Source organism: Shewanella sp. c952 (assembly GCF_019654975.1).
Classification (GTDB): domain Bacteria; phylum Pseudomonadota; class Gammaproteobacteria; order Enterobacterales; family Shewanellaceae; genus Shewanella.
This window is the reverse complement of the sequence record NZ_BPEW01000035.1, coordinates 1-44,693: the sequence shown is the minus strand read 5'-3', so window position 1 is coordinate 44,693 and position 44,693 is coordinate 1. Positions and strand designations below refer to the sequence as shown.

Here is a 44,693-nt window from a genome sequence, read left to right as displayed (position 1 = left end):
TATACCTGGCTCACGACTGCTAATTTAAAGCCTAATGTGTAATCACGTTGTGTACGTTTACAGTTGATTGAACTTGAAGGTTTCATAGACAAGTCTCCAAAGTGTCAACTTATCTCAGGACGGGACAATATCTGAATATAAAAAGGGAGTCTAATGACTCCCTTTTTAGTGGACGAGTGTTACGTATTAAGCACGCATCGACTTCTCACCGCGAGCGAGACCGACAACGCCTGAACGTGAGATCTCAACCACCTTGGTAACATCTGCCAAAGCTGCAATACAAGCATCAAGTTTCTCGCTAGTACCAATGAGTTGCACTGTATACAGGCTTTGAGTGACATCTACGATTTGCCCTCGGAAAATATCAGCAAGGCGTTTAACTTCCTCTCTGTATTCACCTTTAGCTTTCACTTTTATCAGCGCGACTTCTCTTTCTATATGCGCTGACTCAGTAATATTTGACACTTTCAATACATCAATTAGCTTATGTAGCTGTTTCTCAATCTGTTCCAAAACGGCTTCATCTGCATTAACCGCTATGGTCAAACGTGACAGTGTCTTGTCTTCAGTAGGAGCTACGGTTAGAGTTTCAATGTTATAGCCACGCTGAGAAAATAGCCCTACTACACGAGAAAGTGCACCTGGTTGGTTTTCAAGTAATACACATATAATCCGACGCATTAGCTTTTCTCCGTTTTACTCAGCCACATTTCATTCATCGCACCACCACGAATTAGCATTGGGTATACGTGTTCAGTTTCATCAACATGAATGTCGACAAATACTAGCTTGTCCTTCATCGCAAATGCTTTCTCTAAGCCTGACTCTAGCTCAGCAGGATCGCTGATAGTCATCCCTACATGACCATATGCTTCTGAAATCTTAGCGAAATCAGGCACTGAGTCCATATAAGATTGTGAGTGACGTCCAGCATAAATCATATCTTGCCACTGCTTAACCATGCCTAAAAAGTGATTGTTCAGGTTAATGATCTTTACCGGAATATCATATTGCAGCGCGGTTGATAGCTCCTGAATATTCATTTGAATAGAACCATCACCTGTTACACAGATAACGGTTTCATCAGGTTTAGCAAGTTTTACACCCATAGCGGCAGGTAAACCAAAGCCCATGGTGCCAAGGCCGCCAGAGTTTATCCAACGACGTGGTTTATTAAACGGGTAATATAGCGCGGCAAACATCTGGTGCTGACCGACATCTGAAGCGACATATGCATCACCATTTGTCAGTTTATGCATCACTTCAATCACTTGCTGTGGCTTAATTTTCTCTTTAGATGTTTGGTAGTCTAAACTTTTACGGCCACACCATTGTGCGATATCGCTCCACCAATGGTCATTGGCAGCAGGATCACTAATGCCATAATCATTGGCTTCGATTTGCGCTAGCATTTCATCCAATACTTTGTCAGCTGAGCCAACAATTGGGATATCGACTTTTATCGTTTTTGAAATAGAAGAGGGGTCAATATCAATATGCAAAATAGTGGCGTTAGGACAATACTTTTCAACGTTATTGGTTGTTCGATCATCAAAACGAACGCCAATACCAAAAATAAGATCGCTATTGTGCATCGTCATGTTGGCTTCATAGCAACCGTGCATGCCTAGCATACCCACACTGTTTGGGTGAGTGCCCGGAAATGCACCCAGTCCCATCAACGTGCTTACAACTGGGATCCCTAGCTTTTCTGATAAGGTTAAAATTTGGCTGTCACAGCCTGAGATAACTGCGCCGCCACCAACATAAAGAACCGGTTTCTTAGCCGCTAACAGTGCTTTAAGGCCGCGACGAACCTGACCCTTGTGTCCTGTGGTAGTCGGATTATATGAGCGCATTGAGATATCTTCTGGATATTGATATTCATGCAAAATCTCTGGATTCATACAATCTTTGGGTACATCGACAACCACTGGACCTGGACGGCCGCTAGCAGCGATGAAAAAAGCTTTTTTGATAATAGCTGGAATGTCACGAGGGTCTGTGACTAAAAAACTGTGCTTAACAACAGGTCTTGAAATACCAATCATGTCACATTCTTGGAATGCGTCATTGCCAATCAGGTTACTGTGCACTTGTCCTGAAATCACAACTAATGGAATAGAATCCATATAGGCTGTTGCTATACCAGTTATGGTATTGGTAGCGCCAGGGCCTGAAGTGACAAGTACAACGCCGACATCGCCCGTTGCACGTGCGTAACCATCTGCCATGTGTACAGCAGCTTGTTCGTGTCTTACAAGGATATGTTCGATGTTGGATTTTTCATGCAGAGCGTCATAAATATCTAAAACTGATCCGCCTGGATAGCCAAAAATATGTTTAACGCCTTCGTCGATAAGAGAACGGACAACCATACTGGCGCCTGATAGCTTCTCCATAATATTTCCTTTCTAAGTTACCGCTACGGTATGCAGTATCTAGCTACAGCGACGGTAATCGCTCTAATAATTAAGCTTGGACGGTGATCCTTGCCTCGTTTTGCTGTGTTTCTCAAAGATAAACATTTACCACAGACTTACTGTGCAGCACTGGCTTGGTTAAGCCAAGTTCATCATATAAAATACTCAAATGATTTCAAGCATAGAATGCGATTAAATCGTTCTAAATGAAGAATTTTCAATATCGTTTACAGAAAAGCACATAGATAAGCGAAATAACTTAAGCGGAAAATAATAAAAAGTTGTACAAGGAAGGATAAAAAGACTCAGTGGCTTAATCCAAGCTGAGTCTCAATGTCATTTAAACACTTGGTTCGCGCTTACTCAGCAGTTGGCATAAACCAACCAGAATAACAGCGGCAAGCATTAAGGCTGAAAACGGTACCGCGGTGCCGGTATAAAACAGTGCTAAAAGTGGCCCAGCTAAAGCACCAAAACCAAACCTGAGCGTACCGATTACAGCCGTAGCTGTGCCGGTTTCTTGCTGGAACTTCATCAATACGATAGCGTCAGCATTGACAGACATGACACCTAAACATGCCATGAGCGGCAACAACATGATGACGGTAAATAGATAGTTAAGATCTAGTATATTAACTAACAGCAAGCCGCTTGCTGCGAAAACGCCCATGATGGTTGATGCCCGCAGCATTCTTTTTGAACCGTAACGTCCAACTATCTTGCTATTGACGACATTGGCAAGCATCAATGCACCGACATTTGTGCTAAAGAGAATGGCAAACAGTGACTTGTCTAAAGCAAAAACTTCCATATAGACGAATGGCGAAGCCGTTAAGTAACAGAAGAAGGCAAATGAGGTTAGTACACCACAGGCAATATTGAGCTTAACGCCGGGTTTAGTGAATACCGTGGCATAAGCACCAAAAAAGGATTTGCTACTGCGGCTCTCTGAATCTGAATCACTCGGCATTTTTAATCTAAAGCACACTAAAAGCAGTAACGCACAAGCATAGAAGGCCAGTATGAAGAAGATCAGGTGCCACTCGCCCAACTCCAAAATCAAGCTACCAATACTTGGGGCGATAAGCGGTGCTAGCATCATTATCAGGCTCACATAAGACATACCTTTTGCAGTGTTTTTGCCATAAACCTCTTTGATATACCCAGGAACAACCACAGTTGCTGCTGCGCCAATAAAGGCTTGAAAGAACCGGAGTGTTAGAAAGGCTTCTATTGATTGCACAAATGCCAATGCAAAACTGGTTAGCATAAAGCCTGTGAGCCCAATCATGACCATTTTTCGGCGACCATACCTGTCAGCCAATGGGCCAAAACATAGCATGCCTAAAGCATAACCTGCTAGATATAAGCTGAGGGACTGCTGGACTAGAGTAATACCAGTATCAAAACTGCTTGCGAGTGTTGCCATTGCTGGCAAATACATATCGATTGCGAGCGGCGTAATCGCGACAATCGCTGCGAGCATGGGGATAAGCAGAGCTAAGTTTGGCATTCCAACGTGGCTAGTTTGCTGTTCAGGCGTGTTGTTCAATTCTACCTCTTGGTTGTTGCGGTTTATAAGATGATTAAAGCTGGGACTAATATACTCGTAAGTCGATTAGGTAAGACTGTATTAAAGACAAGAATTGTCGATTTCGCTGGCGAGACTATGCACTGTCAGAACCCATCGTTGGGAGCTAATGCGAATACCAGAGTATATTATCGTTTTAAAAGCATTTAACCAATCAAAAATCAGTGTTATTCAATCAAAAAAGCCGTTCTATTTGTAAGCATCAATTTCGAGAGCGATTGACGGTCCTCCTTACAAATGCTCTTTTCCTCTCTGGTCATTAAACTGTTTTTTTTCCGTCATATTGACGTCTTCTTAGAACCTTAGGGTAAGCACTTTTATTGGGCCGTCTTGAACGATAGGCGTACTTAGGATCAAAAAGGGAATTCGATGATTAACCAGAATAAAGCACTACCTTTGTTAATGTCTGCTTTGCTAATGTCAGCATGTGCTGATGATGGCAGTGATGGACTAGCAGGAGATAATGGTAGTAATACCCTTGTGAGTATCACTTCACTCGATATTGGTAGTGAGCAATGCGCAATGGGCGGTAAGTTATTGCAAACAGGTTTAGATCTCAATGCTAATGGCACACTCGATTTGAGTGAGGTTGATGATGCACTGTCGCAAACCATTTGTAACGGAATAACTGCCCATTTAACGGCGCAGCTTGTTGGGCGCTATCAAAGCGGAGTTTATGGGTTAAGTGCGGCTGAGATTGTTGACTTTCATACTGCTTCAAAGCAGATTTTTGTGGTTAATGCTAAAAGTGGCAGAGTGGATATATTAAATGCAGCCGACATCTCGCTTGATGATGTCGTTACCGGCGGCGGAGCGATAGCGCTAAACAACATTGTGAAAAATACCGATATCGATGTTGCTGCTGATGTTAATCTTTCTGGCTTAGGTGGTGTTAACAGTCTAAGTATTAATAAAGACTTGCTAGCCGTAGCAATAGAGCGGGCCGATACGCAGGCTAATAGCAAGCAGGGTAATGGTTTGGTTGCTTTTTATCGGATCAATGATGCAGGTCAAACGCTTTATCTTCATGCTGTAGAGGTGGGGGCACTACCAGATAATTTAACTTTTAATAAAGATGGTTCGCTTTTGGTTGTAGCAAACGAGGGCGAACCCAACGGGGATTATACCGTTGATCCTGAAGGGAGTATTTCGTTCATAGAGATTAACGATGATGTACCTGCCACATCAGCTACAAGTTTAGGTTTTGCCGACTTTAATCAGGGTGGCATTCGAGCTGACGAACTCGATGCTCAAATAAAAATAAATGGGCCAAACGCGTCGGTTGCTCAAGATCTGGAGCCTGAATACATCGCAATAAGCGAAGATAATTTGAAAGCTTTCGTATCGCTACAAGAGAACAATGCAATTGCAGTGATAGATCTCAATAGCAGGGAGATTACAGCGGTTTTGCCTCTTGGTCTTAAAGACTATGGCTTATATGAAAACCGAATAGATGCGAGTGACAAAGACGGTAAAGTTCACTTTAGTGCTTATGCTGAGGTTTACGGTATGTATCAACCTGACACCATTAGTAGTTATCAGTGGCAGAGTGCTAATTTTATTGTTACTGCAAATGAAGGCGATGCAAGAGACTATGATGGTTTTTCTGAGGAAGCCAGAGCAAAAGATTTAGACTTGGATACTGCGCATCCGCAGTTACTCGCAGCAAAAGATAAATCTCAACTCGGTCGACTAAAGGTAACAACGAGTTTGGGGGATATTGATGACGATGGTGATGTTGATCAAATTGTGAGTTACGGTGCCCGTTCTTTCTCTATTTGGGACGAAAACGGTAACCAAGTGTTTGATAGTGGCTCTGACTTTTCACGCATAACCGCTGCGGTGCTGGGGTCAAACTTCAACAACAATAACGACGAGAATAAAGGTGATAGCCGCAGTGATGATAAAGCGGGTGAGCCTGAAGCGTTAGCTATTGGTAAGATAGCTGAACAATATTATGCTTTTATTGGATTAGAACGCACTGGCGGGGTGATGATTTACAATATCACTAATCCTTTTGCCGTGAGCTTTGTCGACTATATTGTTAATCGTGATTTTAACACTAATTTCGAAATTAATACCGATACAGGTGAAGTCGAAGGGGATGCCAGTCTGGCTGGAGATTTAGGTCCTGAAGGGATGAAGTTTATTAGTGCTGAAAATAGTCCTACGTCGAAACCGTTGTTGGTTATCGGAAATGAAGTCAGCGGAACAACGAGTGTATATGCACTAGGTTTTAACTAAGTGTTAGCTAGGGATTTTGCCATCGACTTATTCGTTTAGATAACAATAGCCGTTTAATAAAAAACTCCGTTACTTTAAACAGTAACGGAGTTTTTAGTTTCGATATGTATGCTTGCATGAGTGCTTAGTTTAGCGCTTACACAAACTAAGCAATAAGCCAAGAATGCTAATTGCTTAAACGATTACATTAGAAACCGCGAGGTAGTTGACCTTTACCGGCTAATTTTTCACGCCAAAGTTCTTTTGGTGTTTTGCCACCGCTCTTTGCTGCAGGTTTCGCAGCCTTTTTAGCTGGTGCTTTTTTAGCGGCAGGTTTCGCTGCTACTTTTTTGTCGGTTTTAGCTGCTACAGGGGCACTATCGCCACCCATTTCAGCTAACATCGCTTCTAAATCGCTGAAGCGTAGTGATTTACCGCCATCGATTTTGTACCAGCTACCTTTCTGTTCAATTTTAACAGCTTGGCCTTCTTGCTTTGCAAGTGCAGCCTCAAGTGTGCTGATAACCTCTTCTTTGGTCAGTTTTGACATAATAATAACCTGTTTGTTTTTGTGTGTTACATGAAGGTTTGGTGTGATTTTATCGTTTAATGCACCAAAAAGTCCAATTTTCACCACAAATGGCTTCATTTATATGATGATTTAGACATTTCATAGCGATTAAGTGAGTCAAAGTAGGTGCTATTTGGGCGAGGTTGATTGTGTTATTAAAGTCATTTTTGATTTTTGTAGTCGAATGATGACTGATTTGAACTTGTATTGGCTTGTTTGCATAGAAAAAGCGACAATATAGTCATAGAAATGATTTACTTTTGGGTGAGCAGATGACGCAGACAGAATTAAGCCAGTATTTGGCTGAGTATCTTCAAGTAGCGAATTTTAAGGATTACGCTCCAAATGGGCTACAAGTTGAAGGTAAAAAAGAGATTAGAACGATCGTAACGGGTGTCACTGCTTGCCAAGCTTTAATTGATGAAGCGATTAAACTCGATGCTGATGCTATTTTGGTTCACCATGGCTTTTTTTGGAAAAGCGAAGCTGAAGTTATTGTTGGAATGAAGCAAAAGCGAATAAAAGCCCTGTTGGTTAATGATATCAACCTATTTGGTTATCACCTGCCGTTAGATGCACATCCTGATGTGGGCAATAATGCACAATTAGGTAAAGTGTTGGGTATTGATAATGCTAGGGTCATAGAAGGACAAGCTCAAGGATTGATCTGGCGGGGTGAGCTAAGGGTGCCCGTTTTGGCCAATGAGTTAACTCATGCAATATCACACACCTTATCACGTGAATGTTTGCACCTTGGCGATGGTTCTAGTCTGGTGGAAACCATTGCTTGGTGCACCGGGGGCGCGCAAGATTATATTGATGTGGCTGCATCGCTTGGTATTGATGCGTTTATTAGTGGCGAAGCTTCAGAACGAACCTACCACTGCGCAGTAGAGCAAGGCATCCAGTATTATGGAGCTGGTCACCATGCGACAGAATTGTATGGCATTCAGGCTTTAGGAAAACACCTCGCTGATAAATTCGATTTAAGCCATCACTTCGTTGATATCAGTAACCCTGTTTAGTTCTTATTGATAAACGGATACAAAAAAGCCGCTCATTTTAGAGCGGCTTTTTGTTGAGAGCGTGACCGTTACATCACGCGCATGCCTGGTTTTGCACCGGCATGAGGCTCTAAAATCCAGATATCTTTTCCACCAGGGCCCGCGGCTAGTACCATTCCCTCAGATTCACCAAACTTCATCTTACGTGGAGCTAAGTTTGCCACCATCACGGTGTGCTTGCCAATCAAGTCTTCTGGCGCGTAGGCAGACTTTATGCCTGCGAAAACTTGTTTGGTTTCGCCGCCTAAATCTAGCTCTAAACGCAGTAGCTTGTTGGCTTTCTCAATATGCTCAGCTTTAGCAATAAGTGCTATTCGTAGATCGACTTTGGCAAAATCATCAAAGCTAATTTCGGCTGCTAACGGCTCTTTCTCAAGTTCCGTTTGCACCACTTCAGCTTTTGGAACTTCTGCTGTGGCAACTTGAAGATTCTCAGTTGAAGCTTCAATAATTGCCTCAATGCTCTTCATCTCAATACGCTGCATAAGTGCTTTAAATTTAGCGATTTCATGACCCGCTAAATCGGCATTGATGTTGTCCCAAGTCAGTTCCATCTTAAGGAAAGCTTCAACATCTGCTGCAAGCTTAGGTAAGACTGGTTTTAGGTATGTCACTAAGATACGGAAGAGGTTAAGTGCATTACTACAAACTTGATGGGCTTCTTCTTGCTTAGCCTCGTCTTTAATTAGCTGCCAAGGCGCGGCGTCGGCAACATAAGCGTTAGCCACATCGGCTAGCGCCATGATTTCACGCATTGCTTTACCATACTCACGAGTTTCGTATAGGTTAGCAATCGTTTCCTGTTTGGCGACGAAGCTGTCAGTTAAGCTGCTATCGGCAATTTTTGCCAACTTGCCGTCAAAGCGTTTGCTGATGAAGCCTGCAGTACGAGAAGCAAGGTTAACCAATTTACCGACAAGATCTGAGTTAACGCGTTGAGCAAAGTCTTCTAGGTTTAGATCTAAGTCATCAATTCTACTGCTTAGTTTAGCCGCGTAGTAATAACGTAAGTATTCAGGGTCTAAGTTATCAAGGTAAGTACGAGCTTTGATAAACGTTCCTTTAGACTTCGACATCTTGGCACCGTTTACGGTGACGTAACCATGGGCATAAACACTGGTTGGCTTACGAAGGCCTGCACCTTCTAGCATTGCTGGCCAGAATAAGCTGTGGAAGTAAACAATGTCTTTACCGATGAAGTGATACACTTCAGCAGTCGAGTCCTTACTCCAAAAATCATCGAAGTTTAAGTCATCGCGCTTATCACATAGGTTTTTAAAAGAGCCCATGTAACCGATTGGTGCATCTAACCATACATAGAAAAATTTGCCTGGAGCATCTGGGATCTCAAAGCCAAAGTAAGGCGCATCACGAGAGATATCCCACTGTTGCAAACCTTGTTCAAACCACTCACTAAGCTTATTGGCCATCTCTTGCTGTAATGAACCTGAGTTGATCCACTCTTGCAACATACCTTCAAAAGCAGGTAGATCGAAAAAGAAGTGCTCAGTATCTTTCATTACTGGTGTCGCGCCAGATACGGCAGAATATGGGTTTAATAGGTCTGTAGTGCTATAGGTTGCGCCGCAGTTGTCGCAGTTATCACCATATTGATCTTCACTCTTACATTTCGGGCAGGTGCCTTTAACGAAACGATCAGGGAGGAACATCGATTTTTCAGGATCGAACAGCTGCGAAATTGTCTTGGTTTTGATGTAGCCTGAATCACGCAACTTGAGGTAGATTTCACTTGCAAGCTCACGGTTTTCTTCGCTGTGAGTGCTATGGAAATTGTCAAATTGAATATTGAAGTCGGCAAAATCTTTTTCATGCTCTTTTTGTACTTGAGCAATCATCTCTTCTGGCGCAATGCCCATCTGCTGTGCTTTAAGCATAATAGGGGTGCCATGAGCATCATCGGCGCAGATATAGTGACATTCGTGTCCTCGTAACTTTTGGAAACGTGACCAAATATCGGTTTGAATATACTCCAGCATGTGGCCTAAATGAATTGGACCATTGGCATATGGAAGTGCACTAGTGACTAAGATTTTACGTTGTGAATTTGACATCTTTTCTCGAAATCGCTGGGAACCTAAATAGAATGGAATAGATACTAACCGATCCAATGCATAGTTTCATCAAATCCTAGCGTAACTGTGGTAAATCTAGACTAATGTTTGCTTTAATTTCTGGTACAATTGCGCAAATCATATTTAGGGGGTCTCCATTTTGTCTTCAACTCATCCAAACTATCATCTCAGTGATGATCTTCTCAGTTCTGTTTTAGCCATTCTTGATACGTTCCAAGATCCATATTTAAACAAAAGCTTTTTAAGCGCTGGCATGGTAACTAAGCTTGCAATTGAAGGTAAGCGCCTGCAACTCGGCTTGTGTTATTCATACCCTTGTCAAACGCAGTATCAAGACATTGTTATGGCTGTAACTAAAGAGCTTGCAGTACTGGATGCCATTGATGAAGTTGAATGTGAAATTGATTTTCAACCTGAGACTGTTTCGGCCATTAGTGCGGTAGAGCCACTGCCGAATATTAGACAGATCATTGCAGTTGCTTCAGGCAAAGGCGGTGTGGGTAAGTCAACCACTGCGGTAAACCTTGCATTAGCACTGGCTGCTGAAGGTGCGCGTGTCGGTATTTTAGATGCTGATATTTACGGCCCGTCAATTCCAATGATGTTAGGTGTAGAAGATTTTAAACCGGTTTCGCCTGACGGTAAGATAATGACCGCCGCAGATGCACATGGTATTGCAGCGCAGTCAATTGGCTTTATGTTAGATGGTGACCAAGCCGCTGTATGGCGTGGCCCAATGGCTGCCGGTGCTTTGGTACAATTGCTTACTGAAACCGAGTGGCCAGAGCTTGATTACATGGTAATTGATATGCCACCGGGAACAGGTGATATTCAACTAACCTTATCGCAAAAAGTGCCTGTTAGTGGTGCTGTTATTGTGACAACCCCGCAAGATATCGCGCTTGCTGATGCTAAAAAAGGTGTCAGCATGTTCCAGAAAGTTAACATCCCAGTATTGGGGATTGTCGAAAACATGAGTTTCCACCTGTGCCCCGAGTGCGGTCATAAAGATCATCCATTCGGTGCTGATGGCGGAGAGAAAATGGCAACCCGTTACAATGTTCCTTTATTAGGGCAGCTACCGCTACAGTTGAATATCCGCGAAGACGTTGATAAGGGTACGCCAACTGTTATTGCTGATAGTGAATGCCAAGTTTCTAATATTTATCGTGAAATAGCTAGAAAAGTGGGCGCTCAACTTGCGTTATGTCAAGCGCAATCTAAAGTATCTATAAGCATATCTGACGACGAGTAAGGTTTTAAAAAATGAATTCAAAACAATGTGTTGTAATCGCCATTGCGGGTGCGTCAGCGTCAGGTAAAAGCCTTATTGCTAAAACGATTTATGAAGAGCTATGTCGTGATCTTGGTACTGACCAAATCGGTGTAATTGCAGAAGATGCCTACTATCGAGACCAAGGTCACTTGTCGATGGATGAGCGAGTGCTAACCAATTACGATCATCCAAAAGCGTTAGACCATGAGCTTTTGTGTAAACATCTTCAAGCACTTAAAGATGGTAATCCGGTTGATATTCCCGTTTACAGTTACACCGAACATACTCGTACTGAAGAAAAAGTAAACTTGACCCCGAAGAAAGTCATTATTCTTGAGGGGATTTTATTACTGACCGATCCCGCTCTGCGCGATCAAATGGATGCGAGTGTGTTTATGGATACACCACTTGATATCTGCTTCATGCGAAGATTATCTCGCGATGTGGCTGAGCGTGGCAGAACAATGGAATCTGTGATGTCTCAGTATACTGAAACGGTGCGTCCAATGTTTTTACAGTTCATTGAACCGTCTAAACAGTATGCGGATATTATTGTTCCGCGTGGTGGTAAGAACCGTATCGCGACCGATATTCTTAAAGCGCGTATACAGCACCTGTTAGCAAAGTAATTTAGCGATGGTCACTATGTGTTTAACAGCTGTAGAGCAGTATGTTGAAAACGACTCTATATCCAGGATGCATAGTGCCATGTCAAAAATTCAGCGAGTCGCCATACAGGTAAAATTAGTTAGGATAGCTAATGTCGACAATTTGGGTTAATGGACAACCTGATGCCACGATTAACCCTCTTGATAGGGGGTTAGCCTACGGTGATGGTCTATTTGCAACGATGCGAGTAAACAAAAGTGAGATTCAATTCGTTGAATCTCACTTTTTGCGGTTAACTCAAGGCGCAAAACGTTTGGGGTTTGACTGGCAGCCGTCACAGAGCCTTCGTGCGCGATTGTTAGAATGCGCTCAACAAAATCCCCAGTCGTGTCTTAAAGTGTTGTTATCTCGTGGTGTGGGTGGACGAGGTTATACGCCACCCAATACCAATCAATCTATTAATGAAGTTGTATCGGTTCATCCGTTTCCAGACGTTTATCAAGGCTGGCAAAGCCAAGGGATTAGCTTACAAACTTCAGATATATTATTGGCAAGCCAGCCTCGTTTAGCCGGCATTAAACATTGTAATCGATTGGAGCAGGTGCTGATAAAATCGGAGTCACTTGCTGATGGGTATGATGACTGGTTAGTACTCGATAGTAAGCGCAATATAATCGAATCATCGATGGCTAATCTGTTTTTTGAAACTGAGGTCGGCATAGTGACCCCAAAACTTGCTTATGCCGGTGTTGCTGGCATGATGAGAGAGCAGGTTATCTATCAACTACTGGCGATGAACTTTACTGTTTCAATCACTGAGTTGAACCTGAGTAATCTGTGTAACGTTAAACATGCATTTATGACCAACAGTTTACTTGGCGTTGTCGATATTAATTTAATCGATCAGCATATTTTGCAAAAAGCACCTTTTACATCCCTATTAAGAGAGCGACTTAATCTGACATTATGAAGAAATTTTTAATTGGTTTTTTAGCGACGGGGTTTACGCTACTTACAATTGCTGCGCTTGGGGGATACAGGGGCTATCAAACGTTAACTCAGTTTGCCCAATCACCGCTAAAGATTGACGCAACCCAGGAGTTAGAGATCCAAAGAGGGACCTCTTTTAGCCAGTTTAGTCAGCTTCTTCGGCAGCAAAGCCTCATTGAAGATGATGGTTGGAAGCTAAAATGGTTAGTACGATTAAATCCTGAGTTAGCACAGATAAAGTCTGGACTATATGATGTTGAGCCTGAGGATACAGTGACGAGCTTACTGCTGAAAATTGTCTCTGGGCGAGAGAAATCTTTTGCACTTACCTTACTAGAAGGGCAAACAGTCAAAGAGTGGCAACAGCTGCTACTCGAGCAACCCAAGCTTAAGTTCGATGAAGGACTGTTTGCGCAAATTTTGCTTAATAATGGCGATGATTCAGGATTAGTTGAAGGTAAGTTTTTTCCAGATACCTATCATTACAGAGCGAATAATTCAGCCGAGGCATTATTGCAAGAAAGTTATCGAAAAATGCAAGTTGAACTGGAAAATGCTTGGAATAACCGTCAAGAAGGGCTGCCTTTAGAATCCGCATATGAGTTACTGATCCTTGCATCGATAATCGAAAAGGAGACCGGTAAAGCAAGCGAACGCCCTTGGATTGCGGCTGTATTTATTAATCGACTAAATAAAGGTATGCGTTTACAAACAGATCCTACTGTTATTTACGGTATGGGTGAACGCTATGAAGGCAATATTACCCGCAAAGATTTAAGAGAAAAAACAGCATTTAATACATACCGAATTAATGGCTTACCACCTACGCCCATCGCGGCGCCGAGTCTTGCTGCTATTCAAGCCGCAGCAAATCCAGCGGATGTGGATTATTTTTATTTTGTCTCTCGAAATGATGGCAGCCATGTATTTTCAAGAACATTGCAAGAGCATAATCGAGCAGTAAACAAATATCAGAGAAATCGATGACTATAGAATCAACCACGGTTAGAAACGCAAAATTCGTTGTTATAGAGGGCTTAGAAGGAGCGGGTAAATCGAGCGCCATTGCATTAGTTCGCGATTTTATTGAAAAGCATACGGGGCAAGCGCCCGTATGTACCCGTGAACCTGGTGGAACACCACTCGCGGAGCAGATGCGTGACTTGGTTAAGATTGCCAATAAATCAGATCCATTATGTGATGAAGCTGAATGTTTAATTTTCTATGCAGCTAGAGCGCAATTGGTCGCCAATGTGATAAAGCCATCACTTGCTGAAGGCAAATGGGTTTTAGGTGATAGACATAATTTATCTTCGCTCGCTTATCAAGGCGGAGGGCGTGGGCTAATGCCGCTAGTTTCGTCAATTAGTGAAGCGACGCTAAAAGGTTTTAAACCTGATTTGACTCTTTATCTCGACATTGACCCAAAGCTAGGTTTAGCGCGGGCGGCCAATCGTGGTGAGTTAGATCGCATTGAGCAACAAGAGTTAGCATTTTTTAATCGCACCCGGGCGACATTTTTGTCATACGCAGATAATGATGATTCAATCATGATTATCGATGCTAGCCAAAGTATGGCTGCTGTGCACAAAGATATTATTGCTGTATTACAAGATCAGGCTTGGTAGCATGCATCATTTACCTTGGCTACAAAGTGCTAGCGAGACATATTTTACGCAGTTGAAGCGTCAACAAGTCGCACATGCTTATCTTATCGGTTTAGATGCAGGTTATGGTGGTGAGATACTCGCACTTGGACTGGCTAAAGCGTCACTATGTAGCCAAGTTGGGCAAGCTGGAGCGTGCGGTTTTTGCAAACCGTGTCAGCTTGTGGAGGCAAATAGTCATCCAGATTTTTATCAAATAGAGGCTGATGGTGCGCAAATTAAAGTCGACCAGATTAGAGCCTTATGTCAAAAGCTGACGACGACTGCCCAGCAGGGTGGTCGACGCGTAGCGGTGATATTAAATTGCGAGCGGCTCAATCAAGCTTCAGCGAATGCGTTACTCAAAACACTGGAAGAGCCCGGTAAAGAAACGATATTATTGCTGCAAGCTAACTCGCCTAGTCGACTGATGGCAACGATAAGCAGTCGCTGCCAGCGAGTGCAGGTGAACCTTCCCTCAAGAGCTGAAGTAAAGAGTTGGCTCAACGAAGAATTGAAAACATCTACTGATTATAGCTGGAGCTTACCAGTCGTTGGCGGACCGCTAGCCATTGTGTCGGCTATTGAAACTGGTCGCTATCAAAGCCTTTTAGCGTTTAGAAAAGGCTGGATTGAAAGTTTGTTGTCAAAGCAGCTCTGTGCTAGTTTACAAAATGTAAACGAAAAGCAAGTTTCTGACGCTATTAAAGTTTTATACCTAGTACTGCATCGAAAATTGGTTACAGATAGCACTATTGAGCCGTTAAAACGCTCTGCTATTGTCGCATTTTCCGCTAAAATCATGCAGCAAGAAACACGGCTTTCTGTCATGCCAACAATTAACGTACTGGGCTTATTTGAAAGTATGGTGCTGGAATACACTCAATTAATGGAATGCTAATCCTCTATGACAAATCTTGTTGTTAATTTTGATACTTTGCACCAGCTTTATCGGGCTTATATGCCTTTTATTAAGCCAGCGGGGTTATTTATTGGCAGTACTGATGGCTTTGTTTTAGGGCAATCATTGTCAGTGGTTTATCGTTTGCCTGGCACGACTGAAAAGATGCAGTTTGAGGGCTCAGTTGTTTGGATAAACCCTCTCGGTGCTCCTGGTGGCCGTCCTGCAGGCATAGGGGTTAAAATTGTTTCTGAACCTGATATGCATAAACACCATATTGAACAGTTATTGTCACACGAACTTTCCTCTTCAGATTTGACCTGCACTATGTAGCTCGGTAGACTTGCTCTCCTTTTTGCTTGTTGGACGCACCTGTGCTTATCGATTCACATTGCCATTTAGATCGTCTTAAAACGGCCCCAGATCAAGACTCACTAAAAAATATCATTAGTGCCGCAAAAGCACGTGATATTGCTTACTTTCTTTGCGTGAATGTTAGGCAGCAAGGCTTTGTTGAAATGAAGCAGAAAATGGCTTCATTCGAAGAGGTTTTTCTATCTGCCGGAGTACATCCACTAGATGTCCAAGATGGCCTTAATGTTGAAGAAATAGAAAAATTTGCCCGTGACGAAAAAGTGGTGGCTATTGGTGAAACAGGGCTTGATTATTTTTATGCCAATGAGACAAAAGCGTTACAGCAATCTTGTTTTGAACAGCAAATCGATTTGGCTGTTAAAGTTAAAAAGCCTTTAATAATTCATACCCGTGATGCTCGCGAAGATACGCTTAACTTTTTAAAGCGTGGCAATGCCGACACCGTCGGTGGCGTATTGCACTGTTTTACAGAAAGCTGGGAAATGGCAAAAGCAGCAATAGATATGGGTTTTTACATTTCAGTTTCAGGCATTGTGACGTTTAAGAATGCTGGCGAACTGCGTAGCGTGATTAGAAAGGTCCCAAAAGATAGATTGCTGGTTGAAACCGACTCGCCTTATTTAGCACCTGTTCCCCATCGTGGTAAAGAAAACCAGCCAGCATTTGTTCGTGATGTCGCCGAGTTTGTTGCTGAGCTTCGAGGTGAAAAATACCCTGATGTGGCTGAGTATACCACTGAAAACTTCTTCAACTTGTTCAAAGACGCTGCACGCCTTGCCGGTAGATAATGCTTATTTCTCCGTTATAGCTTTGGAAGTTGTAACCTAGTAAAAAACAGGCAAAAAAAGACCCAAAACTATTCCAATTGTTCTGGGTCTAGGGGAATGGCTCTCAAGGAGCCGTGCGCTACTGGTGTTAACCATTTAAGGTTAAAATCTGCTAATTGCTTAATCTCTGTTCAAACTCGTGTTATAGAGTGTAGTAGAGCATTCCCATTTAGGCCTAATTTTTTTTAATTACGTCCGGTCTATATGTAACTAAAGATTACGGCTGACTGTAGCGCGCAATTTTATCTTTAACTAAGTCTCTGGGAAGATTGTTTTTTAACTTATTACCAAGGTGCTTAACGACTCCCAAAGATACTCCCGCATAACTGACAATGGTTTCACCTTGAGGCTTCACTTTTTCATTTAAGGTAATATCTCTGCCCATTAAAAATACTTGCGCTTCATCATCGGTGAGCTCGATAGTATCCGGTGACGCTAACGCCAATACCGCTTCATGCTTGACTTTAAAACCTTTTTTAAGCACATCAGCTAATTTCATTCCAATACGTTGAAAACGCATTTTACCGATGAGTTTATGGAAGGCTTCAGGGAAAAGCCAAACTTCTGCGTCTCGAACGTAGATATCATTTTCACTTGGTAACACGATATCGAATGATGTTTTTAGGTATTCTGCTATTTCTGCAATTTTTTTGGCAGACGCCTTTTCAAATGGAAAATTCTTTTGTTTTCTCGGTTCAGGTAGTGTGCGCTCTATTGAAGTGACTTTCTTTATTTTGGCAACAAAGAAGCCTTCACTGTCATATATTTGTGGCCACACGTGTAAAAAGCCCTCTTCGGTACAGGACTTATCTGCGCCAGGAAATAGTGAAGACAGATTAATAAACTCAACAGCGTCGGGGTAGCGTTGCTTTAAATAGTCACAAACATTTTGGTTTTCTTGTCGACTTAATGCACACGTTGAGTAAACCAGTTCACCGCCAGTTTTCAATGATTGAAAAGCAGAGTCAATGAGTGCTTTTTGGGTATCAACAATTCCCTTTACATCATTATTGTCCCAATTCTTTAATGCATCAGGATCTTTTCTTATGGTGCCTTCACCGCTACAAGGAGCGTCGAGCAATATCGAGTCAAATATTTCAAACATATACTCGCCAAATACACGAGCATCAAAGTGCGTTAACGCGCAGTTTGCTACGCCCATGCGGGCGATATTCGCATGCAGCACTTTGACTCGACTTGCGGAGTACTCATTTGCTACAAGTAAGCCTTTATTCCCCATTAAAGCGGCAATTTGTGTCGTTTTAGAACCGGGGGCTGACGCCATGTCTAACACATATTGTTTCGCATCACTTTGCTCCGCTGAGAGGAGTGTCGTTGGCGGTAACATTGAGCTGGCTTCTTGGATATAAAACAGCCCTTGTAGATGTTCTATGGTGTTACCGAGCTGGACTTCTTGATCCAATTCAATCCAGAAACCATTTTCACACCAAGGAATGGGATCGAAGTGCCAACCTTTAGGCGCCATTAGCTTGATAAAATCATTGCGTGAAATCTTTAGTGTATTTACCCGTATAGAGGGGCGAAGCGGCTTACTGCTGAAGCAGATAAAATCTTCCATGGAGAGGTGAGAAGGAAGATCTTGTGCGATGCTATTGATAAAATTTTGATTAAAATGAGCCATATGCCGAAGGTAATGCGATAAAGTAGTCTGATTATATACTGAAATATATATATAGTGGGAGCACATGTATGGAAGAGTGTTGCGTTGCACCCGATCAGGAGAGGGATAGTGAGTGTTGAATAAGATTTGGTTTAGTTTTTTTGCCGTTGCATTGGCTGCCATCTTTATACAACTGCTAAGTGGCAACTTTGGCGTACTGAGCGAAAGTGTAGCCGCCATTTTTTCCAGTGCTCAATTAGCTGCAGAGATAGCGTTAGGCCTAATTGGGGTACTTTGTTTGTGGATGGGTCTTATGCGAGTCGGCGAAAAGGCAGGAGTCGTTGCCTTCTTTTCTCGTGCTTTTGAGCCGTTGTTATCACGTTTGATGCCTGAGGTGCCAAGAGGGCACCCTGCCTACGGCAGCGTTACCATGAACCTAACTGCTAATATGCTAGGTTTAGACAATGCTGCCACTCCGTTAGGCTTAAAGGCGATGCAAGACCTTCAGACTTTAAACCCTGTTAAGCACACTGCGACCAATGCACAAATTCTGTTTTTGGTACTCAATACTTCCTCAATCACGTTGGTGCCAGTAACGGTATTTCTTTATCGTGCACAGCAAGGAGCCGCAGCGCCAGCTGATATATTTCTACCTATCTTATTAGCCACATCAGCATCGACGTTAGCGGGCGTGCTGGCCGTTGCTATTGTGCAGCGTTTATCAATTTTAAATACAGTGGTGATCGCCTATGCCGCCGGGATTTTGGCCACGTTAACGGCTTTGATGTTTTACTTATCGACTCTTACCGTTACTGCAATCGGCGAGATGAGTACTGCAATGGGTAATGGTATTCTACTGTTACTCATTTTCAGCTTTGTACTGGTTGCGGGTCAGCGTAAAATTGCTGTATATGATGAGTTTATTGAAGGAGCGAAAGAGGGCTTTGCCCAATCCATAAAGCTCATACCTTATTTACTTGCTATGTTATTAGCGATAGCGTTACTGCGTGCTTCAGGTGCACTGGATTATCTATTAAATACATTGGCAGGGCTTGTCGTATTTGCAGGCGGCGACACACGCTTCGTTGATGCCATGCCTACAGCTATTATGAAACCATTTAGTGGCTCTGGCGCAAGAGCGATGATGCTTGAGACTATGCAGCACTATGGCGTAGATTCTTTTGCTGGTCGCCTTGCCGCAATATTGCAAGGCAGTACCGAAACGACGTTTTACGTGCTGGCGGTATATTTTGGTGCCGTTGGAATACGTAACGGTAGACATGCTCTCGCTTGCGGTTTATTTGCTGATCTAGCAGGTATAGTGGCAGCGATATTGGTGTGTTATCAGTTTTATGGTTAATAGCAATCAGTATAAAGATTTATTGTCCAACGAGCGCGTAGCCGATCATAGCAAATACCATTATTAGCTCATTGGTTTTGAATTCGCACGCCTGAAAACACTCTGAGTAGATCAACTTCTTATACTGATTGGTATAACACTTTTCTTGATAAAAAAAGGCGATAACTTAAGTAAGTTATCGCCATTTTCGCATTATCCGGTTGCAAGTTAGTCGGTTGCTGATTGTTTAGGTGCCCACTCTAACCAGAGGGGATCTACAGCGGAGCTAAGTGAAAAGCGATGTTGCGGCTCAATCATGTTGTCTGCTGCAGTGATGTCTTTGGTGGCAAGGCCAATTCCACCTGCAAGAATGGTCTCAAGTGAACCTGTTTCAATTTGAGCACCAGAAAATAGACCAACGTCAACTTTAACGCCCGAAAGATCCCAAACTACACTTGTGCTATTAATTAGATGTTTATACTCGCTTTCAATGTGAGCCGTCATCTCTACACCTGTACCATCTGCGATCAACTGGTAACTATCGACCTGACCGACTTTGATGCCGCGAAAGAAGATTGCAGTCCCTTTATTGATAGAACCTAAGTTATTATTAGTGATAATAAAAGTAAGAGCGTTATCCACATTATAAAATGGCTTGTTGACCAGGCCTGTGAAGCTATTTGCTGTTTGTGTGCTAACACCGGGCACGACTGAAATATAGGGACCAGTGATCAGAGTCTCTGGGGCTTCAATTCCAGCCAGTGAAACTTGTGCGTCAACAATTGAAAAGCTAGCATCTCGCTGATTGAAGTTCATGGCGTAATCACCATATAGGTAAGCCGAAACATTCAACTTGGTCAGATCTTTACTCAGTACAACGGACTCGACTTCACCCACTTTATGACCTAAATAGCGGATAGGCGCTTTCTTAGCTAATTTTACGCTAGCAGGGAAGGTCATAGTTATCGCCGTTGATTGGCTTAACGCAAGGAATTTAGAATCATATAGCTGATTTTCTCGTCCTTGTGCTGGTTGCTCAAGCAGTCCTAAAGTGATCCCACCTTTAATCGCTCCTTGTAGTGGCGACATTTCTACTTCAATTCCACTTAAACTAGCGTTGATTGCCAACGCGCTATTGCGCCAAAAAACCGTTTTGTCGGTTAACAGCGACGCAAATGTTTTTTGGATACTGATATCAATTAGAAAGTCGTTATTCTTTCGCTGCCAATCTACCTTGTTAACCTGGCCAATCTGCATTTTTTTATAGTAAATCGGTGAGCCATCAACCACATCTGCGGCATCATTACTGAAAAGTTGTCGAGATATTAGTTGCGAGTTCTTAAAGTAGTTATCTGCTTCGTTACTGCTGGCAAATACTTTTAGTTCCGCACCGTTAGCTAACTGCTGGTTGCTAGATCCTTTTACTAAACTCAATGTGCCATTGGTAAAAGTACTGAGATCGCGAGCCTTTACCGCAACACCATCTAAGTTGGCTTCTATTGAAAGCACGGACTCGGCGATAAAATAGCTGCCCTTGGTCAGTAAGGTACTGAAATCCGAATCGACTTCGATATTATATTCTACTTTAGTCAGTGCTTTATTTAACTTGCTGGACAGCACCGTGCCTATTTTAATCTGTTTGAAACGTAACTCTGCGCCGGCTGAAATGCCCGGATTAGTAGCAGAGTCTAAAGTTAACGCAAGCTTGTTACTATTTTCCGGCTCGGGTTGAGTGGTTAACAAGGGATATTGCTGTAGTGGCGCGCCAGAACCCGCGATAAAGTTAATCACACTACCAGTAAGTAGTCGCTCTGGATGATTGATGCCACTTAGAGAGATATCGGCGCCTTCTAACCAAAATGATGAGCTCCCGGCTAACAATTCGGCATATTTACTATCGATTTTTGCCTCTAAAGATATACCTTTATCAGTTAGCGTTTTATTGGTAACCCGGCCTATATTAATGCCACGAAACACAATTGCGGTGTTGTTTGCAACTGATTCAGTACCGTTAGCGGTCAATGTAAACTTGATACCACCGAAGGCTTGTTTCTCGCTATCATATAAGGCAAATTCGTGTCTGTTTTCTGCCGTGGCAGACTCATCATTTGAGCTAAAGCTAATGCCACCTGCTAGAATCGAAGCTAAGCTTTCGCTACGAACTTCAATGCTGGCAAGAGAAGCGTCAATACTAATACCAGACACATTCCAAAACTGTGAATCTACTTTGACTAAGTTTGCATATTGCTGCTGAATAAAGGCAGTAACTATAATCTTATTACTGCTATCTAAACGGTAACCAACAACCTGTCCCACGGGGATCTGTCGATAGAATAGCGGAGAACCGACATCTAAAGAACCTAACTTTTCTGAGGTAATGTTAACGATTAGACCTTCGTTACCCGGTGTAATAACAGGTGCGCTGATCTCTGCTTCAAAAAAGGAAGCTGATTCTCCTTCACCTGGCAAAATTCCGATGTAATTACCGGAAAATAAGGTGTCTAAACCTTCAACGCCAGTAATTGAAGCCTTAGGTTTAACAAGCCAAAACTTGGTCGCTTTGTTGAGAAATGGTGAGGAGCGGTAATCCATTAAAACATCAACATTAACGCCCTGAAGATCATCATCGATACTGATATCAACCACTTTACCCACGGTAAGACCTTGATATTTTACCAAGGTTTTCCCAATATCCATCCCTGTGGCATTTGGAAAGTGTATTCTGACCTCTACGCCAGACTCGCGGATGCTCTTTACTCCTAACCAAGCTCCTAGCGCCAATGCGATAATCGGGAGTAACCAAATAGGAGAGAAGAGTTTTTTCTTTACTACTTTAGGTGTTTGTACTTGAGTCATTTTTAGTTTCCAATCTGTCCCAGAGTAAGCGTGTATCAATCACTTTTGCTGCCAGTTGTGTTAGCAGAATAACTAAGGCGAATGCAGTGGCTGCAGGTGCTGGTTTTGCATCTAAAAGTTGTCCCATATTGACCACGGCAACGGTGAGTGAAATGACAAATAGATCTAACATCGACCATCTACCAATCCACTCGATAATATGAAAGCCCATCATTAGTTTTTTCTTAGATATCGGTAACTTAAAGCTAATTGCTGTTAAATATATAGTTAAACCGACAATTTTAAGCACCGGCACCAATATACTTGCTGTAAACAGAATAATAGCGATAGGGATCATGTCTGTTTTAACCAGATGCGCAATCCCAGAAAAAATAGTGTCTTGAGTGACTTGCCCTTGATTCGTTAGGGTCGTTATCGGGTATAGATTGGCAGGTATCAGTAAAATAGCTGCTGTTATCAATAACGCCCAACTCTTTTGCAGGCTATCGTAATCTCTTACTTTCAATTTAGCATCGCAGCGGCTACAGCATGCGGAATTTGCGCAGGTGACTTTATTGCAGGTTGGGCAGCAAGTTAGCCCTATCTCTTTGCCTAATGTGCAGCTTGTTTGATTATCGTTCAAGAAAACTCCACATATGCTCTAAGTCATACTCTCTTAAAAGAAATAAATGCATAACAAACAGCATTGTAAAGCAGAAAGTACCAAAACCGAAAGAAACAGTAGCAAAATCTGCAAGGTTAAAAGCAGCAACCAAAAAGCTGATGACATAGATTTCGAGCATCGTTAGCTGTGTCAGTAAACCTTGTAACTTTAGTGCCTGTTTTAATACTGACCTTAATAAAGGGGATTGCAATCCAAATTTTATGATAAGGATCTGCACCAGTATAGAAGAAAGTAAGATGCCAGGCGCGATGACCGCAGCCGTCATTACCGCTATCGCAACAACCCAATATCCTTGCTGATAGACAGCTGCAGCGCCTTCGAAAACGGTTGTAGTACGCATACTGCCTAAAAATTCTAGCTCAAGCACTGGAAATAAATTAGCGGGAAAAAAGAAAATAATTGCAGTAATGCATAACGCCAACATGCCATTAACTGAACAATAAGGTGTGTCGTATAACTGTGTATGGCATCGCGGGCAAATAGCCCTTACGCCTGTTGGCAGGGCACGTTTTCTGATGACCAAATCACAAGACGGACATAAAGTCACACTATTGTCTAGCGTATCCGATGACATAGGAAATAAAGCCTCAAATAAAACGTTAAGGAATAAAGCAAACATATTGCTATAAACGTGAACTCAAATAATCGTATGCATTTGATTATTACAGAGTCCTTATCGCTATAAGCGTATCAGATTTTCAAGAAAACTTGCATAAGAACTTCAATATGTGAGACTCTTTACTGTATATAAAAACAGTGCGAGATTGATTATGGCCGTTGTAACCAAATTTGTCGTAGTTAGAGAAGGGGTTGAAAAGATGACTTTCACATCGAAAAAGGAGGCTGATGCCTACGATAAGATGCTTGATATCGCTGACAACTTAATTCCTTTTTTGACTAACTCTGAACTAGAGTTGGAAGATAATGATATTGAAAAGCTTGGGTTTTTCTTAGCGCAGCATAAAGATGAACTACAATCTTTGCTTAAAGGCGCTGCGATTGCCAATAAAGCCCCAGCAAAGAAAGTATCGAAAAAGACTAATTTAGACTAAAAAAAACCGAGTATCAGTCTTCTAAATACGTTGTTTATTGATAAGATGCTGCAAATATATTTAGATTTATCGATGATTTAGTTAGGGGATGTATATGACCGCGTCATTTTATGACACGTTGAACCGTCAAGTTATCGCTTTATTGAGCGGTGAAGATGACCAAATAGCGGCCTTAGCCAATTTTTCTGCGCTGTTAAATGATAATTTGACTGATCTTAATTGGGTGGGCTTTTACCTATTAAAGAACGAGCAACTTGTTTTAGGTCCGTTCCAAGGGAAAGTTGCTTGTACTCGGATACCGATAGGAAAAGGCGTTTGTGGAACTGCTGTTGAAAAAAACCAAACACAACGCATAGCCGATGTACATCAGTTTGTGGGACACATAGCGTGTGATTCAGCGAGCGTTTCTGAGTTGGTTGTTCCGCTTAGACACAATGGTGATGTTATCGGAGTACTGGATATTGATAGCCCATCGTTATCAAGATTTGATGAAATCGATCAACAAGGCGTAGAAACTTTGGTTAAAAGTCTCGAAAATTGCCTATTTGGTTAATCTACGACCAATTTTTGCTAATTGATGGTCGCAATCATCTCATGCATCCCTATAATAAGCGGTTTGAGCAATGAAATCTCAAATCGTCATTATTCGGTAAAGCGAATCAATAGCGTTTATGATAGGTTGTTGCTAAGGTAGGTTTGATTTTGCCGCTAAAAAACATAGGTTAATCATTATTAATTTGTTCTTTAGGTCATAATCAGACAAATATAAACGACACTTAAATCGATGAGAGATAGAAACTCTTTTGGTGGTGTCCCTTTTTTAAACTGTGGAAGTAAAGATGGAATCAACAGAAAAGTTGACCGATACCAACGCTATTCTTGCGTACTTATATGAAACATTTCCTTTATGCTTTATTGCTGAAGGTGAAACGAAGCCATTAAAAATCGGATTGTTTCAAGATTTAGCGGAAAGGTTAGCTGATGATTCTAAAGTCAGTAAGACTCAACTAAGAATCGCTTTAAGAAGATACACAAGCAGCTGGCGTTACCTTAAGTGTGTTAAAGCCGGTACGCACCGTATCGATTTAGATGGTAATTCTTGTGGTGAGCTAGAACAAGAGCACGTTGACCATGCTCAAGCTACACTTAAAGAAAGTCAGGAAAAAGCGAAAGCAAAAAGAATAGCTAAGGCAGGCAAAACGTCAGCACCTTCAGCTAATGCTAAGAAACCCGTTAAAAAACCGGTTGCTAGAAGACCGAAAGCGGCGCCGAGCGCAAAACCTGTTAAAGAAAAAGTAGCAGAAGTAGTTTTAACGCCTGCGGTATTGGCTGAGTTGAAGAAAAATCAACGCGTAAACGTCAAACTAGGTAAGGCGCCAGTAGCTGGTGTTATTTTGGACATCAAAAAAGAAGATGTTCAAGTTCAGCTAGATTCTGGTTTAACGATTAAAGTTAAAGCTGAATACATACTGCTGTAATGGTTTAAAAAGCATGTAAAGGAGTAACTTGTTGATGCGGAAAATGTCTCTGGCTGTATCTATCGCCAGTATTTTTGTAGGATTCTCGGCGTGGGCTGTTAGCCCTACTATTCAATTCAGCGAGTTACCTGCTTTAAAGCAGGAACCCCAACATAAAGTGGCGAGTAAACGCGTCACTGGTTTGTTTACCCGTTCTCATTACCATCGTTTTGAAATGGACGATGCGTTTTCAAAGCAAGTGTTCGAACGATACCTGAAACAATTGGATTATCGTAAGAATGTGCTACTGCAGTCTGATGTTGACAGTTTTATGGCATATTCCACTCAATTTGACGATATGTTGAAAAGTGGCGATCTGCAACAAGCATACTCAATGTTCGAAGTGATCCAAAAACGTCGCTACGAGCGATTCGCCTATGCACTCTCTTTACTTGACCAAGAGATGAAGTTTGATGTGGCTGGTGATGCTTATGAATTTGACCGTAAGGACGCGGCTTGGCCTAAAACTGAAGCTGAATTAAATGAACTTTGGCGTCAACGTGTAAAGTACGATGCGTTAAACTTAACGTTGACTGGTAAAAAGTGGGACGAAATCGTCACTATTTTATCCAAGCGTTACAACAATTCTATCAAGCGCCTAAGTCAAACTCACAGCGAAGACGTGTTTCAAGGCGTTATGAACGCATTTGCACGAACTGTCGAGCCGCATACCAGCTATTTATCACCACGAAATGCAGAGCGTTTCCAGATGGAGATGAATTTAAGCCTTGAGGGTATTGGTGCGGTACTTCAAGTTGATGACGATTACACCGTGATTAAAAGCTTAGTTGCTGGCGGTCCTGCAGCGACCAGTGAGAAGCTGTCGCCTGAAGACAGAATTGTTGGCGTTGGCCAAGAAGGCGAAAAAGTTGTTGATGTTATCGGTTGGCGCTTAGACGATGTTGTCGAGCTAATTAAAGGTCCTAAAGGCAGTAAAGTAGTCTTAGAGATCTTACCTAATAAAGGTGGTTCCAGTGCTAAGCCTTTTGAGTTAACTATCGTTCGAGACAAAATCCGTCTAGAAGATCGTGCTGCTACCTCTAAGGTCGTTGAACCGACTGAAGGACCATACGCTAACCGTAAGGTCGGTGTTATTCAAATCCCAGGTTTCTATATGAACCTTTCAAAAGATGTTTCTAAAGAGCTTGCTGAGCTTAAAGAAGCAAAAGTTGAAGGTATCATTATCGATTTGCGTGGCAATGGCGGCGGTGCGCTTACTGAAGCGACATTGCTTACTGGATTGTTCATTGAGCAAGGCCCCGTAGTACAAATTCGTGATGCTAATGGTCGAGTTTCTCAAAATAGAGACAACGATGGACGAGTCACCTATGACGGTCCATTGACTGTTATGGTTGATCGCTATAGTGCTTCTGCATCAGAGATTTTTGCCGCAGCACTGCAAGATTATGATCGTGCTCTGATTGTTGGTGAATCGACGTTTGGTAAAGGCACAGTACAACAGCATAAGAGCCTTGGTCGTATATACGATATGTACGAGAAACCTATTGGCCATGTACAGTACACTATTGCTAAATTTTATCGTATTAATGGTGGCAGTACTCAGCTAAAGGGTGTAACACCAGATATACCGTTCCCGAGTGCCCTTGAACCAGGTGAGTACGGCGAAGCCGAAGAAGAGAACGCTCTGCCATGGGATAAAGTGCCTGTAGCTCAGTACGGTACGTTAAGCGAGATTTATCCGCAGCTGATTCAAAACCTTGATGGTAAGCATCAACAGCGAATTAAGACAGATGTTGAATTCGGCTATATCTTCCAAGATATAGAAGAGTTTAAAGCTAATCATAACGACAAAACGGTATCGTTAGTTGAAAGTGAACGTCTTGCAGAGCGTGATGAGAACGATAAGAAGCAACTCGATCGCGAAAATGAAAGGCGTGTTCGTGAAGGCCTTGAAGTGGTTAAGTCATTAGACGATATCGAAGATGATAACGCTGATAAAACTGATGCATTTCTCGATGAAACGGCGTACATCACTCTCGATTTAGTGGATATAGAGAAAGTGGCTAAGAACCAAAATTAGCCTCTCATTGCAGATTATAAAACGCGCTTTTAGCGCGTTTTTTTTAACTTAAAAATGGAATTGGTAGGACTACGATGACACAACCACAAGCTAAGTATCTAAAAGATTATCAAGCACCACTCTTTCAAATCACACACCTAGATTTGAATATCTCTTTAGCGGGTGAAAATTCTGTAATTCAAGCGACGAGTTCAATCGAAAGAGTGGGTGAACACCTACAGCCATTACGACTAGATGGCGAAGATATTAAGTTGAAGTCAGTTAAAATAAATGGTGTTGAGAGCGGATATAAAGAGCAAAGTGGTCAGCTGATTATTGATACTGATGAGCAAAGCTTCGAGTTGGAAATAGTCTCAGTCGTCGATCCAGAGTCAAACACTAGCCTAGAAGGCTTGTATATGTCTGACGGGGCTTACTGTACACAGTGTGAAGCTGAAGGGTTTAGGCGTATTACCTATTTCCTTGATAGACCAGACGTACTTGCTATCTATACCGTGCGTATAGAAGCAAACAAAACCGCATTCCCATTTTTGTTAAGTAACGGCAATCTGGTTGAAAGTGGTGATTTGGAAGGTGGCTTACATTTCGTAAAATGGCATGATCCATTTCCAAAGCCTGCATATCTTTTTGCATTAGTCGCAGGCGATTTTGACCTATTAGAAGATGAGTATATAACCCGCAGCGATAGAGCCGTTAAGCTGCAGGTTTTTGTCGATAAGGGCAATCTTCATAAAGCTCACCATGCAATTGCATCGTTAAAGAAATCAATGCAATGGGATGAAACTCGTTTTAATCTTGAATACGACCTCGATATTTATATGATTGTAGCCGTTGATTTCTTCAATATGGGGGCGATGGAAAATAAGGGGCTGAATGTATTTAACACCAAGTATGTGTTGGCCGATAAAGCTTCTGCTACCGATGATGATTACCATGGTATCGAGTCAGTAGTTGGTCATGAGTATTTTCATAATTGGACCGGTAATCGAGTAACTTGCCGAGATTGGTTCCAATTGAGTTTAAAAGAGGGGTTAACCGTTTTCAGAGACCAAGAGTTTAGCTCTGATGTAGGCTCTCGAGCTGTTAACCGTATCCACGCAATTAAGGTGATGAAAAACCAACAGTTTGCTGAAGATTCTGGGCCTATGGCTCATCCTATACGTCCCGAATCAGTAATAGAAATGAATAACTTCTATACCGTTACTGTGTATAACAAAGGGGCTGAAGTGATTCGAATGATGCATACCTTGTTAGGGGAAGAAAAGTTCCAAGCAGGGATGGCGTTATACTTTAAAAGGCATGATGGCCAAGCTGTGACTTGCGATGATTTCGTTGCGGCAATGGAAGATGCCAGCCAAGTTGATTTAGCGCAGTTCCGTCGCTGGTATAGCCAAGCCGGTACTCCTCAAGTGACCGCTAGCGAGTCTTTTGATGATTCAACGAATAGCTATTGCTTAACATTGTCTCAAGAAACACCTGATACTCCTGGTCAATCGAACAAATTGCCACAGCATATTCCATTTGATATTGAGCTAATAGATAGCGAGGGTAACAGTCTCGTCAATCAGGTATTGGATTTTAAACAGCAAACCCAGGAATTTGTTTTTAAAAATATTAACACCAAACCGGTCGCTTCTTTATTGCAAGACTTCTCTGCGCCGGTAAAATTGGATTTTGATTATTCAATTGAGCAGTTATTGCATTTAATGCGTTTCGCTAATAGTGAAGTGGCCAAGTGGGAGGCCTCTGTATCCTTGTTTAGCCAATCAATCTGGCAGTGCGTTGATAATTTGCAAAATGGCAAAGCTATGCATATCGATAGTCGGCTTGTTGATGGCTTCAAAGGTGTGCTTTTATCTGAATCGTTAAATGAAGCACTAATGGCTGAAATTCTTAACCTGACGAGTGCAAGCTCGCTGATAGAGCAAACAGATAGTATCGACTTAGATAGTCTTGCTATAGCGCGTCAGTTTGCCGTCAATGAAATTGCACAAGGTTGTGAAGATGAACTGTTAGCAAAAGTAAGACAGTTACAGAACATCGATAGTGCCGATGCCCGTGCGCTTAAAAATATCTGCCTAAATTTATTGCTTAAGGTTGATGACAGTTACCGCTATATTGCAGAGCAACAGTTTGAAACTGCCGATAACATGACTGATACTTTAGGGGCCCTAACCGCGCTGAATAGTGACAACTCAAGTGAGCGTACAGCATTAATGGCTGCATATGAATCTCGCTGGGTAGAGACGCCATTAGCAATGGATAAGTGGTTTAGTTTACATGCTACATTTGCTAATGAGGGCTGTATTGAGCAACTTGAAAAGCTGTTGCAACATGATGGTTTTTCCATGTCTAACCCAAACCGAGTGCGCTCTTTGATAGGCGTTTTTGCAGCAGGTAATACCTTTGAGTTTCATCGTAAAGATGCAAAAGGCTATAACTTTCTGACTAAAGCGATTATCGAGCTCAATACGGTAAACCCGCAGGTTGCGGCCAGGATTATTACACCGCTCATTCAATTCAAAAAGTTTGATTTAGAAAGGCAAGCGCTGATGCGTCAGTCTTTAGAGAATATTTTGGCAATAGATGAATTGTCCAAAGACCTCTATGAGAAGGTGACTAAAGCGCTATCTTAATTCAGTCGTAAAAAGTAAAGTCTCAGCTTATTCAGGGCAATAGCCCTGTTTAAGCAGGCATTTAATAAATATTCGAGAAATCCACGTGCAACAATCAAATCAAGTATTCCTGTTCCCTCTTAATATTAGCTATGAAGATTTTCTACCTTACTACCGTGGTCAAGTCACTAAAGTGGAGGTTGTCGATTCAACCGGAAGAACTCTGTGGATAAGCGCGAGACATTTTAGACCATTTTTCACTCGTTCAGGCATAAAAGCATACTTCAAAATGGTGGTAGATGCTCAAGGAAATTTGATCCAACTCAATAGGGTTTAGAGTAATTACTTAAAACGGTCGATTACTTTAAACGCAGTGCTTTAGCTATCTGTTAATTTAGATAAGGTATTGTTATTAAATAATATATATTAGCTAAATGCTTGTCTCGTTATATTATCTAAATCTGATTTAAATACACTCCTCAAACCACCTTGCTAAATCCTTGTAAAATAGCGAAATCTTTTAAAGATTTTCTATATTTCATCCTTGCTCACTACGTATAAATGCTGTAACAATGGTGTTACCTGTAAGCTAACAGTATGTTGGTTATCAATTCCTATAACAAAAGAATCCAGCAGGTTACGGAGAGAAGCTAAAATGAAAAAGGTTAAGAACGGCTTTAATAAGTCGACGCTCGCTTTGGGGATAGTCGCGGCGCTCGGTTTTGGCATGTCAACAAGTGCCAATGCAGTCTCATTCAATTGGGGCGAAGTAGAAGGAACATTCGATTCAACCTGGACTGCTGGTGCGAGTTGGCGAGTAGAAGGGCGAGATTGGGAAAATCAAATTGGTAAGGTGAATCAGCCTCAATTTGACTGGTCAGGTTATTCTGCATTTGGAAATACCAAATACAGTTCAGCAGAAATTTGGGCTCAGCCTGGTTCCTACTCAAGTAACGGTGATTTAAGTAACTTACTTTATTCGCAAGGCGATACGACTTCTGAAATATTTAAAGGTTTGCACGAATTATCTTTAAAATATCAGAACTTTGGTGTGTTTGCCCGTGCTATGTACTTTTACGATCGTAAGCTAAACGATGGCAGTTATGACTTTAATGACCCTCTTACGGGCAAAGAGTTTGACCCATGTGAAGATAGCAAGGCATCGGAAGTTCAATGTAAAGATATTCGATTACTAGATGCATTCGTCTATGCTGACTTTGATTTTAATGATGGCGCAAACCCTCTATCTGTTCGCGTTGGTAATCAAGTGGTTTCATGGGGTGAGAGTACCCTTATTGCCCACGGTATAAGCTCTATTAATGCCGTTGATTTGAATATCTTGAATGCACCAGGTGCAGAACTAAAAGAAGCGTTCCGTCCGCAAGGCATGGTTTGGGCATCTTTTGGGATTACTGACGACCTGTCTGTAGAAGGTTTCTACCAATACGATTGGCAGCCAGTTTGGGTTCCAACGCCAGGCTCTATATTTTCTACCAATGATTTTGCCGGTTACGGTGGTTACAATCAGAATGCACAGTTAGGTTTTAACGCTAACCCAGATATGAATCTAGATTTCCTACTTTCTGAATACAACGCATTAGTTGGGATGGTTGGTTCTGGTCAAGTAGATGGTGCAACATTAGCGCAACTAGCACTCGCTTATCCAACAAAAGCCACGTTAGTGGAAGATGATGCATCAGCAAGTGATGACGGCCAATGGGGTGTGAAAGTTGGTTATTACGCGCCGCAACTTGGTGAAACTGAGTTTGGCTTGTACTACATGAACTATCATAGCCGTCGTCCTTTAATTAGTGGTACTACTGCAAACTTTACTCAAGAAGCGATTGGTCGAGATCTACAACGCCTAGGTGGTAAAGCACAGTCTGGCGAAGCGATGACTCGAGAGGACCTGTTAGCATTAGAGACTTTCTCTAAGGCGCAAATTGTTTATCCTGAAGATATTCAGTTAATGGGCTTTAGCTTCAATACCCTTGTAGGTGATACTTCGGTTGCTGGTGAAATTGCTCACCGCTTGGATGAGCCTCTACAGATTGATGATGTTGAACTGCTATTTGCCGCCATGCCACAGCAATTGGCAAATGCCGGCCTTCGCCCCGATCTCGATGGTATTTCACAAGTTGAAAACTATGGTCCTGGTGAATATGCCGAAGGGTTCATTCGTCTAGATACCACACAAGCTCAAACAACGTTCACTCATCTATTTGGTCCAACATTGGGCACCGATAACCTGACGATGTTGGCTGAGATTGGTGGTGTTTGGATCCATGATATGCCAAGTTTTGACGAGCTTCGTCTAAACGGTCCTGGCACTGCACGTTCAGGTGGTAATCCTGATATGCCTGGTATTATCGAGGCATTGCATAATGGCCCAGAAACCAACCCATTCCCAACTGATTTTGCTTGGGGTTATCGTCTAGTTGCTAAAGCGGACTATAACAACGTATGGGGTGGGGTGAATGTTGCACCACGAGTTATTTTCTCACATGATGTTGACGGTATTACGCCGGATCCAATGTTCCTATTTACTGAAGGTAAGAAATCCGTCGCCTTGGGCGTTGCTTTTGATTACCAAAGCAAATGGGGCGCTGACATCTCTTACAACACGTTCTTTGGTGGAGTAGGGACAACAAATGCTATGGCTGATCGAGATTATGTGTCGTTCAACATTAAGTACTCAATCTAAATCACAAGGACAATAATAATGAAGAATCTTGCGATATTGTCTGCAGCAGTCATGATGGCTTTAAGTGCTTCTAGTGCTGTAGCTAAAGTTTCTGACGCAGACGCTGCCAAACTAGGTACCGAACTTACACCTTTAGGTGCTGTAAAAGCTGGAAATGCTGATGGTTCAATTCCAGCATGGAATGGCGGCATTACTGAGCCTGTAGCGGGTTACAGTAAAGGTATGCATCACCCGGATCCATTTCCTGGTGACAAAATTGAATTTACCATTACCAATGCCAACAAAGATAAATACAAAGAATATCTTAGTGACGGCCAAGTAAAATTATTTGAGTTGTACCCTGAAACGTTCAAGATGAATGTGTATGAAACTCGTCGTTCAGCGTCAGTTCCTCAATTTGTCTACGATGCCACAAAAGCTAACGCGACTCGTGCTGAGCTGATTGATGGTGGTAATGGATTGACTGGTGCATCTATCGGTGTACCGTTTCCAATGCCTGAGAACGGCTTAGAAGTTATCTGGAACCATATACTTCGTTTCCGTGGTGTTGATATTAAAACCTCACGCAGCCAAGCTGCACCCACTGCGGGCGGTAGTTATACCTTGGTTGAAACTGCCGAAGAGATCCGTTTCCAGTACTCTCGACCAGAGATGACGCTTGATAAATTGGCTAAAGAGAATACGTTATTCTTCTTCAAGCAAGTCGTGACCCAGCCTGCGCGTTTGGCAGGTACTGCACTGCTTGTTAAAGAGACCATGGATCAAGAGAAATTGCCGCGTCAAGCTTGGACATATAACACTGGCCAACGCCGTGTTCGTAAAGCGCCTAACGTTGCATTCGACACGCCAGGTACAGTATCTGACGGTCTAAGAACAACCGATGATTTTGATATGTTTAACGGCTCGCCTGTGCGTTATAACTGGGAGTTAGTCGGCAAGCAGGAGCTTTATATTCCTTACAACGATTATAAGCTTCATTCTGATAAACTTTCATATGAGCAGATAGTTACTCCGGGTCACATCAACCCAGAGTATGTTCGTTATGAAAAGCATCGCGTATGGGTTGTTAAAGCAACACTTAAAGAGGGAATGCGTCATATATACAAGGCGCGTACTTTCTATATCGATGAAGACTCTTGGCAGGTATCTGTCGCTGATCTGTACGACAACCGCGATGAGCTTTACCGTGTCGCGATTGCTCATGGTTTGAACTACTACGAAGTGCCGACACAATGGAGTACGTTAGAAGTATTCCATGATCTACAGTCTCGCCGCTATATCGCAATGGGGCTTGATAATGAAGGCCGTATGTACGATTTTGATGCAAAGTTGAGTGAAGGTAACTTCACGCCTGCTGCGTTAAGACGTGCTGGTATTCGTTAACCCACTTAGAGAGGGGCGTTATGCCCCTCTTATTTTGAAAGGAAGTCTGTATGTCGTTTAGCATGCTTCGATTTATCTCAATCTTGAGTGTCGCCAGTATTTTTAATTCTTCTGCTTTACTTGCTCAAGAAACCAATTTAGAACAACAAATACAACCTCTTGCTGCTCATTCATTAGTGCTTGATATTGCTCAGGCTGGCAATACACTTGTTGCTGTTGGAGAGCGTGGTCATGCCTTTATTTATGATACTCAATGGCAACAGGTTGCCACACCGACCGTCGCGCAATTAACCAAGGTTTTCTTTATTTCAGAGGCAAAAGGTTGGGCCGTTGGACATGACGCCACTATATTGCACACTGAGAATGGTGGTAAAACCTGGCAACTGCAGATGCAGTCTGAAGATATTGATAAGCCATTTTTAGATCTATTATTTTTCGATGAAAATAATGGCATCGCTATTGGCGCTTATGGCTTATTTTACCGCACCAATGATGGCGGTAAAAGCTGGATAAGTGAGTACCATCAAGAGCTACTTTTCGAAGAAGATGTTGCTTACTTAGAAGAACTTAAAGCTGAAGATGAAGCGCTATACTTATCAGAGCGTAGTACCTTACTGCCGCACTTTAATCGTGTTATTCCTGTTACAAATGGTCAGTTGATTATGGTCGGTGAACTAGGCCTTGTCGCACTTTCAAGCGATAACGGTCGCAATTGGAATAAGCAAGAATTTCCCTATGAAGGCTCTCTTTTTAATTCAAGCGTTGTTGGTGATACTGTCTATGTGATGGGACTTCGCGGACATCTTTTTAGAGCAAATCTGCCGCTGTCTCAATGGCAAGAAATCACATTACCGGTAGATTCAACGATCAATGCAGGTATTGCTATCAATAAGTCTACGTTGCGCCTTGTCGGCAATGCTGGTGTAGTTATTGATGTTTCGGCTACCGATGAAGCTACATTGGTTGAACAAAGACAAGGCGAAAATCTAGTCGCTATTGCTAAAGACACCGCTGGCGGATTGTGGGTCGCTGGTAATAAAGGTCTCATCAAGTTAGAACAAAAATAATAGGACCTGACTTATGTTAGATAAATTTGTAAACGGTATTGAAACCTATCTTTTTAGGCACCGGGCCTTTGTAATATTCTTATTTATTATTACAACCCTATTTCTAGGTATACAAGCTAGTAACCTAAAAATGGATGCAGCTTTTGTAAAGAATATTCCTCTAAATCACAGTTACATGAAAACCTATTTAAAGCATCAAAAGCAGTTTGGTGGTGCAAATAGCATTATGGTTGCAGTTGAAGACACAAGCGGAAACATCTTCAATGCTAACTTTTTTGACTCGCTCAAAAATGTTCACGACCAATTATTTTTTATTCCAGGTGTAGATAGAGCTCAAGTTAAGTCTCTATTCTCTCCGTCAACTCGCTTTACCGAAGTCGTCGAAGATGGTTTTGCTGGCGGTCCAGTGATCCCTGCGGACTTCACCACTTCTGAACAGGGTTTATCAATAGTCAGAGGTAATATAGAAAAAGCCGGTATTGTTGGACGTTTGATTGCAGAAGATTACTCAGCAGCAATGGTCAGTGCTCAGTTAATGGATTTTGATCCACAAACAGGTGAAGCGCTTGACACACTTGCGTTTGCTGAACAATTAGAGCAAGAGCTACGCGCACAGTACGAAACAGATGATATAAAAATTCATATCATTGGCTTTGCTAAAATGGCTGGTGACGTTGCCGAAGGTGCAAAAGGGGTACTGCTATTTTTCTTAATAGCAATCCTCGTAACAGCAGTAATGGTTTACTTTTTCTCTAAATCAATCGTGCTTACCATTTTACCTTTAGTGTGCAGTTTAACTGCTGTTATCTGGCAATTAGGTCTGTTGACCGTTGTTGGTTTTGGTTTAGACCCGATGTCCATCTTGATCCCGTTTTTGGTGTTCGCGATCGGGGTCAGCCATAGTGTACAAATGATTAATGCGGTCAAACGACGCGTTAGCGACGGACAGAGCACTAAAGCTGCGGCAGCGTTAGCATTTAGAAGTTTATTGATCCCAGGTGGTGTAGCGCTACTTTCAGATACAATCGGTTTTATGACGCTACTGGCGATTGATATTGGCATTATCCGAGAGCTCGCCATTTCAGCTTCTCTTGGTGTTGCGGTTATTATTTTAACCAATCTTGTTTTGTTGCCACTTGTGATCTCATACACTCATGTGCAGCCGCAAAAGAACACAGCACCTGTAAAAGAAAATAATATTTGGGTCAAACTGTCAAAGTTTGCAACGCCTAAATATGCAGTTTGGGTTTTGCTCATCACCGCGGGTTTGTATGCTGTAGGTTTACAGCAAGCCAATCAGATGAAAATTGGCGATTTACAGGGCGGGGCGCCAGCACTGCACCTTGATTCTAGATACAACCAAGATACTTTTTTCATTACAGACAAGTTTTCAATTACTACCGATGTGATGACCATTATTGTTGAGGCATTCCCAGAAGCTTGTACTTACCATTCTGTGTTAACTCAGATTGACGAATTTGAATGGCAAGTCAGTAATACCAAGGGTGTTGAGTCAACAGCAAGTCTTGCCTCTGTCGCTAAGAGAGTCAATGCTGGCTTTAATGAAGGTAATCCGAAGTGGCAAGTCCTACCTAGAAACACCGCCAGTCTTGTACAGGCAGTAGGGCGCGTACCAACCACTTCAGGTTTATTGAACAGTGACTGCTCTGTCATGCCAGTGTATCTGTTCCTTAAAGATCATAAAGCTGAAACCATTGAAGTTGTCATCGACAAAGTTAATCAACTACAGAAGCAGATGAATAATGATCAGCTTACATTTAAGCTAGCATCTGGACCTGTTGGGGTTATGGCTGCGACTAATGAAGCGGTTGCAGAAGCACAACTACCTATGATGCTCTATGTTTATGGCGCAGTGTTCGTACTGTGTTTAATTAGCTTCCGTTCTTTGCGAGCCACCATTGCGGTTATCTTGCCGCTCTATGTGGTTTCAACATTAGCGCAAGCATTGATGACCCAACTTGATATCGGTCTTGCAGTTAGTACGTTGCCTGTTATTGCATTAGGTGTCGGAATTGGGGTTGATTACGGGATCTATATCCTGTCAACAATGGCTGTAAGGCTTAGAGATGGTATGCCAGTCCAGCAAGCTTATTATGAAGCGTTAGTTGAGCGTGGTAGTGCGGTGATATTTACCGGATTGACACTGGCCATTGGTGTGAGCACTTGGTTCTTCTCGGCACTTAAATTCCAAATGGACATGGGAATATTACTGACGTTTATGTTTTTGGTGAATATGCTCGGGGCAATAATTATCCTGCCGGCGATTACCGCCATATTCTGGCGACAACCTAAGTAAATAAACCAAAAAGAGAAGCTTAAGCTTCTCTTTTTTTTTGCATAAAAAAACGCTATCAGCGATTGTTATTTCATCACAAAGCAATAAATGATGGCTAGCATTCTTTTTAGGAGGCACTACCACTAAAATAGTTCTCGAATTATGGCAGATTTAGTAATAGACTTCGCGCTATGACCTAGGTCACAGAAATAGGCTCAGGTCAGATTTTGAAGCATCCATAAAAATTAAAAGCGCTGCCATAGCCCCCTAAGGAAACAGCAACATGGCCTTGAAAGATGCAATGCCTTCAGTACTACTAGAAAATGTAGTCAACCTTATTCACTCTAAAGTTCCAAATTCACAAGCAAAACAAGTAGAACAGTTTGCTACTTGCCTATACGCGCATATGTCGAAAGACGACCTCAATGCCCGTAATGACAGCGACCTTTATGGCGCAGTTTTGAGTCAGTGGAACGCCCTAAACAAAACTTCCGTCGGCGAAGGCCACATACGCGTGTTTAACCCAAGCCAATCGAAACATGGTTGGGAGTCTAGCCATTCCATCATCGAAATTATCCAGCCGGATATGCCTTTCTTAGTTGATTCTGTCGGTATGGCAATTAATCGACTAGGGATCACGGCGCACATGATGTTGCATACGCCAATGGCGATTGAGCGTAAAGATGGCTCGGTGACGCATGTAAGCTATAGTGCAGAAGATAAAGCGGGTGTCGACAAAGTCGCCGTCTTCTTAATTGAAATCGACCGTCAAAGCAGCGATAGCGATATTAAAACTTTGACCAAAGAGATTGAGTCTATCATTGCCGATGTTGCGGCGTCAGTTCAAGACTGGGACGCAATGTCAGCAAAGCTTGGTGAGACTATTTCTGAGCTAGCGACAAGGCCTTATCCAGGGACAAAAGAAGAGCTTAGCGAAGCCACTAATTTTCTTCAATATCTCAATAACCACCACTTTACCTTACTAGGTTACAGACGTTACGATTTACGTAAAGTGGAAGGTGATTTAGAACTTGTTGCAGATAAAACCACAAGCCTCGGTTTGATGACCAAGTCAGCGAAAGCAAAGACTGAAACCGGTTTGATGTTATCTGATTTTTCAGAAAGTGCCCGTAAAGAAGCACTAGATACTAGTTTATTAGTATTAACGAAAAGCAGTGAAAAGAGCCGAGTCCATCGCCCAGCGTACGTCGATTATATTGGTGTTAAACGCTTTGACGACAAAGGTAATGTCGTTGGCGAAGATCGCTTTATCGGTTTGTATGCGTCTAACCTTTATAATCGCAGCCCTCGCGAGATCCCACTGTTGTCTGAGAAGGTTCAGCGGGTGCTTGATAACTCCGGTCTAACGCCACGTTCTCATGATTATAAAGCATTAATGCATATTCTTGAGACACTGCCACGCGATGAGTTGATCCAAGCTAATGTTGAAGAGCTTGCTCGTATTGCTCACGGCGTACTTGAGATGCAAGACCGCGACAAACTTAAATTGTTTGTTAGAAAAGACGGATTTGGTCGATTCTTATCTTGTTTAGTGTATGTATCGAAAGATCGCTATAACACTAAGCTGCGTGAAGATACTCAAAGAATTCTGGCACAGCACTTTAATAGTAGTGAAGATGTTGAGTTTACAACATATTTCTCTGAGTCAACTTTGGCTCGAACTCACTACATTATCAAAGTTGATAACAATAATATGGATGTCGATGTGGCCGCGATAGAGAATAATTTAACTGAAGCAGCACGTTCTTGGGAAGATAAACTCGGTAGTGCATTAATCAGTAATCAGGGCGAAGAAATCGGTACTAGCCTAGTTAAGCGTTACGTTAATGCTTTCCCTCGTAGCTACAAAGAAGATGTTTTACCTAGTTCCTCTGTGGTTGATGTGCAGCACCTTGAAGCGCTGGATGATGACCATAAACTGGGTATGCTGTTCTATCAGCCACAAGAAACGGCACTTAAAAATAGCAAAGTTCGCCTAAAACTGTTCCATAAGGACGAGCCAATCCATCTTTCAGATGTGTTGCCTATGCTAGAAAACTTTGGCTTGCGTGTCATTAATGAGCGTCCATACGAAGTGATTACCGCTGACGGTGACACCTACTGGATCTTAGATTTCTTGATGACCACACAAGATGTCGCAACAGATGATCTTGCTGATAGTCAAGAGCGCTTCCAGACTGCGTTGTCTCAAGTGTGGAAGAAAGAGCTAGAAGATGATGGCTTTAACCGTCTGGTTTTATCAACTGGTCTAACGGGGCGCGAAGTCTCAGTTCTTCGTGCTTACGCTAAATATATGCGTCAAATTGACTCTACCTTTAGCCAGGCATACATCGAAGAGACGTTCTCAAGTTACCCGCAGATCGCTGATTTGTTGGTGAAAATGTACATACGTAAATTCAACCCTAAGTTGAAAACACGTACATTAAACAAGTTTATTGAACAAATTGATATTCGCCTAGAAGACGTCTCTAGTTTGGATGACGATCGAATTATTCGTCGTTATTTAGACTTGATAAATGCGACAAATCGAACCAACTTTTATCAAGTAGCGGCTTCTGGTGAGGCTAAGTCATATATCTCATTTAAGTTTGAGCCTGAACTTATCCCTGAGATGCCAAAACCTCTGCCGAAGTACGAAATTTTCGTTTACTCTCCACGTGTTGAAGGTGTCCACCTTCGCGGCGGAAAGGTCGCTCGTGGTGGCTTACGTTGGTCCGATCGACGCGAAGATTTCCGAACTGAAGTACTCGGTTTGGTAAAAGCACAGCAAGTTAAAAATACCGTGATTGTTCCAGTTGGCGCTAAAGGTGGCTTTGTTTGTAAACAGTTGCCTACTGAAGGTGGACGTGAAGCTTTCTTCGCTGAAGGGCAAGAGTGCTACCGCCTATTTATTCGTGGTCTACTCGACATTAGCGATAACATTATCAATGGCGAAGTTGTAGCGCCTGAAAATGTCGTTAGACATGACGAAGATGACGCTTATTTAGTTGTAGCAGCTGATAAAGGCACCGCGACATTCTCTGATATCGCTAACGCAATTGCAGAAGAGTATAACTTCTGGCTTGGTGATGCATTCGCATCAGGCGGTAGTAACGGTTACGACCATAAGAAGATGGGCATCACTGCTCGTGGTGCTTGGGAGTCTGTTAAACGTCATTTCCGTGAAATGGGCGTTAATTGCCAAACTACAGATTTTACCTGTTTAGCCGTTGGTGATATGGCTGGTGATGTATTTGGTAATGGCATGTTGTTGTCTAAGCACACACGCTTAGTTGCAGCATTTAACCATATGCATATCTTCATTGACCCGAATCCTGATGCAGCAAGCAGTTATATAGAGCGCGAGCGTTTATTTGCGCTGCCACGTTCAAGCTGGGAAGATTACAACGCCGAACTTATCTCTAAAGGTGGCGGAATATTCTTGCGTTCAGCAAAATCGATTCCATTATCTGCTGAAATGAAAAAGATGTTGGGTAGCCAGAAATCATCAATGCCGCCATTAGAGTTACTCAAAGAGTTGCTTAAAATGCAGGTCGATTTGATTTGGAATGGCGGTATCGGTACTTATGTTAAGGCGACTCGCGAATCACATGCTGAAGTAGGCGACCGAGCCAACGATTCAATCCGCGTCAATGGCGATGAAGTTAAAGCTAAAATTATTGGCGAAGGCGGTAACTTAGGTTGTACTCAACTAGGACGTATCGAATACTGCGCCAATGGTGGCCGTATGAATACCGACTTTGTTGATAACGTTGGCGGTGTTGATTGTTCTGATAACGAAGTTAACATTAAGATTTTGCTTAATGCCTTAGTGGCAGACGGTGAAATGACTGTTAAGCAACGCAACCGTTTGCTCGAAGAGATGACGGATGAAGTAAGCCGCATCGTTCTGCAAGATTGTAAAGACCAGACTCGCACCATTTCAGTTACTCAGGTGCGCGGCGCTGAGCAGCTTAAAGAACAGATCCGCTTTATTCATTACCTAGAGAAAGAGGGCAAACTCGATAGAGCGCTCGAATTCTTGCCTAATGAAGATGAGCTAGCCGACCGATTAGTGAATGGTAAATCATTAACACGACCTGAACTTTCTGTACTCGTCGCGTACGCTAAGATGGTCTTGAAAGAGCAACTACTGACTTCTGAAATAACTGAAGACAGCTTCTTGAGCCAACTACTTGTTCAGTATTTCCCTAAGCAACTGCAAGAGAAGTACACCGTAAACATGGCTGCGCATCCATTACGCGGCGAAATTATTGCCACCTCATTAGCGAATGAACTCGTTAATGATATGGGACTTAATTTTGTGCAACGTATGCAAGATGAGACAGGTGCCTCAGTTGCGGAAGCTGCCATTTGTTACACTATGGCTCGCGAAGTATTTGGTTTAGCTGATTTAACTAAGTCGATTACCGATCTGAACGGTATTATTCCAGCAGTTGTGCAGTGTGAGATGTTGCATCAACTACGACGCAATATTCGTCGTGCTAGTCGCTGGTTCTTGCGTCATCGCAATCGTAATCTTAATATTGAACAGACTATTGAGTTCTTTACTCCAGTCTTTGATGAACTTAAAGCGAATGTTCATCAGTATATGGATAACGATGAAGTTGCAGGCATCCGTGCTGAATCAGATGCACTAATTAAAGAGGGTGTACCTGAAGATGTAGCAATGGTTGTTGCTAATGTGAGCACGTTATTCTCAGCGTTAGATATTGCACAAATCTGTGATCTTGAAGCTAAACCTGTACCGTTAGTTGCAGAGACATACTTTAAGTTAGGTGCAAGTGTTGACTTGCATTGGTTCCTTGAGCAGATAAGTGCGCAGCCAGTATCAAACCATTGGCAAGCACTAGCAAGAGCAGCGTTTAGAGAAGAGCTTGATTGGCAGCAGCGTTCACTCAGTTCTGTAGTATTAAGAACATGTACTGAAAGCTGTGATGCTAGCAAGATCATATCGGAATGGATTGAATCAAATCAAAGCTTGTTGGAGCGTTGGTTCCATATGCTGGCTGATTTCAAGACTTCGCAAAGCCATGAGTTTGCAAAGTTCTCAGTTGCCCTACGTGAACTTAACCTTTTGATCCTTCACTGCGAAGGTCAAAAGTAATCTGATTAAAATCAGAAGCCCTGGCAATTGCCGGGGCTTTTTTCGGTCTAGGAGAAAACATGTTTTATAAAATCGCACAAAAGTTCATGTTTCAGATGGATCCAGAACTGGCGCATAATTTTGCTATCGGCAGTTTAAAGTCTACTGGTAATTCACCACTAAACTGCTTTTATGCACAAAAAATTAAACCAGCCCCAGTAACAATGATGGGACTAACTTTTCCAAATCCTGTTGGTTTAGCTGCTGGTATGGATAAAGACGGTGAATGTATTGATGCTTTCCATGCGATGGGCTTTGGCCACGTAGAAGTTGGTACTGTTACACCGCGTCCACAACCAGGCAATGAACAGCCGAGGTTGTTTAGACTTAAGCCTGCTAAAGCGATTATTAACCGCATGGGATTCAACAACAAAGGCGTAGATAGCCTGGTTGAAAATCTTAAAGCTGTTAAATCTGATGCTATGGTTGGTGTCAATATTGGTAAGAATAAAGACACGCCAGTAGAGCTTGGTAAAGATGATTACTTAATCTGTATGGATAAGGTTTATCAATATGCTGCATACATAGCAGTCAATATTTCATCTCCGAATACGCCGGGTTTACGATCGCTACAATACGGTGATCTGCTTGATGATCTTTTAGGATCACTAAAGCAAAAACAAAAAGATCTTGCTGAAAAGCATGGTAAATACGTACCCATCGCATTAAAGATTGCACCAGATCTTTCAAGTGAAGAGATTGAAAAGATTGCAGATTCACTCATTCGCAATGAATTTGATGGAGCAATTGCCACTAATACAACTTTGACTCGCGATGGTGTAAGTGGTTTGCTCAATGCAAATGAAGCCGGTGGTTTGAGTGGTAAGCCTTTGAATTCATTGTCAACAGTGGTGATTAAACAACTCGCAGATTGTCTTAAAGGTCAAATACCTATTATAGGCGTTGGCGGAATTAACACTGCTGCAGATGCACTCGATAAAATTGATGCTGGTGCTCAAATGGTGCAAATTTACTCTGGTTTTATTTATCAAGGACCACAGTTAATTAAAGATATTATTGAAGCTTATCGTATAAAATAAAGGCTACGCGATCATATTTTATAATATAGATCATAAAACGATCATTAAGATCTAATATTAGATCGAGATGATCGTTTTTTATTTTATAAGATCTGAAAAAACGTTTTAAATTTATTTTGATATTGATGAAATTATCATCTATTATCCATTTGTATCTTAATAAAGGTAAACGATATGTTATTAATGCCAAAAAGGGATTGGCAATGGGGATATAACGAAACACATGGTGTATTAACTGTTTCGTTAGGAAGTGATATGGAATTTCTATCACCTTTTAAATTAAAGTCCCTAATACCAGATGCCAAAATAACAACTGAGTTTAGTGTTGAACACGCTAAGTTCTATATTGCTTTGGTTGATCGTTTACAAAAGACACTTTCCCTCAATGATGCTCTCATTGTACAAATAGCGTTAAACGCTACTGCCGCGCACTTTTTATTGAAGCCACAGATGCCAAAGTCTTGGTTTTTCGATGTGTCTCATGAATGTGTATACAGTGATATCGGCAAGATTTTTCAGCTGAGAACCACTGAGCACAGTGTATCAGCTATGGTCATTGAGTCAGGCTTACAAGCATCACTTGTTATGATTTTATCCCAAGAATGCCGATTAACTGAGACTAAAAAGTTAGCTCAGTTTGAAACGATTAAAGTTATGCATAATCGTTTGGCTCCATTAACAGTGGAAAGGAAAGTTAATGTGGCTTAAGTTTGTTTTTTGAACAAATGGTATAGATATGAAA

At 42.1% G+C, this 44,693-nt stretch carries 34 protein-coding genes; 24 read left to right on the top strand and 10 right to left on the bottom strand.

All coding sequences use genetic code 11. The features are described 5' to 3' along the window. The 4 genes from K5R16_RS18325 to K5R16_RS18310 all read right to left on the bottom strand — a co-directional run. Positions 1-86 (bottom strand): valyl-tRNA synthetase (locus tag K5R16_RS18325; protein WP_220739314.1); only part of this gene is annotated, 86 nt, incomplete at its 3' end. Between the two features lie 100 nt (positions 87-186). After that, a complete protein-coding gene (gene ilvN / locus K5R16_RS18320) occupies positions 187-681 on the bottom strand; it encodes an acetolactate synthase small subunit (RefSeq protein ID WP_220739310.1) in 495 nt (164 codons plus the stop codon). Then, on the bottom strand, positions 681-2,402 hold the full coding sequence (locus K5R16_RS18315) for an acetolactate synthase 3 large subunit (RefSeq protein ID WP_220739308.1): 1,722 nt from the start codon (positions 2,400-2,402) through the stop codon (positions 681-683). The genes ilvN and K5R16_RS18315 overlap by 1 nt, the downstream gene beginning before the upstream one ends. 361 nt (positions 2,403-2,763) lie before the next feature. Further along, positions 2,764-3,936, bottom strand: a complete 1,173-nt coding sequence (locus tag K5R16_RS18310; protein ID WP_220739312.1) for a multidrug effflux MFS transporter — start codon at positions 3,934-3,936, stop codon at positions 2,764-2,766. 447 nt (positions 3,937-4,383) lie between these two features. Here K5R16_RS18310 and K5R16_RS18305 point away from each other — a divergent pair, with 447 nt between their 5' ends. Beyond that, positions 4,384-6,258, top strand: a complete 1,875-nt coding sequence (locus K5R16_RS18305; protein WP_220739306.1) for a choice-of-anchor I family protein — start codon at positions 4,384-4,386, stop codon at positions 6,256-6,258. Positions 6,259-6,445: 187 nt separating this feature from the next. Here K5R16_RS18305 and K5R16_RS18300 read toward each other — a convergent pair whose 3' ends face one another. Further along, positions 6,446-6,787: a hypothetical protein gene (locus tag K5R16_RS18300; protein WP_220739304.1), complete on the bottom strand. Its 342-nt coding sequence runs from the start codon at positions 6,785-6,787 to the stop codon at positions 6,446-6,448. Between the two features lie 293 nt (positions 6,788-7,080). Here K5R16_RS18300 and K5R16_RS18295 point away from each other — a divergent pair, with 293 nt between their 5' ends. Beyond that, positions 7,081-7,833 (top strand): Nif3-like dinuclear metal center hexameric protein, encoded by a 753-nt coding sequence (locus tag K5R16_RS18295; protein ID WP_220739302.1) that lies wholly within the window; start codon positions 7,081-7,083, stop codon positions 7,831-7,833. Between the two features lie 68 nt (positions 7,834-7,901). On the opposite strand, the gene metG is transcribed toward K5R16_RS18295, so the two are convergent. Beyond that, on the bottom strand, positions 7,902-9,944 hold the full coding sequence (gene metG, locus K5R16_RS18290; protein ID WP_220739300.1) for a methionine--tRNA ligase: 2,043 nt from the start codon (positions 9,942-9,944) through the stop codon (positions 7,902-7,904). Between the two features lie 160 nt (positions 9,945-10,104). Here metG and apbC point away from each other — a divergent pair, with 160 nt between their 5' ends. From apbC to K5R16_RS18250, 8 genes are all read left to right on the top strand, one after another. Next, positions 10,105-11,220, top strand: coding sequence for an iron-sulfur cluster carrier protein ApbC (gene apbC, locus K5R16_RS18285; RefSeq protein WP_220739298.1), 1,116 nt, complete (start codon positions 10,105-10,107; stop codon positions 11,218-11,220). 11 nt (positions 11,221-11,231) lie between these two features. Further along, positions 11,232-11,870 (top strand): uridine kinase, encoded by a 639-nt coding sequence (gene udk / locus K5R16_RS18280; protein WP_220739296.1) that lies wholly within the window; start codon positions 11,232-11,234, stop codon positions 11,868-11,870. Between the two features lie 131 nt (positions 11,871-12,001). Then, a complete protein-coding gene (gene pabC / locus K5R16_RS18275; RefSeq protein ID WP_220739293.1) occupies positions 12,002-12,820 on the top strand; it encodes an aminodeoxychorismate lyase in 819 nt (272 codons plus the stop codon). Continuing rightward, entirely contained in the window at positions 12,817-13,827 is a 1,011-nt protein-coding gene (gene mltG / locus K5R16_RS18270) for an endolytic transglycosylase MltG (RefSeq protein ID WP_220739292.1), read from the top strand. Before pabC ends, mltG begins: the two co-directional genes overlap by 4 nt. Further along, the gene (gene tmk / locus K5R16_RS18265; protein ID WP_220739290.1) at positions 13,824-14,468 is read left to right on the top strand and encodes a dTMP kinase; all 645 of its coding nucleotides are present in this window, start codon (positions 13,824-13,826) and stop codon (positions 14,466-14,468) included. Before mltG ends, tmk begins: the two co-directional genes overlap by 4 nt. A 1-nt stretch (position 14,469) precedes the next feature. Then, a complete protein-coding gene (holB, locus tag K5R16_RS18260; protein WP_220739288.1) occupies positions 14,470-15,387 on the top strand; it encodes a DNA polymerase III subunit delta' in 918 nt (305 codons plus the stop codon). A 6-nt stretch (positions 15,388-15,393) separates the two neighbouring features. Continuing rightward, entirely contained in the window at positions 15,394-15,720 is a 327-nt protein-coding gene (locus tag K5R16_RS18255; protein ID WP_220739286.1) for a PilZ domain-containing protein, read from the top strand. A 41-nt stretch (positions 15,721-15,761) separates the two neighbouring features. Continuing rightward, positions 15,762-16,550 (top strand): TatD family hydrolase, encoded by a 789-nt coding sequence (locus tag K5R16_RS18250; protein WP_220739284.1) that lies wholly within the window; start codon positions 15,762-15,764, stop codon positions 16,548-16,550. Positions 16,551-16,806: 256 nt separating this feature from the next. Here the strand turns inward: K5R16_RS18250 and rsmF are convergent, their stop codons facing one another. Continuing rightward, entirely contained in the window at positions 16,807-18,231 is a 1,425-nt protein-coding gene (gene rsmF, locus K5R16_RS18245; protein WP_220739282.1) for a 16S rRNA (cytosine(1407)-C(5))-methyltransferase RsmF, read from the bottom strand. A 112-nt stretch (positions 18,232-18,343) separates the two neighbouring features. On the opposite strand from rsmF, the gene K5R16_RS18240 reads away from it, so the two are divergent. Then, the gene (locus K5R16_RS18240) at positions 18,344-19,570 is read left to right on the top strand and encodes a nucleoside recognition domain-containing protein (protein ID WP_220739281.1); all 1,227 of its coding nucleotides are present in this window, start codon (positions 18,344-18,346) and stop codon (positions 19,568-19,570) included. A 207-nt stretch (positions 19,571-19,777) separates the two neighbouring features. On the opposite strand, the gene K5R16_RS18235 is transcribed toward K5R16_RS18240, so the two are convergent. Genes K5R16_RS18235 through K5R16_RS18225 form a run of 3 tightly spaced genes read right to left on the bottom strand, consistent with a single transcriptional unit; the run spans position 19,778 to position 23,643 of the window. Next, positions 19,778-22,405, bottom strand: coding sequence for a PqiB family protein (locus tag K5R16_RS18235; RefSeq protein ID WP_220739279.1), 2,628 nt, complete (start codon positions 22,403-22,405; stop codon positions 19,778-19,780). Continuing rightward, the gene (locus tag K5R16_RS18230) at positions 22,383-23,027 is read right to left on the bottom strand and encodes a paraquat-inducible protein A (protein WP_220739277.1); all 645 of its coding nucleotides are present in this window, start codon (positions 23,025-23,027) and stop codon (positions 22,383-22,385) included. Before K5R16_RS18230 ends, K5R16_RS18235 begins: the two co-directional genes overlap by 23 nt. Next, on the bottom strand, positions 23,017-23,643 hold the full coding sequence (locus K5R16_RS18225) for a paraquat-inducible protein A (RefSeq protein ID WP_220739275.1): 627 nt from the start codon (positions 23,641-23,643) through the stop codon (positions 23,017-23,019). The genes K5R16_RS18230 and K5R16_RS18225 overlap by 11 nt, the downstream gene beginning before the upstream one ends. Before the next feature lie 196 nt (positions 23,644-23,839). Here K5R16_RS18225 and K5R16_RS18220 point away from each other — a divergent pair, with 196 nt between their 5' ends. From K5R16_RS18220 to K5R16_RS18160, 13 genes are all read left to right on the top strand, one after another. Beyond that, on the top strand, positions 23,840-24,121 hold the full coding sequence (locus tag K5R16_RS18220; RefSeq protein WP_220739273.1) for a YebG family protein: 282 nt from the start codon (positions 23,840-23,842) through the stop codon (positions 24,119-24,121). Positions 24,122-24,215: 94 nt separating this feature from the next. Beyond that, on the top strand, positions 24,216-24,674 hold the full coding sequence (locus K5R16_RS18215; protein WP_220739271.1) for a GAF domain-containing protein: 459 nt from the start codon (positions 24,216-24,218) through the stop codon (positions 24,672-24,674). A 286-nt stretch (positions 24,675-24,960) separates the two neighbouring features. Continuing rightward, positions 24,961-25,599, top strand: a complete 639-nt coding sequence (gene proQ / locus K5R16_RS18210) for an RNA chaperone ProQ (protein WP_220739270.1) — start codon at positions 24,961-24,963, stop codon at positions 25,597-25,599. Positions 25,600-25,633: 34 nt separating this feature from the next. Beyond that, entirely contained in the window at positions 25,634-27,679 is a 2,046-nt protein-coding gene (gene prc / locus K5R16_RS18205) for a carboxy terminal-processing peptidase (RefSeq protein ID WP_220739268.1), read from the top strand. Positions 27,680-27,753: 74 nt separating this feature from the next. Further along, positions 27,754-30,315: an aminopeptidase N gene (pepN, locus tag K5R16_RS18200; RefSeq protein WP_220739266.1), complete on the top strand. Its 2,562-nt coding sequence runs from the start codon at positions 27,754-27,756 to the stop codon at positions 30,313-30,315. Positions 30,316-30,400: 85 nt separating this feature from the next. Continuing rightward, complete coding sequence (locus K5R16_RS18195) at positions 30,401-30,631, top strand: DUF2835 domain-containing protein (protein WP_220739264.1); 231 nt, start codon at positions 30,401-30,403, stop codon at positions 30,629-30,631. Between the two features lie 318 nt (positions 30,632-30,949). Further along, on the top strand, positions 30,950-32,998 hold the full coding sequence (locus K5R16_RS18190) for a DUF1302 domain-containing protein (RefSeq protein ID WP_220739262.1): 2,049 nt from the start codon (positions 30,950-30,952) through the stop codon (positions 32,996-32,998). 18 nt (positions 32,999-33,016) lie between these two features. After that, on the top strand, positions 33,017-34,381 hold the full coding sequence (locus K5R16_RS18185; protein WP_220739260.1) for a DUF1329 domain-containing protein: 1,365 nt from the start codon (positions 33,017-33,019) through the stop codon (positions 34,379-34,381). A gap of 50 nt (positions 34,382-34,431) precedes the next feature. After that, positions 34,432-35,448, top strand: coding sequence for a YCF48-related protein (locus K5R16_RS18180; protein ID WP_220739258.1), 1,017 nt, complete (start codon positions 34,432-34,434; stop codon positions 35,446-35,448). A 13-nt stretch (positions 35,449-35,461) separates the two neighbouring features. After that, the gene (locus K5R16_RS18175) at positions 35,462-37,765 is read left to right on the top strand and encodes an RND family transporter (protein ID WP_220739256.1); all 2,304 of its coding nucleotides are present in this window, start codon (positions 35,462-35,464) and stop codon (positions 37,763-37,765) included. Between the two features lie 262 nt (positions 37,766-38,027). Further along, positions 38,028-42,872, top strand: a complete 4,845-nt coding sequence (locus tag K5R16_RS18170; protein ID WP_220739254.1) for an NAD-glutamate dehydrogenase — start codon at positions 38,028-38,030, stop codon at positions 42,870-42,872. A 59-nt stretch (positions 42,873-42,931) separates the two neighbouring features. Then, the gene (gene pyrD / locus K5R16_RS18165; RefSeq protein ID WP_220739252.1) at positions 42,932-43,951 is read left to right on the top strand and encodes a quinone-dependent dihydroorotate dehydrogenase; all 1,020 of its coding nucleotides are present in this window, start codon (positions 42,932-42,934) and stop codon (positions 43,949-43,951) included. Between the two features lie 174 nt (positions 43,952-44,125). Continuing rightward, the gene (locus K5R16_RS18160; protein ID WP_044555902.1) at positions 44,126-44,659 is read left to right on the top strand and encodes a cell division protein ZapC; all 534 of its coding nucleotides are present in this window, start codon (positions 44,126-44,128) and stop codon (positions 44,657-44,659) included. The last annotated feature ends 34 nt before the right edge of the window (positions 44,660-44,693 follow it).

Excerpts from the sequence above, each read along its gene's own strand:
- K5R16_RS18220 (WP_220739273.1), top strand. The coding sequence starts at position 23,840 with ATGGCCGTTGTAACCAAATTTGTCGTAGTTAGAGAAGGGGTTGAAAAG.
- mltG (WP_220739292.1), top strand. The coding sequence starts at position 12,817 with ATGAAGAAATTTTTAATTGGTTTTTTAGCGACGGGGTTTACGCTACTT.
- pyrD (WP_220739252.1), top strand. The coding sequence starts at position 42,932 with ATGTTTTATAAAATCGCACAAAAGTTCATGTTTCAGATGGATCCAGAA.
- K5R16_RS18190 (WP_220739262.1), top strand. The coding sequence starts at position 30,950 with ATGAAAAAGGTTAAGAACGGCTTTAATAAGTCGACGCTCGCTTTGGGG.
- K5R16_RS18170 (WP_220739254.1), top strand. The coding sequence starts at position 38,028 with ATGGCCTTGAAAGATGCAATGCCTTCAGTACTACTAGAAAATGTAGTC.
- K5R16_RS18305 (WP_220739306.1), top strand. The coding sequence starts at position 4,384 with ATGATTAACCAGAATAAAGCACTACCTTTGTTAATGTCTGCTTTGCTA.
- K5R16_RS18175 (WP_220739256.1), top strand. The coding sequence starts at position 35,462 with ATGTTAGATAAATTTGTAAACGGTATTGAAACCTATCTTTTTAGGCAC.
- prc (WP_220739268.1), top strand. The coding sequence starts at position 25,634 with ATGCGGAAAATGTCTCTGGCTGTATCTATCGCCAGTATTTTTGTAGGA.
- pabC (WP_220739293.1), top strand. The coding sequence starts at position 12,002 with ATGTCGACAATTTGGGTTAATGGACAACCTGATGCCACGATTAACCCT.
- ilvN (WP_220739310.1), bottom strand. The coding sequence starts at position 681 with ATGCGTCGGATTATATGTGTATTACTTGAAAACCAACCAGGTGCACTT.
- udk (WP_220739296.1), top strand. The coding sequence starts at position 11,232 with ATGAATTCAAAACAATGTGTTGTAATCGCCATTGCGGGTGCGTCAGCG.
- K5R16_RS18295 (WP_220739302.1), top strand. The coding sequence starts at position 7,081 with ATGACGCAGACAGAATTAAGCCAGTATTTGGCTGAGTATCTTCAAGTA.
- K5R16_RS18315 (WP_220739308.1), bottom strand. The coding sequence starts at position 2,402 with ATGGAGAAGCTATCAGGCGCCAGTATGGTTGTCCGTTCTCTTATCGAC.
- K5R16_RS18160 (WP_044555902.1), top strand. The coding sequence starts at position 44,126 with ATGTTATTAATGCCAAAAAGGGATTGGCAATGGGGATATAACGAAACA.
- pepN (WP_220739266.1), top strand. The coding sequence starts at position 27,754 with ATGACACAACCACAAGCTAAGTATCTAAAAGATTATCAAGCACCACTC.
- K5R16_RS18255 (WP_220739286.1), top strand. The coding sequence starts at position 15,394 with ATGACAAATCTTGTTGTTAATTTTGATACTTTGCACCAGCTTTATCGG.
- K5R16_RS18235 (WP_220739279.1), bottom strand. The coding sequence starts at position 22,405 with ATGACTCAAGTACAAACACCTAAAGTAGTAAAGAAAAAACTCTTCTCT.
- K5R16_RS18215 (WP_220739271.1), top strand. The coding sequence starts at position 24,216 with ATGACCGCGTCATTTTATGACACGTTGAACCGTCAAGTTATCGCTTTA.
- metG (WP_220739300.1), bottom strand. The coding sequence starts at position 9,944 with ATGTCAAATTCACAACGTAAAATCTTAGTCACTAGTGCACTTCCATAT.
- K5R16_RS18225 (WP_220739275.1), bottom strand. The coding sequence starts at position 23,643 with ATGTCATCGGATACGCTAGACAATAGTGTGACTTTATGTCCGTCTTGT.
- holB (WP_220739288.1), top strand. The coding sequence starts at position 14,470 with ATGCATCATTTACCTTGGCTACAAAGTGCTAGCGAGACATATTTTACG.
- K5R16_RS18300 (WP_220739304.1), bottom strand. The coding sequence starts at position 6,787 with ATGTCAAAACTGACCAAAGAAGAGGTTATCAGCACACTTGAGGCTGCA.
- tmk (WP_220739290.1), top strand. The coding sequence starts at position 13,824 with ATGACTATAGAATCAACCACGGTTAGAAACGCAAAATTCGTTGTTATA.
- proQ (WP_220739270.1), top strand. The coding sequence starts at position 24,961 with ATGGAATCAACAGAAAAGTTGACCGATACCAACGCTATTCTTGCGTAC.
- K5R16_RS18310 (WP_220739312.1), bottom strand. The coding sequence starts at position 3,936 with ATGCCAAACTTAGCTCTGCTTATCCCCATGCTCGCAGCGATTGTCGCG.
- rsmF (WP_220739282.1), bottom strand. The coding sequence starts at position 18,231 with ATGGCTCATTTTAATCAAAATTTTATCAATAGCATCGCACAAGATCTT.
- K5R16_RS18180 (WP_220739258.1), top strand. The coding sequence starts at position 34,432 with ATGTCGTTTAGCATGCTTCGATTTATCTCAATCTTGAGTGTCGCCAGT.
- K5R16_RS18185 (WP_220739260.1), top strand. The coding sequence starts at position 33,017 with ATGAAGAATCTTGCGATATTGTCTGCAGCAGTCATGATGGCTTTAAGT.